Origin of the sequence: Synechococcus sp. R55.4, from assembly GCF_047461935.1 — a bacterium.
Classification (GTDB): domain Bacteria; phylum Cyanobacteriota; class Cyanobacteriia; order Thermostichales; family Thermostichaceae; genus Thermostichus.
The window spans coordinates 1-53,499 of sequence record NZ_JANSIF010000016.1 but is presented as its reverse complement, the minus strand read 5'-3'; the positions used below and the strand labels follow the sequence as shown (position 1 = coordinate 53,499).

The window sequence follows — 53,499 nt, the reverse complement described above, 5'->3', positions numbered from 1 at the left end:
TGGCCAGGAACTTCTTGAGTTTTCTCTATCTCGTCAGTGCTCTCTTTTGGCTCAAATGAAAGATCAACACAACCTAGTTGGTCCCTATTCACCCAGTGGTTAGACTACTACGGCAAGGTGTGGGATAAAGCGGTGGTAGCTGTACCACCGCAGTACACCACGCAGGACTGTAGTAACTGTGGGCATAGGGTAGTAAAGACCCTATCCACAAGAACTCATGTCTGTCCTAAGTGTGGGTTTGAGCTGGACAGGGACCAGAACGCAGCTCTGAACATCCTGAAGAAGGGACTAAGCATCTTGGGAATGGAGTGGCAAAACAGTACCTTTGGGCAAAAGGGAACTGCCCCGCTTGGGGGAACGACTGGGGAGATAAGCACCGCTGCTTTTGAGGGGCAACCGGATGAAGTAAGTGCTGTCGCAGAACCAGTAACAAGAATCCCCTGCCTTTAGGCAGGGGGGTATGTCAAAATCCCTTGCAAGTTGTCTACATGGGTAATGTGGTAGATTTTGGGACTTTCTGGAATTGGCGCCATACCTCCGCTCCACGATGCAGCTTTGAAAAAGGCAGAGCCAGATGCGCTTCAGTCGGAACGAGAGTTGAGACCGACAGGCTTTTGAGCAGTGGAGCTCTCGCTTGGCTCGGGCAGATAGAGACGTTCTTCCGAGGCGTCATACTCAAATAGCTCCGCATAGCGTCCCCAGTCAATGGCGGTGGCAAACTGCCGTTCGGCTTCAGCGTGGGGGAAGTGTTCGTCCCAAAGATCCAAGAAGAAGTCCGCTCGCATGGAGCGGCTGCCTTTTTCTTCCAGAGTCTGCAAGATGCTGCGGAACACGGGAACCCGTGCCAATAGCTGTTGTCGGAAGAGATCCTTGCTGCGCAGGATGGTGGTGTTGGCAAAGTCCTGGCCAATTTCGGTCAGTTGCACCACCCCGCTGGCCACCTCGGCAAAGCCCAACAGCACCGCCGCATCCAAAATCGGCAGCAGATCGTCCACGGCCAGTTGCAGCCGCTCGGCCAAATCGGCAATCTCCGCCCGCCCTTGCGGCCACTCCACGATCAACTCCAGCAGACCGCTGATCCCGCCCACCCGCGCATGGGGCAGAGGCAAGGCATAGGGGGAAGTGGCCTTATCACCAGCCAGCGCAGGCAGAGCCACCTCTCCGGTAACAGCAATTTCGGGGTTGGTCATGATCTCGTAGATGTAGTCCACCAAGGACTTAAAGCGGGGATCCGTGCGCTCGTGGGGCCGCGGCAGGTCAATTCTCACCTCCCCCCGGATCCGCCCTGGGTTGGATCCCAGAATCACCACCCGATCCGCTAAAAACACCGCCTCTTCGATGTTGTGGGTAACGATAAGGATGCTTTGGGAAGGGAAGGCTTGCGCATTCCACAGCTCATCAATTTCCCCCCGCAGGTTTTCCGCCGTCAGCACGTCCAAAGCGCTAAAAGGCTCATCCATAAACAGCACCTTGGGCTCTAGGACAAAGGCGCGGGCAAAGCCCACCCGCTGCTTCATCCCCCCCGAAAGCTCCTTGGGGTAAGCGTTCTCAAACCCATCCAAGCCCACCAAGTCAATGGCCTTCAGGGCCTTTTGCCGGCGGATCTCGCGGGGGATCCCTCGGGCTTGCAGCCCCAGCTCCACATTTTCTTGCACGGTCAGCCAGGGTAGGAGAGCAAAGCTCTGAAACACCATCGCCACATCGGGGTTAGGCCCGCGTAGAGGCTGGCCGTTGCTCAGCACCCGCCCTTGACTGGGGGGGATCAGGCCCGCCATGATGCGCAGAAGGGTGCTTTTGCCGCTGCCGCTACGGCCCAGCAGAGCCAAGACTTCCCCAGCCCGCACCTGCAGGTCAATCTGGCTTAAAACGGTAAACTCCCCCTTGCCCTCTGGCAAAGGAAAGCGCTTGTAGACTTTCTCGACCTCGATCAAAACGGGGGAAGCTGCAGAGCTCATATTGCCTCAGAAATTGAAAAGACTAAAGGTGATACTTTTCTTCCGCCAACTGATACAGCCGTCGCCAGAACAGACGGTTAAGGCCCACCACAAACAAGCTCATCATGCCAATGCCCAAGGTAATGCGGGGCCAGTCTCCCACCGCCGTTGCCTCAGCAATGTAGGTGCCCAACCCCGTAGCCGTCAGGGTGGTGGATCCCCAGGCCACAATCTCCGAGACAATGCTGGCGTTCCAAGCGCCGCCGCTGGCCGTGACTCCCCCGGTGACCCAGGCGGAAAAGATCCCTGGAATGATCAGCTTTCGCCAGCGCTGCCATCCTCGTAAGCCCACATCCACAGCCATTTCTCGCAAGTCCGTGGGGATGCTCTGGGCGCCGGCAATGGAGTTGAAAAGGATGTACCACTGTGCCCCCAACGACATGAGCAAAATGCTGCCCCACTCAATGCTGATCTGGGCGCGGATAAAAAACAACGTGGCAAAGGGAAAAAGGAAATTGGCCGGGAAAGCTGCCAGGAATTGCACCACCGGCTGCAGCAGTTTCGCCAGTTTTGGATTAAAGCCAATGGCCACCCCAATGGGAGTCCAGATCACCGTGGCGAACACCAGCAACACGCTAACCCGCAGCAGGGTGAGGATCCCTAGCCCGAAGGTCAGCATCACCTCTCCAAAGCCCACAGTGGTAGCCACAAAATAAACAATCCAAATCCCAATGCCGCCAATAGCTGCCCAGGAAAGCTGGGTTAGCAGCCGCTCGCGGCGTCGCTCGACCTCAGGACTAAGGGGATCCACCCAACGGGGGCGAGTTAAGTGGGACAACAGCCGATCCACCAACTCTGCCAAGGGGGACAGCCAACTGCCGATCAGCCGCGGGATCCGCGCCGTGGTCAGCAGATCGTACAGCCAGGATTCGGGGGCGGCAGCCCCGCTGCTCTGTTCCAGGCGAAACTTATCCGACCAAGCCACCAAAGGTCGCCAGAAGAGCTGATCCACCAGCAGGATCACCCCGGCCATGGTCAGGAGCGCCCAGCCCAGCTTGGGCAGATCCTCCGCCTGGACGGCCGCTTCCACATAGGATCCCAGGCCCGGCAGCGTGTATTCCTGGTTGAGCACGCTGATGGCTTCGCTGGCTGCCACAAAGAACCACCCTCCGCCAAAGCTCATCATGGCGTTCCAGATGAGGCCCACCATTGCCGCCGGCACTTCCAACTGGGTAAAGCGCTGCCACCCCGACAGGCGATACAAGGTAGCCGCTTCCACCAACTCTTGAGGCAGCGTGCGCAAGGATTGGTAGAAGGAAAAGGTCATGTTCCAGACTTGGCTGGTGAAGATGGCAAAGATAGAAGCCGCCTCTAACCCCAGCAAGCTGCCGGGAAAAAGGGCAATAAAGCCGGTGACGGTAATGGAGAGAAACCCCAACACCGGCACCGATTGCAAGATATCCAACAGGGGGATCAAAATTCGCTCGGCCCAGCGGCTTTTGGCAGCAATGTAGCCATAGATCAAGGTAAAAAGGGTGGAAAAGGCCAAGGCAATGAACATGCGCAAGGTGGAGCGGGCCGCGTAGTAGGGCAGGTTGCGCGGATCCAAGTCGATCCGGGGCACCACCGCCGGGGGCTGAAACCGCTCAAAAGCCCCTACCCCCACCTGCGCCACCAAGGCCAGGAGAACCAACGTGCCCAGAATGATGGCCCCATCGGCAGCCCCCGCTGGCAGCCGACGCAGCGCCTCCGGAGAAGGAAAAGTCCTCATCTTCCCTGACCAAGCCCGGCATCCGCGCCCAGTGTACACCGTTTGCGGTTAGCCAGGATCCAGCCGGCTACTCTTCCGGCAAGTCGGGGGGAGACTCCTTCCACTGGGGATCGTCCAAGATGGCTTTTTTGGTCTGCTTGAGTTGTTTCCACAGCTCTTTGATTTGCCGGTAGGCTTCTTCCGGGGTAATTTTGCCCCCGGTTTCCAAGCTACAAATCAAGGACACTTTATTGCTAAATTCCTGCAGGTTGGCATCAAAAACTAGGTTCTGCGGCTTCACTTCGCCCCAGTAGGGATAGCGAGGCGAAATGAATTCATCTTTGTTGGGAGGTTTGTTGGGAGGAGTTGGTTCTGCCACGGCCTAACCAGGGTAAAAGAATGGTTCACAACAAGAAGGTCAACATGAAAAGCTCCATTAAAGCAGGATCTACTAGCCCAGTTTATGGGCGTTTTCTCTTAACCGGCTTGGGTACTTTTGTGGGATCTCGCAGAGGATAAAACGGCTCTTGAATAGACGCTTCCCCACGTGTCGAGGGGGTGGAACTCTTCCTGGCTTTGGGTTGGGGGGGGGAACGCTTCAGGCGTGGGCGCGGCGGCGTTTTGAGCACAGGGCCGATGGGAGTGCCCGCCTCCACATAGAGCAGGGATCCACGGCGGCGCACCTGCAGATCCCAGAAATTGCCTACCCCTTTGCCCGGCAGGGATCCGATCAGGCGCAATTTAAAGGCTTGGGGCTTGGAGGCTGCAGTTCCATCCTTCTGGACTCGCTGAGCGGGGGAGTTGGCAGAAGCTTTTTTGCCCGATTGACGGATCTTGACGATGATGAACCCTTTCTCCTGGGATTGAAAAACGACCTCGCCCCGGATGGAAAACCAATCCGGCACCACTGTTGGACGGGATCCCTCGGGGAGAGTTCGCCCCATTTCTTCTGGGGCCCACACCCCCAGCAACTGCACGTGCAGATCTTCGGTTTTGTCGCGGGTGCGAGGATAAACCACCCACAGATAGTTGCGTTCCGGCCGTAGATGCTTGCGTACCAGGCTCATCACCCGGCCCAGCAATACGGCATTCAGATCCAAGCCATCCGAGGTGCGCAAAATCCCGCGGGTAAAGTGCTCTGGGGAGGGGATGTATTGCCCTTCGATGAGGCCGATGGCTCGGTATTGCATCTTCTCCCCAGGCGGGGGGATGGGTTCCAAACAGACTCGCTCTCTTTCTGCCGCTTTCTTTTCCCCCAAGGTAGCGGTGGTGCTGACAACGGGCTGCAAGGACTCCGTCCCGCTGTCGCGAGCAGCACCAGGATCCTGAGCTTTTGCCGACGACAGGGATCCCTTGGCCTCGCCGGTTGAGCTGGGTCTGGGGGGCCGTACAGGTCGAAAGGGAGGTCTCAGATCGGAGGACATTGTGACGGTTCCGTTGCTGTCAATTCAGAATGCTCGGCGGCAGACATTTACCGTTGCAAAAACAGGCCATAACTTTGCTCTTGACCCAAGACCTGCTCAACACACCATTCACTAGCCTAACAACGCCCAACAGCGTCTTTCCATCCTGCTTCCATTGACAAACTCCCAGCAGGTGCCCTCGTCGGGAACTGGGGAGCCAGCAGTTGTCAACACTGTAGCCGACCTGTAGCCAATGGTAGCAACTGTTCCAAGGGAATGGTTCTCAGGCTGCAGGATGTCTATTCCCCAGACAGGGCCATTGATATTGATGAGTATCTGTAGTTTTTTCCAGCAACGCTGACTGGAGGTGTTTTTGCACAGCCGGGATCCAACTGGCCGATCCCCAGGGCTCCCGCAAAGGCTGGGGCGCATGATCTTTCCCGAGCCGATGGGATCCATTAGCCATTCCTGGGGTTCACCGTTTAGGCGGGCGTTGCCCACACCTGCGGAGTGAAGCTGCCGTGTAGGCCATAGGGAATGTGGTGCCGCAATGGGATCCGCGCGACGGGGCCGGCTGTCAGGTCGGCTGCTTCTAGGATCACCACTTGAGAGCGCTGGCTGGCCGCATCAAAAACCACCGTCACGATCCACCCTGCCTCTTCGCCCTGACCTTCTGGATCGGGGATGAACACCGGTTCTCCCACAAAGCCGCGGGGGGCAAAGCTGTACTGCTGCGTGCGGCCTGTGGCGGTATCCAGCTTGAGGATGGCCTGTAGGGGAGCATTGGGGCCGGGGGCATGGGTGGCCCCGATGTAGATGTAGCGGTGGGATCCCCCCATTCGAGCCGGGTGGATGGCCGGAAACTCCACCGAGCGATCCAGCAGCAGTTCCCGCTTCACGCTGCCCCCCTTGGGATCCAGATAGAACCGCCACAGCTTGCCCGCCGGAATCTGGGCAAAGTCAATCTGCAGGTAATCGGCATCCGGCTCCAGGGCAGGGTAGTTCTCATAGAGGACGGCATCCACCACCACCTGATCCCCGACTTCGTAGCCGTTGACAAAATGGAAAACAAACCCCGGCTCCGCTTCCAGTTGCAGCGGCTTATCGCCCTGGGGAAAGAGCCAGATGCGGGTCGGCTCCCCCGGTTTCAAGGTCAAACAGGTGCCCGCCGGTTGCCAGCCCAACACAAACGGCAGGGGGTTGAAAGCCAAGGGATTTTGGAAAAAGATACGGTAGCGGGGTGTCCAGACAAAATCGTGCAGGAAGGCAAAACCGGGCAGGCGGTAATCCCGCTTTTCCACCAAGCGCCCGCGCGAGTCCAGACGGTAAAACAGCAACGTGGAGTTCTGGGCAGCCCGCACCCCAAAAGCAATGAGATCTCCCGTGTGGGGATCCCGCCGGGGATGGGCAGTGAAAGGCTGGCTGGCCGAGATCCCTCCTGCAAACGTTTCGATCCCCTCGGTGGCCAAGGTGGCCGGGTTCAGCCGGTAAGGGGCACTGGCCTCCCACAGGGCCAGCAGCTTGTCTCCCTGGTAGATGACATTGGTGTTGGCGGGATTTTTAAACCGCAAGTCGAGAAAGTTGCTCCACCAGCCGCCCGGCTTTTGGGTGCCAAACACCCCTCGGTAAAGCACCCGACCGGCTTTTTCCTCTGCTTCAAACTCGCGGGTGCGCACAAACCGGTTGCGAAAATGAACCTTCCCCTCCACAAAGGTGATGGCGCAGACCATGCCATCGCCATCGAACGGGTGTCCGTAGCGCTGGGATCCCACCTCCAGCTTGCCCGGGCCGTTGCGAAACAGGGTTCCCCGCAACCCTGCCGGGATCCGTCCTTCGATCTCCGTAATCCAATAGTCGTACTCCTGGGATAGGGAGCGATAGCCCAATTGCCAGTCGGTGGTGCTGTAGGGAAGGGAAGCGACGCTGACCATGGAAGATCTGCATGCAACGCCCTCTATTGTTGCTTAAACTTTTGTGAAGTCGCCAGTTTTTCTGGGCCGGGATAGCCACCTTGGTTGGGATCCCCAAGATGGAGTCGCCCCGATTCGACTATGGTAGGAAATGCCCCCGAAGCGCCTGACAGGATAGACAGCACCCATGTTTGATGCCCTCTCCGAGAAGTTGGAATTGGCCTGGAGAAAGCTGCGCGGCCAGGACAAGATCACCGAAACCAACATTCAAGAAGCTCTGCGGGAGGTGCGGCGAGCCCTGCTGGATGCGGATGTCAACTTGCAGGTGGTGAAGCAGTTCATCGAGGATGTGCGGGAAGCTGCCCTGGGATCCGAGGTCATCCTGGGGGTGACGCCGGATCAGCAGTTCATCAAGATCGTCCACGACGAGCTGGTGAAAGTGATGGGGGAAGCCAACGTGCCCATTGCCCAAGCGGAGCAGCCTCCCACCATTGTCCTCATGGCCGGTTTGCAGGGATCCGGGAAAACCACCACCTGCGCCAAGTTGGCTCTGTATTTGCGCAAGCAGGGCAAGAAGTCTCTCATGGTGGCCGGAGACATCTACCGTCCGGCGGCCATCGACCAGCTCAAGACGCTGGGCCAGCAAATTCAGATCCCCGTTTTCGACCTGGGCAAAGCAGATCCCGTCGAGATCGCCCGGCAAGGGGTGGAGGCGGCCCGACAGCAGGGCTACGACTACGTGATTTTGGACACTGCCGGTCGTTTGCAGATTGACCTGGAGATGATGGCGGAGCTGGAGCGGATCAAGGCGGCGGTGCAGCCCCACGAGATCCTGCTGGTGGTGGATGCCATGATCGGCCAAGAGGCAGCCAGCCTTACCCGAGCCTTCCACGAGCGCTTGGGCATTACCGGCGCCATTCTCACCAAGCTGGATGGGGACACCCGCGGTGGGGCCGCCCTTTCCATTCGCCAAGTGTCCGGTCAGCCCATCAAGTTCATCGGTGTTGGCGAAAAGGTGGAAGCGCTGGATCCCTTTTACCCAGATCGCATGGCCTCCCGCATTCTGGGGATGGGGGATATCCTCAGCTTGGTGGAAAAAGCTCAAGAGGAAATCGACCTGGGAGATGCCGCCAGCATGGCGGAGAAGATGATGACCGCCCAGTTTGATTTCACCGATTTCCTCAAGCAGATGCGCCTAATTAAACGCATGGGATCCTTGGCAGGGCTGCTGAGACTGATGCCGGGGATGGGCAAAATCAGCGAGGAACAACTGCAAAAGGGACAAGACCAACTGGCCCGCGCCGAAGCCATGATCAACTCCATGACCCCCGAAGAGCGGCGCAACCCGGATCTGTTGGCCCGCAGCGTCAGCCGCAAACGACGGGTGGCCCGCGGATCTGGCCACAAGCTGGAGGATGTCAGCCGACTGGTCAGTGATTTTCAACGCATGCGCGACATGATGCGCAACATGGGCATGGGTGGCGGTTTTCCCGGTATGGGTTGGGGGGGTGGGCGTACCTCTCTTCCCGGCGGGGATCCCAGTTGGCGCGGACGTTCAACGGCCTCTCCCTCTCGGCAACAGCCCAGCCGCAAACCGGGCAAAGGTGGGGGTAAAAAAGGGGGCGGCAACCGCGGATTTGGGGGCAAGTAGGATAGGATTATGCCCTTCCACGTTGTTTTGGTTGCCCCAGAGATCCCGGCCAACACGGGGAATATCGCCCGCACCTGTGCAGCCACCGATACGCCTCTCCATCTGGTGGATCCTCTGGGGTTTCGCCTTTCGGATCGCTACCTCAAGCGGGCGGGGCTGGACTATTGGCAGCACGTCCAACTGTATCGCTACCCCTCTTGGTCTGCTCTGGTGCAGGCCCACCCTGAGGCCCGGTTCTGGTGTTTTAGTGTGCGCGGCAAAGCCCTCTATACGGAAGTAACCTATCAGCCGGGAGACTGGTTGGTGTTCGGCAGCGAAAGCCGGGGGTTGGATCCCATGTTTTTGGAAACCTATCCCAGCGTGCGCATCCCACTGCGGGGGCCGGTGCGCAGCCTGAACCTCAGCAATGCCGTAGCGATTGCCCTTTTTGAGGCGCTACGTCAGCAGGGATCCCTGACAAAAGAATAAGTGGTCGGGTTGGTCCTGATATAATAGCTACTTCTCCCCGTCAGGAAGATGTGTGCTCTGCAGTATCTGCGCCCCGACTTGCTCTACCTCAAGCCCTACGACGCTGTGCCAGCCCCGGCTGCCGACAAGCTGGATGCCAATGAGTTCCCCCTCGATTGGCCGGCGGGCTTTAAGCAGAAGCTCTCCCTCCTTTGGGAAAAGGGGATCCCCAGCAACCGCTATCCCGATGCCCACCACCGGGGCCTGAAGCAGGCCATCGCCGCCTATGCCGGAGCGGAGCCAGAGCAGATCAGCCTGGGCAATGGGTCGGATGAGCTGATCCGCTCCCTGCTGATTGCCACCTGTCTGGGCGGGCGGGGCGGCATTTTGGTGGCAGAGCCCACCTTCTCCATGTACGCCATCCTGGCCCAGAGCCTGGGGATCCCGGTGGTGCGGGTTCCCCGCGACCCGGAGACGTTTGCTCTGGATCTAGAGCGATGTCAACAGGCCTTGAGGGAGCATCCGATTCGGGTGGTGTGCCTGGTGGATCCCAACTCGCCGACGGGGAATGGCCTGACGGCTGCAGAGTGGGAGTGGGTGGAAGGGCTGCCCGAAGAGATTCTGGTGATTTTGGATGAGGCCTATTTTGAGTTCAGCCGGCACACAGCCCTGCCCAAGCTGGCGGAGCACCCCAACTGGGTTATCTTGCGCACCTTCTCCAAAGCCTTTCGCCTGGCAGCTCACCGGGTGGGCTATGCCATCGGCCATCCGCAGCTTATCCAGGTGCTGGACTCCATCCGCCTGCCCTACAATCTCTCGGCCATCTCCCAGTGGGCCGTTCAGATCGCCCTGGAACATGCCGAGGAGTTTTTGGCCGACCTACCCCTCATCCGTCAGGAACGAGATGCCCTCTACCAAGCCCTGCAGGAACTGCCGGGGGTGCGGGTGTGGCCCAGCCAGGCCAATTTTCTCTACTTCCGGGTGGCAGGATGGGATCCCCAGGATCTGCAGCGGGCCTGGCAAGAGCTGGGAACTTGTGTGCGCTGTACCGGCGGCGGGCTGCGCCTAACGGTGGGCACCCCTGAAGAAAACCAACGCGCCCTGGAGCGGCTGCGGCAGATCTTGCGGTAGTTGGCTCTACTTCCAACTCCTTCTCAACCTGGGCCGAGCAATCGCTGAATCAGGCTATGAACTTGCTGGAGCTGCCTCTCGTTGAGCCGCTTCAGTTCCTCGCGGATTGCCACTTGCAGTCTCTGAGCTTCAGTTTGCTCCCGCTGCAGCAGCCAACTTTGAACAGGGCTGGGGTGCTCCACGAAGTCATGTGGCCAGGGATCCCATTCCTCCAGCTCGGGCTCTGCCTGGGGCAGTTGCTCACGCCAGCGCTCTTGAGCGCGGCTAAACTCCTCCGCCAAAAGATCGGTCGGTCGTCCCTCCGCCTGCAGAGAATCTCTGTACTTCTTGTGAACCAAAAGCCAGCGCTGCCGAATCTGAGAGCGTTGCCATCTTGGGATTCTACCGATTCTGTTTTCAGCAAAGCGCTCATAAAACCTGAGCGCATCTCGGTAGCAGCCCAGTCGCTCGTAGGCTAGGCCCACCTCCAGCGGCTGCAGCCACCAAGCGTGCTCCCCGCGCACACTGCTTACCACTTCCTGCAGAAAATCCCGCAGTCCAGGGAGCTTCCACCTCAGCTCATCCCAGTTGGTTTCCATGTCTCGAGCCATGCTGGCCACCAACTCGTAGTCATGTCCGCGCTGCCACGCCTGTGGGTGGGCCTGAACCACTTCCCAAAGCCTGCACCACTCGCGGCGCCGGATCAGGATTCGCAGCAGCAGCGGCCACTCTTTCAAGCGCTCCAGGCTGAGAATGACGTCGTTGATGTACTCCTCCCACTCGCCCGCGAGGGGACGTCCCGCCTCCTGCCATTTGCTCACCACTGCTGCGTCCTGCCGGTCTTTGGATAGCCACCTCACCTGGCCAGGCGGCTTCTCCAATTGGATCTTGGCTCGGTAGTAGCGGGAATGCTCCGTTTGGCCACCTTGATCCCAAATGGCAACTGCCTCCTCAAGTTTTTGTTGCTGGAAATAACAGATGCCGAGAATCTTGTGATATTGCCCTGCGAACGGCTGCCGCTGACCAAGAAAGGCCAAACGCTCCCTCAAAGCCTCAAGAGTCTCTTGCCAAAAAAGTTCACGATCCTCCGGCTTAGGACAAAAAGTCCCTAGGTTATCGAAAACTTCCTCCAGCTCCGCCAAAAACTTCTCCACACAAACCTTCCAAGTCAGATCCGAATGCTTCGGGCTGACCTCAACGCTCAACCAATCTCGCACTCGAACTATCTGTCGAAAGCGCTCCATGGACTTGGCAGAGCTGCTTTGGGTTACCACCATCAAATCCACCAGAGGACCGTAGTTAGGGATCTCGGAGCACCTGGCAAAGTGAGTAGAACGATGCTGCTGCAACTCTGACCAAGCTTTTGCCTTCCAAAAGCACTCCCAGGCTTCTCGGATGAGATTTCTATTGGGTAGGGCGGATCTTTCCAAGCTTAAAAACTGACGGCCTGCAGAAACGTAATCCCTCTGCAGCTTGAGGATCCAAGCTTGGCATTCCTGTTCTAATTTCTGGTTGCCTGCCTGCCGAGCAAAGGCGCGCGCATCTTCCAAGAGCTCAGGATTTCCCTCCTCTACCCCTTGCCTAAGAAACCCAAGAGCCAAGTCCAGCACATCCTGTAAGTTTTTACCCGTCCAGTATTGGATGCCAGTGCCTTGAGCGAAGCCGGCCAGTACAGGCGGATGCGTTTGCCATTGGGATCGATCGGGCTGCAAATGAGAGTGATTGAGCCAAAAGTCAATCTCCAAGGCAGGATCCCAGAATTCCCGCCAGCCGGCTGCAGTATCCACAACAGCTAAGGCTTCGATGGGGCGGGTAATACCAACGTATAGCTGGTTGAGAAAATAATGTAGTTGCAGGGATACCTTCTCTGCAGCTTCTTGAGCGTAGTGGTTAAGCCTTCGGCTAAAGTTTTGTCGATAGCAGTCGCCAAACTTGTAGAGAATGATCTTTTTGAACTCCATGCCCTTGACAGCGGTAACAGTCTGCAGCAGCGCCGGCTTGAGATTTTGCTCCAGCTCTTCGGCAAAAACCCTCTGGAGGTCGGGATCTTGGCGCACGTAGTCCAGCTCCTCTCCTATAGAACAAGGCAGGATGCAAACTGTACCCGTGCTGTTCCTGAGCATACTCCTCAGCTCATGTTGAGTTAAGTTCTTGTCTTGGCCATCCAGTACAAACTTTTGAGCTGGCCTCCCCGGTTCCTGAAAACGCCAAGGCTGCTGTGGGCAAATCCCCCGATCATTGCTAAGAACTCGCCGCCACAAGTTGATAAGGTTGCTAAAACGAGTAATCTGAGGGCTACAGCGGTAATTATTTTTTAACTCCCGGGGACTTGGAATCTCGAGAGAATGGCCGGGCAACAAGTAAGCACGGATATGCTCGTAGAGATACCTCCTCAGGGCACCCCAACGAAATCCTGTAGGATTGATAGTTTGCAGAGGATCCCCAGCAAAAGCATAAGGTAAACGCTCGATAGCCCAATCCAACTTATATTTTCCCCAGGGGGACAAGCAGAAAACAATATTCAGTTCAAGCTGGGTAAAGTCTTGAACCTCATCACAGAAAATGACTGGGTGAATTGATCTAAGAAAACCATTCTGTAACACATCCCTAGCCAAATCTTGATCGTCCCAGTAGCTTCCGTAGGTAGTTCGTTCTTGATAACCCGGCCAAACTTGCTCGTATATTCGATCAAAGACTTCTACATTTACAGTGCGGTCGGCTTGAGGCAATTCCCGATAGCAATCTGGATCCAAGTAGTCGCTTACTCCATAGCCCTTGATCAGAGTACGAATCGTATGCCAAGCTAATTCTACATCACTGCGGCCGCGGTACCAGCTCCGGAATCGATAAAAATTGACATATCGCTCCGGTTGATAGCGTTCTTGTCTCTCTGGTGGAAGGCAGCTTAACAGGTAGTCCTGGAAGGTGCTAAAGAAAGCTTGACATCGCTCAATTTCCCCTTCTGAGAAGTCACTGCCTCTCTCTCGGTAACGATGGTTGACCCGCAAAATTGTACTTACCTTGCTGCGGGCTTGCTGTACTAGACTCGGGCTATAGGTTAAAAAGAGAGGACGGTACTGAAAGCTTCCTTTGCTTGAATCCTTCAGGTAATGGCTGCAGTAATCAGCAAAACGGTAATACAACATCAGAGATTTGCCGCTCCCAGCTCGCCCGTTGATTAGTAGAGGCATAGAGGTGCTTTGGAGAATTTCTTCTTCCTCCATCGACAAAGCTAAGTTCCCCTCTGTAGTCTCCTGGATTTCCAGCCAGACGTTTTCATCTGCAACCATGGAGTCGGGGTAGGCGCGGCGGGCATATCGCTTCCAAATCTCTAAAGATTGTGGGTGTTGGAGAATATCCGGCTGATCGGCCCCACTCCCAAATAGGCAAGTTCGGCGCCCCAGGTCAAACCACTCTCTCTGCTCCGGAGCGTGGTCGTAAACTCCAATTAAAAATGGAGATAAGACTTTTTCCTGCTCACATACCTGCACCAGGCTGATAGCCAGATGTATCGAGCCTTCCCGCCAGCACCTAACCTCAGTTTCTGGATAAAACAGTGGTAGTTTCCAGTAGAGATTCCCTTTCTCATCGCCAATGATGAATTGCTCTACCGCCCGATACACTTGGCGCCGCTGTTCTAGAGAAAGGGCTTGCACTTGCCGAACCCATTCCCCGCTTTCCAACACAAGCCGCTCCTGGCGGTTGGGAGTATTTAAAAACTGTATCCAATCGTACAGTTCGTTGGGCAGAGGGAGGAGCTGGTTTTGCCGCGCTTCTTCTTGTTCATTTTCCGCTTGCCTTTGTGCCAGCCATGCCTGTAGCTGATCGTCAGACACCCAGTTCCTCACCCGCTCTTGATAGCTGGGATCCTGCCGCCGCTCCAGGAACTCTCGGTACTCGTGGCTGCCTCTCCCCCAAAGGCCAAACAAGACCAAAACCGGCACCTCTCCCAGATAGCGCAGATCAGCCACCAAGCGAACGTTGCGCCGGAGGTTGCGTTTCCAGTAGGGGTAGCGAACGTCGAACAACCGGCTTAAAAGGGTGCGATCCCCCTGCTCCAGCCGTTCTATCAGCTCCTCAAGGTTGTATGGCGCTCCTGCCTCCAAAACTTCTTCTGGGCAATACACGTACATGGGATCCCACTGCTCAAGCTGTCCTGGTTTGAAGGCCATCTTAGAGGCGGCCTGCCTTGTCTGTCAGGTCTCTCTCAAAACTTGCTACCAAACTGAGAGACTAACCAAACAACTTCAATTGAAGCTAGAGTTAGACTTTTAAACTTTGATAAACTGTGCTGAACTGTTAGAGAATCCAGGCTGTTACCGCGCGGCCCTAACGCCCATGCCTCTGTCAAGCTGTCTGGCGGCAGCATTCTCAGCAGAAGCCGATCGAACCGGCAGAGAAAAGGTTGCGACAGGGATCCCGCTGGCTCTAGATGAGGTTGTCCAAAGTGAACTTTGGAGAAAGGTGATGGGATCCTCCCCTAGCTGGATCGGTTTGCCCTCCCTGCTGGCAACAGCGGTCTTGGATCATTGAAGCAGAACGGGGTTTGGATCCCATCTCGTCTCAATACAGCTTTTTCCGACGTGGGGGGAGTTCTGTAGAACGGTGGGATCCGGTTGTTACCCCTGTTGACCCGTTTTTCAAGAATTGTCCACCCTACTACCCAAGGAGCGGCTATGCAATTGGTTTACTTCACCCCCATCCTCGATGTGCGCGTGCAGCAAAGCACCCTTGACTTCCCGAGGCAGCAGAGCTCTGGAGAGCACCCTCGCACTTTCTTCCCCACGCCATTACAGGTTTGGGAGAGCGGCGAAGCCTACATCGTCCAGTTGTGGGCGCCGGGGGCCAATCGGGAACGCTTCCACATCGAGGCCACAGCCCAGCAGCTCTCCATCAGCGGTGAGATCCAGCTTCAAGGCCCTGAAGGTGCTGAATTACGCTACCAAGAGGTGGAGCCTCAGCCTTTTCAACGCACCCTCAAGCTAGCCAAAAGCATTCAGCCGGAAAAAGTCTCGGCCATCTACCGGGATGGCATTCTCACCCTCACCCTGCCCAAGGCCGATGCCGTGCGGGCGGTCAAAGTTCAGATAGGAACCTCAACTTCCGCAGCTGAGCCGGAAACTTTAACGGTGGAAAGCCAGCCTGCCTAGTCTCCCTTCTCCCCAAGCGAGAGGGGGCAGGGGGGAGGGAGTTCGGCTAGCTATCCCACTGCACGCGCACCTCGTCCCCTACTTTGAAATCCAAGGTGCGGCTGGCGTTGCCCCGGTTTTGCGCGATCTCCACCCAGCCGGAGCTGCCCACCAGGGCAAGCAGCTCGCCCTCGCTTCCCTCGGCAAAGGTGGCCACGGAGCGGACGGGGATCCCTTTGATCCAGGCGCTCCAGCTTCGACCTTCCACCCACTGTCCGGGCAGGTTGGTGATGCCGTTGCCGAAGTGGTCGATGGCCTGGACCAGGCCGCGACAGCCGTTGGTCTCCATCTGGGGTGGCGGCCACTCCCAGCGGGTTAGTTCTGCTACGTCTAGGGGATCCCCCAGCTCCGCCAAAGGGATCCCGTTGGCCAGATGAGCGGCAACCGGGGCAAAAATATCCCGCCCATGAAAGGTGCGGCTGGGAGAGGGGGTGCGCCAATAGCGGGGCCGGTTGAGTTCCACAGCAGCCAGCGCCGGAGTTTGGGCCAAAACGCCGCTGAACAGGCCGTTGTCAGGGCCGACCAAAAAGCCCGTCTCGGTTTGGATGGCTACCGCCCGGCGGCTACTCCCCACCCCCGGATCCACAACGGCCAGGTGAATGGTGCCCGACGGCAGATAGGGGTAGGCCGTCATCAGGGCAAAGCGAGCCGCCGCCACATCCTGAGGCGGGATCCCATGGCTGAGGTCGATGAGTTGAGCCTGTGGGGAAAGGGTATGAATCACCCCTTTCATAATGCCCACATAGGGATCCTGCAGGCCAAAATCCGTCAACAGGCTAATAAAAGGCATACCCTTTTGAGGCTTGAGGATCCCAGTTTAAGGATCCCAAAAGATAACAGCGCTTATGGATGGGGTGGCTAGCGGGCAGCAAGAGCAGGTTGCGGGCGCTCATACACCTGCCCCAAACGCGCCAACTGCTGCACCAACAAACTCAAGAACAGGCCCACATCGGTAACAATCCCCACCGACTCCAGGGATCCCCGATCGGCCAGCTTGGTCACCACTGCCGGGTTAATGTCCACGCAGATCAGCTTGACCCCGGCAGGCGTCATGTTCCCGGCACCAATGGAGTGCAACATGCTGGAGAGCATCAGCACCATGTCGGCCCCCTGCAGCAGCCGCGCATAATCCTGTTGGGCCTTGATCAGATCCATCTCCGTATCTGGCAGCGGCCCATCGTCGCGGATGGATCCCGCCAGGGAGAAGGGCACCTGAGCGCGAATACACTCGTAGAACACCCCGCCGGTAATCACGCCCGCTTCCACCGCAGCTCGGATACTGCCGTACTTGCGGATGAGGTTGATGGTTTTGAGGTGATGCTTGTGGCCGCCCTTGACCGGGGTGCCCCGCGACAGATCCACCCCCAGCGAGGTGCCGTAGAGATTCTGCTCCAAATCGTGAACGGCAATGGCATTGCCCCCCAGCAGCGCCTGCACATAGCCTTCGCGGATGAGGGTAGCCAAGTGGGATCCGCCGCCCGTGTGGATGACCACCGGCCCTGCCACCACCACCGTTTTGCCGCCCCGCTCCTTGATTTGCCGCAGCTCCCAGGCAATCTGCTCCACCAGGATCTCCACCCGCCGCTCGCTGGAGACCCCCGATCCCATAAAGGTAAACTCCTGGGAAGAGCGCTCTTTGCTGGCCTGGCGCACGGTGCGGATCCCTTCCACCCCACACACCACGGCATCCCCCACCTGCAAATCTCGAATCAGGGTGCAATAGGCTGAAAACTCCGTCTTGCCATTGCAATCGGATCCCTTGACCACGATCACCCCATCCATGCGCTGCCGCTGCACCGGGATCCACTGGCCGGACACCCGCACCTGCGTGGGGTAGATGGTGGTGACATAAAAATCGTCGGGAGCTACCCCTGCCTTCTCCACCCGCTCCAGACGGGCGTCTTGCTGGGTTTCCTCCGAGAGACGGGCCCCCTGCTCGATCAAGGCGCTGAGGATGGTGTCCAGGGTCTCTTCGGTGGGAGCGGAAACGGCCAGTTCCACCGTGGAAGTGCTCTGCCGTTTTTCCCCAAGCTGAAACTTGAGGATCTGGAAGCTGCCGCCATTGTCCACAATGCAATCGACGGCCCTGGTGAGCAGATCGCTGTCCACCAAGTGTCCCTGGAGGGTCACCGTCCGGCTGAGCACCGTGGCCACTGGATCGGTTTGGGGAGCCACCGTCTCGTCGAGGCGCAATGTCAAGCACTTGGCCGCCCCACCGGCTTTCAGGAACTCCGTCAGCTCCGTCTGCACCACCGCAAATCCCCGCTCCTGTAGGGCGGCTTCCAGCTCTGGGCTGACCCGATTCACCAAGATCGTGCCGTTCACATCCACGGCATTGCAGGCAAAGTGAATGGCATCCGCCTCCTGAACCGGGATCCGCTTTTCGGGGGGCACCCGCATCTCGATCAAGCGGTTGGAATAGGCATCAAAAGCCGGCGGGTAATAGAGCAAATAGCCTTCGGAGAGGGGGCAAAAGCAGGTGTCTAGGTGGTAGAACCGCTCGTCCACCAGCCGCAAAGACAACACCTCGATCCCCAGCCACTTGGCCAAGTAGGGGTGAGACTCCAACATGGAGCGAAAGCCGTAGCCCGCCCACAGCCAGCGCCCTGCCCGATCCAACAGAGCATCTCCCGCCCCCTCAAAAGCCAGGGCTGGCGGCAGCTCATAGACGGTGTAGCCCTGTTCCTCAAACCAAGCCTTGAAATGGGGCTGTTCCCCCTGCCGCTCTGGGTGATAAAAACGGCTCAGCACCACCTTGGATCCCAGGATGAGCCCAGCATTCGCCGTAAACACCATATCCGGCCATCCCGGCACCGGCTGGATTAGCTTCACCTCCGCCCGCTGCGAGAGATGCCGATAAAGAGCCTGCCACTGCTGCAGCGCCCGTTCTCGCGAAGAGCGGTGAACATTCCCCACCATCCAGGGGTTGATCACATAGTCCACCTCGTAGTGATCGGGTGGGCACATCAAATACCGAATGGCACCAGGCATAGATCTCAGAGCGCAATCTGCAGCAGGGCATCCCCTAGATTAGCAGTTGCGTGAGCAGCATCCTCAAGAATCATGAAAGAATCATTATTTGTGGGAATCTTTCGCCAGCTCTGGCTGCGGTGGGACGGGATCGGCGATGTTGGGCAATTCCAGACAGTAGCCCGCCCCATAGACGGTTTTGATGTACTGGGGGTGGCGGGGATCCGGCTCCAGCTTGGTGCGCAGGTGGCGGATGTGAACACGGATGGTCTCGATGTCGTCGTCGGGCTCGTAGCCCCACACCTCCTGCAGGATTTCGCTGGGGGAAACGGTCTGCCCATGTCGCTGCATCAGACAGTGGAGCAGGTCAAACTCCAGGTGGGTGAGCTTGATCGTTTTGCCGAACCACAACGCCTCAAAGCGCTCCGGCACCAGCGTGAGAGGGCCATAGGTGAGGATCTCCCCATGCTTGGCCGCCTGTGGGATCCGGTCTGAGCGACGCAGCAGGGCCCGCACCCGCACCAGCAGCTCCTGCACCTCAAAAGGCTTGGTCAGGTAGTCGTCGGCACCGGCATTAAAGCCCTCGATCTTGTCCTGGGTTTGGCCGAGGGCGGTGAGCATCAAAATCGGGATCTCGCTGGTACGCTCCTCCCGCCGCAAGCGCTGACAAACGGTCAGGCCATCTACCTGGGGCAGCATCAGGTCGAGGATGATCAGATCGGGGAGAACTTGCAGAGCCAGTGCTTGTCCGCGCACCCCATCGGTGGCCTTCACAACCTCGTAGCCCGCCAACTCCAGATTGATGCGCAGGATATCCAGAATCGAAGGGTCGTCCTCAATAATGAGTATGCGAGCCATAGCCGGTTGCAGCCCAAACTGCGGATAAAACGTTTTGTTAAATGTGCTAACAAAGAGCCGAAGCTTTACGACTGGAAGTTTACTTAATTTTAGCCTCATTGCAAATCTTACTGCGAAGTTAACCCGCAGGGTTGCCCAGCCCGGAGCCGGATGCAGGGGAAACTTTTCAACCCGTTTGGGGCAAATGGGTGCGTTTTTAAGGCCTACGGCCCGCTATCGCGAACGGATCTCCCTTTGGGGGAAGTGCTCCGCACCGCTGGCGCGAACGCGGCGATGAGGCGGCGGGTGTAGTCCTGCTGCGGCTGCTGGTAGATCTGGGAGGCGGGGCCAAGCTCTTCGATGCGGCCCCGGTTCATGACCATGATGCGGTCGCTCATGAACTTGACCACGCTCAGGTCGTGGGAGATGAACAGGTAGGCCAACCCCAGTTCCTCCTGCAGATCCTTGAGCAAGTTCAGCACCTGGGCCTGCACGGAGACATCCAGGGAAGACACTGCCTCATCGCAGACGATCAGGCGGGGCTCCGAGGCCAGGGCGCGGGCAATACAGATCCGCTGCCGCTGTCCTCCGGAAAACTGGTGGGGCAGGCGATCCAGCGCTTCCGGATCCAACCCTACCCGTTCAAACAGGCGTTGGGCCCGTGCTCGTCGCTCAGCAGCATTTCTCCCAATCCCGTGCAGGGCCATTGGCTCTATGACGCTGGCTCCCACACTCATGCGCGGATCCAGTGAGGCTGCCGGATCCTGAAAGATCAGCTGAATCTCGCGGCGGAGACGACGTAAGCGTTGGGGCGGCAAGCGGAGCAGCTCCTCGCCGTCGTAGATCACCTGGCCAGAGCTGGCACGGACCAGGCGCAACAGGGTTCGCCCCAGGGTGGTTTTGCCGCAGCCGGACTCTCCCACCAGCCCCAAGGTCTCTCCGGGGTAGAGGTCAAAGCTGATCCCATCCACAGCTCGGATCTCGCCCACCTGGCGGCCAAATGGCCCTCGACGGACGGCGTAGTGGGTTCGCAGATCCCGCACCTGCAGCAGGGGGGGCTGACTGTACAGCCGGCGCAGCCGTTCTTCCTCTAAGGACTCCGTCCCGCTTACGCGAACGGCAGCCGGGATCTCCACCTGCTGCCACTGCTCCTCTGGGGATCCCCCTTTTTCCAGAAAATCCTGGACGGTGGGCAACCGCCGCAACCGCCGCTCCAACACCGGGCGACAGGCCAACAGGCCGCGGGTGTAGGGATGCTGGGGATCCCGAAAGATCTGCTCCACCGATCCCTGTTCCACAGCTTGGCCCCGGCGCATCACCACCACCTGATCTGCCAGTTCGGCCACCAAATTGAGATCGTGGGTGATGAAGAGGATGGCCATCTGCCGGTGCTGCTGCAGCTCCCAGAGCAGGCGCAGGATTTCCGCTTGCACCGTAACATCTAGAGCGGTGGTCGGCTCATCGGCAATCAACAGTTGGGGATTGGAGGCGATGGCACAGGCGATGGCCGCCCGTTGGATTTGGCCGCCGGAGAGCTGATGAGGGTAGCGCTCCAGCATCTGGGGAGAAAGCTGCACCTCCTCGAACAGGCGAATGGCCTGGGCGCGGATCTCCACCGGCGTTAGAGAGGTGTTGGCCCTCAGGGTTTCCTGCAACTGCTGGCCACAAGTGTAGAGGGGGTTGAGGGCGGTGCTCGGCTCCTGGAAAATCATGGCGATCTGGGATCCGCGATAGCGCCGCCGTTGTCGGGGATCCAACTGCAGCCAGTCCACCGTTCCGTCAGGGCCCTTGAAGAGGATTTTGCCCTCCACCCGAGCCGAGCTGGGCAGAAGATCGATCAGCGTCAGGGCGGTCATGGTTTTGCCGGATCCCGACTCCCCCACCAGGCCCAAGGTCTGGCCGATCCCGATCTGGAAAGACAGCCCATCCACCACCGGGGATCCCGAAGGCTCCCTCCTGCTGACGCCAACTGTGCGGCTGGGCAAGAAAACCCGCAGCCCTTGTACGGTCAGCAAGGCAGAATCGGCAGCAGGAACAGCCTCGATCATGGCGACGAAAGCGCTCCGCACCGCTGGCGCGAACGCAATGGGAGGATTGGCAGGATTATAGACCACCGTCCCCGTCTTGGCCCCCAAAGTGCTCCGCACCGCTGACGTGAATGACACTTGCTTTCCGAGCCACTAACCTTGTAGAGAAACAAGTGCGGAAGGGCGGCTTTGATGCGGCGACGCCTTTTACAGCTTTGCATCCTCGGCTGGACGATGCTCCTCACTTTGGCAGTGGGGGGCAGGGGATCCCTGCTGGTTCCCCACTTTTTTGGCATTGAAGCCCTGCAAGCCCAGGCTCAAACTCAAGCCGGAGAACTGCCGCAGCCGATGCGGCTCAAACTCCCCCCCGGCCTGGATCGCTACGCCTACGACAAGGCGGTGGGAGACTACTTTGAGGAAATCGAGCCGCTTTTGCCAGGTGGAGCCTATGCCCAGTGGGCCTTCTATCCCGTCCCTATCTACATCCAAGGGGATCACCCCCAGTGGAAGGCCTCCGTGGAGCAAGCGGTGAAGGAGTGGTCGGCCTACATCCCGCTCAAGGTGGTGGCCAAAGAGGAGGAGGCTTTCTACGGGATGAGCATTTACCGCGTTCCTCCTATTGGCGGCGGGGTGGCTGGGGCGGCCCGGCCGGAGTTTTTCTTCGCCTCCGATGGCTCTTTGCAGCAGCGGGTGCGCATCGTCATTGCAGAAGGACAGGGGTTGGCCGAAATAACGGCGGTGGCCCGACACGAGATCGGGCATGGGCTGGGGCTGTGGGGCCATAGCCCGAACCTGCGGGATCTGATGTATGGCGGACACCATGCGGCGGCTACCGGCAATCGGCGGATGTTGCGGGTGCCCAACATTACCAAGCGGGATCTCAACACCCTCAAGCGCGTCTACGAGCAGCCCACCCTCAGCGGGCAGGTCTTTCCAGAGAGCTATCGCCGCCTGTTTGGCCAGCTTCTGCAGGAAAAGCCGCTGCCCGAGAGAGCTCTTGGATTGCCGCTAGCTAGAGCTGCAGGAGTTGCGACACCCCCTTGAGCGCCATAGCTAGGAGAAAAAAGAGCAACTGGGTGGCAACAATGCTGGGGCCGGAGGGCAGGTTGAAGGTTGCCGAGGCGATCATCCCCAGCACCGCGCTCAGTCCCCCGATACCTATGGCCAGCAGCACATAGGTTGTAAAGCGGGATCCCAAAAGCCTTGCCGTCGAGGCTGGGATGACCACAAAAGCGCTCACCAGCAACACCCCCACAGAGCGAATTGAGAGCGCCACCACCACAGCCAGCAACACCACAAAAGCCAGCTTCTGCCAGCCCACCTGAACCCCCCGCGCCCGCGCCAGCGGCTCATCCAGGGTCAGCAACATTTGGGAGGGCAAAGTCAATCCCACATAGGCCGAGCTGATCAGCAAGAGGATCCCGCTCGTCCACAGGGCTGCCGGGCTGATCCCCAAAATCTCCCCAAACAACAACTGGTTGAGGTTGCCCCGATAGCCGGGCAGCAAGCTGAGGGCGATAACGGCCAGCGCCAAAGAGGAAGAGTAGATGATGTTCAGCACCGCATCCGCCGACAGTTGAGTGCGCTCCAAGACAAAGGTGACGCCCAAAGCAAATCCCACCCCAAACACCATCAACACCACGGTGGGATTCAGCCCCAGCAGCACTCCCAAAACAATCCCCAGCAGAGCCGAATGCCCCAGGGCATCGCTAAAAAACGACAGTTGCCGCAGAATAACAAAACTGCCCAGCAGCCCACCTGTCGTGCCGGTGAGGATCCCACCCAGCATGGCCCGCTGCATAAAGGGCAACTGCAACAGCTCCACTACCCGCACCCAGCCCTCCAACATCGCCTTCCCCTCAGCGACGGTGGTAGCGGACAAAATGGTGCTCCGCACCGCTGTCGCGAACAGGCCCATAAACCCGGCTCAGCACTTCTGGTGCCAAAGCCACCTGGGGAGATCCCTGGCAGATGAGGGATTGGTTGAGGCACAGCACGCGGTCGCAATAGCAAGACACCATTTCCAGATCATGGGAGATCTGCAAAATGGCCCAGCCCAGAGATTGGCGCAGCTCTTCCAAGAGCCGGTAAAACTCCCCCTCGCTGAGCGTATCTAAGCCTGCCGGTGCCTCGTCGAGGATAAGCAACCGCCGCGGCCAAGCCAAGCAATAGGCCAACAGCACCCGTTTCAGCTCCCCGCCGCTGAGCTGGCCCAAAGCCTTAGAGGACAGGTGGGATGCGCCGACCCGTTCCAACGCCTCTTTCACCGCCTGCTGCCGAGCAGAGCGCTGCTGCCAGGGCCAGCGGGGTTGCAACGCCCCCCAACCCAAAGCCACAAACTCCTCCACCACCATGGGGATCCCAGGATTGAACTGAAAACGCTGGGGCACGTAAGCCACCTGCTGCCGCACTGACGGGGGCAAATAGCCGGACAGGCGCACCGGCTCTCCCAGAATCCAAACCGAGCCGCACTGCCGCGGCAGGATCCCCAAGATGGCCTGCACCAAGGTACTTTTGCCAGCGCCATTGGGGCCGACAATGGCCGTATGGGATCCCGCCCTCAGCTCAAATGACACATTCTGTACTGCCAAGCGGGATCCCCGATAGACCGTCAGCCCCTCGACGCGCAGGACAACCTCGCCGGAGCAGGAGATCATCGCCCCCTCGCCAGCAGGTGTTCGAGAGCAGCTTGGCCCAGCAGCGGCAATTGCAGGGGCAGGAAGGCCGTCTCCTTCTCAAAGGCGGAGACCAGGTTCTCCACGTTTTGCCGCAGGATGGTCAGGTAATATTCCGGCTCGATCCCCTCAGGGCCGGCAGTCTCGATGGGATCGAAAACCCGCACTTCCACCCCCAAATCCCTGGCCAAGATCTGGAAGGGGTTGTTGTCTCCCACCTGAGGTTCCACCAAGATGGTCTTCAGGCCCGACTCCCGCACCGTCTCCATCACCCGTCGCACATCTTCTGGAGAAGGATTGGCCTCTGGGATCTCCACCAAGAACTCGGCTTTGAGGTTGTAGCGCTCGGCAAAATAGGGGGCAAAGTCGTGGAAGACCACAAAGCTTCTTCCGGCAAAGGGAGCTAGCCGAGCGGCAATCTCCTCATCCAAAGCCTTGAGCTTCTCGATAAAAGCAGCCGCATTGGCCCGGTAGATCTCCGCCCCTGCCGGATCCGCAGCGATTAAGCCGTCTCGGATGTTTTCCACCTGCTGAATAGCCCGCCTGGGATCCAGCCAAATGTGGGGGTTGAACTTGCCGTGGCTGTGCCCATGAGAGTGTCCATGACCGTGCCCGTGAGAATGGCCATGAGAATGTCCGTGACTGTGGCCGTGCCCATGCTCTGGCTTCTCCGTCTGCAAAGTCGGGATCCCTTCGCTGCTGTCAACGATTTGCAATTGGGGGTTCCCAGCGCTGGCGATCAACCCTTCCAAAAACGTTTCCATACCCAACCCGTTGATCACCAGCACATCCGCCTGAGCCAGCAAACGAACCTCCTCAGGTCGAGCCTGAAAGTCGTGGGGCCCCATCTGAGGGGGAAGGAGTGGCGTGACTTCTACCCGATCCCCGGCCACAGCACGGGTAAATTGCGTTATCGGCAAAATCGTGGTCACCACCTTTGGGGGGCTGGATCCCTGCTGGGCCCGGGACTCTTCTTGGCGCATCTGCAGGCTTCCCAGGATCCCGACCGAGAGGGCGGCCAGCAGCGAGACCAGCGATCGCACCGGTCGAGCCGAACGGATAGAGTTAGCTTGATCAGTCATGAGCCTGAATACCTCACAAGACAACAGAGACAGCAGAGCTGGAAGCAACTGACTTCCCAAAAGCCAAGGCCCTCTGCCGCAGCATCGAAAACATGCTCACCAGACCGTTGCTCCTGGAAGGGCTAAGGCTGAAATTGAGGCCCATCTCCCGCACAAACTCTGGGGAAACCCCCAAAATCTCTTCCGGCGCTAGGCCACTTAGCCCCTCCACCACAATGGCCACCAAACCCTTGACCAACTGAGCATCGGCATCCCCTTGGATGTAGACCTTGCCCTCCCTAAACTCGGTGGCCAGCCATACCCGCGAAGCGCAACCTCTGACTAGGTTCTCCTCCTTCCTCTCCGCTTCGGGAAAGGGTGGCAGGCGCTTGGCATAGGCTAGGAGAAGCTCATACTTCTGCCGCGAGGTCTTGGCCTTCTGGAAGCGATTGACAATTTGCTGCAGAGCTGCGGGCATCCCTCAGCTTGTCTAGAGTGAGAATGATAATCAAACTCATCATAACACCCCCACTCAGCGAGGGCGCAGGGGCACCTGCAAACTTTTGGGACTGTCGTTACCGAAGCGAGCGATAGCCGCCACTTACTCCCCGTGGTGAGAGGACCAGTTGCCAAAGTTGGCTGGCCCGGGCCTTGAAGCTACCGGCACTCATCAGGAGATAGAGCCGCCACATGCGGAGAAAGCGCTCATCGTAGCGGTCGGCTAATTTTGGCCATGCCTGCTCGAAATTGGCGTGCCAGGCTTTTAAGGTGGCCACGTAATTGATCCCAAAATTGTGCCAGTCTTCCAGCACAAATAAGCCCTCAAAGGCTGCAGTAATCAGATGAGGCGAGGGCAGCATCGAGTTGGGGAAAATGTAGCGCTCAATCCAGGGATCCCGCCCCTGGTAGGCCACGTTGCTGCCGATGGTGTGCAGAAGAAACAAGCCATTGTCGTTCAACAAGCGGCGCGCTACCTGCATAAACGTTCGGTAGTTTCGGTAGCCAACATGTTCAAACATGCCGACAGAAAGGATGCGATCAAACTTTCCCTGGGTCTGGCGATAGTCTTCTAACCGAATCTCGACCGGCAGGCCGCGGCAGCGTTCGCTGGCCAGTTTGGCTTGCTCTTTTGAGACGGTGATGCCCACAACCTGCACTCCATAGCGTTCGGCCAGGTACTGCGCTGTGCCTCCCCAGCCACAGCCGATGTCGAGCACCCGCATGCCGGGTTGGAGTTCCAGCTTGCGGGCAATGAGGTCAAGTTTGGCCTCCTGGGCTTCATCCAGAGTTTGCGCACCCCCATCCCAATAGGCACAGCTATAGATCATGCGGCGATCCAGCATGGCCTCATAGAGATCGTTGCCAATGTCATAGTGGCGCCGGCCAATGACAAATGCCCCCTTGCCCCGCTGGCGGTTGATGAGGCGACTGTCCAGCCCAAGTAGGGGCTGAATTAGCCAACCCACCCGCTGCGGCGCCTGGGTGGTCAGGAGACGACAAATCAACTCATCAATGGCGGCACAATCCCACCAGCCCTCCATGTATGCCTCGCCAAGGCCCAGGGATCCATAGAGCAGGCAGCGCAGATATAGCCGCTCGTCGTGAACTTGAATATCCCAAGGTTGCGAGCCATTGAGGGTTATACCGGCAACATCCAAAACCCGAAGCGCATGCTGACGCGCCAGCCGGTGCAAGCTGTTGAGTCCTTTCCCCATCCTCAGGAATCCCTCACCACAGGGAAACTGACTCAACAAATACAACCCAACGCGGCAAGGGATCCAACAAGTTTCCAATTTCTAGGGATCCCCCCGAAGGGGGAACAAAGGACTCCACACCCAGCCAAGTTTCCCAAAGTATCGGGAGTTTCCAATTTCTAGGGATCCCCCCGAAGGGGGAACAAATACCTGAACTAGGCCTTCTTACTCCCTTATCTAACGAGTTTCCAATTTCTAGGGATCCCCCCGAAGGGGGAACATAGACACACCCTTGGGACCCGGGGTGGGTCTTACAGGTTTCCAATTTCTAGGGATCCCCCCGAAGGGGGAACTCGGGGGGATCCCTAGAAATTGGGATGGTAAACTACTGTGGTTTAGGGACCATCTGGGACGTAAGAAGTTTCCAATTTCTAGGGATCCCCCCGAAGGGGGAACATAATCGCTAAAGTGAGTACACTGGATGCCATACGCTTGTTTCCAATTTCTAGGGATCCCCCCGAAGGGGGAACCAACACGCGAGTCCAACGTACCAAGAGCGGTGTCCGGTTTAGTTTCCAATTTCTAGGGATCCCCCCGAAGGGGGAACAACCCATAAGGGTGGTCCCCACCTCGCAGGGCCAAGGTATTGTTTCCAATTTCTAGGGATCCCCCCGAAGGGGGAACTCTAATCTCCCCCAAACAAGACACCCAGGATTATCTCCTGTTTCCAATTTCTAGGGATCCCCCCGAAGGGGGAACCCCGCTACTTAATTGCGGCCCCCCATCGCAACGGATGGGTGATGTTTCCAATTTCTAGGGATCCCCCCGAAGGGGGAACAATAGCTTCTTACCTGCTCCTCTTTTGAAGGATACTAAGTTGTTTCCAATTTCTAGGGATCCCCCCGAAGGGGGAACGTAGGTCACTCGAACCATATGGGGTCGAGATATTCGGACAAGTTTCCAATTTCTAGGGATCCCCCCGAAGGGGGAACCGTTGCCGCAGAGCCTCCAACCGCAGCCATTCGCGGGCGGTTTCCAATTTCTAGGGATCCCCCCGAAGGGGGAACGCTCCAAACACCCAGGTTCACACCTGGGTGTTCTTTCTAGTTTCCAATTTCTAGGGATCCCCCCGAAGGGGGAACTGTGAATAATTGAAACACCAATCCTCAAATCGAGACTCCTGTTTCCAATTTCTAGGGATCCCCCCGAAGGGGGAACAGTATGTCACAAATGAGATCTATGCCGCTCACGCAAGGTTGGGTTTCCAATTTCTAGGGATCCCCCCGAAGGGGGAACAGTCTCTTTGAGACTGTTGGTAACTAGACGAGCCCTGATGAATGTTTCCAATTTCTAGGGATCCCCCCGAAGGGGGAACGTGAACAACAAAGTCTGCCTAAAAATAAATAACTCTACAGTTTCCAATTTCTAGGGATCCCCCCGAAGGGGGAACAATAGCAGACGAAGAAACAGAGTCTGTAAAAGCTTGGAAAGTTTCCAATTTCTAGGGATCCCCCCGAAGGGGGAACAAGTTCGGTGAGAAGCAGCAGACCTCGGTTAACCCCGATTCTAGTTTCCAATTTCTAGGGATCCCCCCGAAGGGGGAACATGACCTCGCTACCATCACTCTCTTCGAGGATAAGAGTGTTTCCAATTTCTAGGGATCCCCCCGAAGGGGGAACGCTTACTTACTAGTTTGTACTTATATAGTAACAAAAGTAATGTTTCCAATTTCTAGGGATCCCCCCGAAGGGGGAACACTTCTCCTTGATTTGGATGTTAGCGATTGTAATGAAGTTTCCAATTTCTAGGGATCCCCCCGAAGGGGGAACATGACTTTGACGAATACAAGAAAGCCTGCCTGGTTTCAAGACCGTTTCCAATTTCTAGGGATCCCCCCGAAGGGGGAACGGTTTTACTATGGCAAAGTACACCAAAGAGCAGATCATGTTTCCAATTTCTAGGGATCCCCCCGAAGGGGGAACGCCGAGTGAAATAGTTCCCATTAATCCCGAGAAGGTTCGGGAGGTTTCCAATTTCTAGGGATCCCCCCGAAGGGGGAACCGTCTTCCCAATTAAATACTGCAGCCGAACCTGGTTAGTTTCCAATTTCTAGGGATCCCCCCGAAGGGGGAACAGCATTCGCTCGTCGCATCAAGATGCCTGTGCCGCCGTTTCCAATTTCTAGGGATCCCCCCGAAGGGGGAACTTTTAATTTGAAAGCAAAATCTTAAAGTCTAAAGCATTGTTAGTTAGTTTCCAATTTCTAGGGATCCCCCCGAAGGGGGAACATTAGTCAGCGAGTTGGTTTAGTTGCTGCACTTGACTAGGGTTTCCAATTTCTAGGGATCCCCCCGAAGGGGGAACTGGTGAAAGAAGTGATTCCCCAAGCCTTCGGGTCTTTGGCGTTTCCAATTTCTAGGGATCCCCCCGAAGGGGGAACTCATAATATAGATCAAAGACCTGGAAATAGAGGGGATTGTTTCCAATTTCTAGGGATCCCCCCGAAGGGGGAACCTGCTTTATTTATGTACTTGTATACTTGCTCACCTAAAAAGTTTCCAATTTCTAGGGATCCCCCCGAAGGGGGAACTGATCAGCTATGTACGACTTCCTCGTCATCCGTTTGGTTTCCAATTTCTAGGGATCCCCCCGAAGGGGGAACCAAATGTGGCATCCAACTCAATCCAAGGTCTTTCTCCGTTGTTTCCAATTTCTAGGGATCCCCCCGAAGGGGGAACAAAACCAAGTAATAATAATTAATCAAAAGAAAAATGCTTGTTGTTTCCAATTTCTAGGGATCCCCCCGAAGGGGGAACATTTGAAACTTAGACATATGTACCTCCCTTTATCAGGGTAGGTTTCCAATTTCTAGGGATCCCCCCGAAGGGGGAACTTGGAGGCCTTTGTAACAATGCTGGAGTACAATCTTGGAGTTTCCAATTTCTAGGGATCCCCCCGAAGGGGGAACAACTACTCAATACTTCACAGAGACATGTTGTCCATGAATTGAGTTTCCAATTTCTAGGGATCCCCCCGAAGGGGGAACCTAGAAGAGTGATCATGATTACCTCCCTTCATCAGGGATAGTTTCCAATTTCTAGGGATCCCCCCGAAGGGGGAACTCCTTAGTTAAGGGAGTGTGTGAATTAATCATCACTGTTTCCAATTTCTAGGGATCCCCCCGAAGGGGGAACTTGAACGTTTCCAACTTTTACTTCGCTCTAGTTGACGGGACGTTTCCAATTTCTAGGGATCCCCCCGAAGGGGGAACGAGGATGAAGAGCTTGCGGAATTGAAAGCCAAATTGGGAATCTAGTTTCCAATTTCTAGGGATCCCCCCGAAGGGGGAACTTAAACGAATCATGTTGTGCAGACGGTTATGATGGTCGCAGAGTTTCCAATTTCTAGGGATCCCCCCGAAGGGGGAACTGAAAGATAAGTTCGAGGTAATTATTACCCAGGACTTCAAGTTTCCAATTTCTAGGGATCCCCCCGAAGGGGGAACCACTGCCGGGCTTACATGTGCCCGGTAGATATTCAGCTGTTTCCAATTTCTAGGGATCCCCCCGAAGGGGGAACTGAAGCGTGCTTAATCAATGGTCGTGATTTCTTCGTCTCGTTTCCAATTTCTAGGGATCCCCCCGAAGGGGGAACCATTTGACCAGCTTTACTGGTTTGCTCCCGTCGAAGCCTTTAGGCACCAGTTTCCAATTTCTAGGGATCCCCCCGAAGGGGGAACGAGGTGGACGAAATTCTGCGCACCTTGGGAATCAAATAACACGTTTCCAATTTCTAGGGATCCCCCCGAAGGGGGAACCTGCATTAAACATATTGGCGGCAGGGCTTGCCGACCTTAATGTTTCCAATTTCTAGGGATCCCCCCGAAGGGGGAACCAGACAGCAGAGCGCTGGGATCTGCCCCACGTCCATGATTAGTTTCCAATTTCTAGGGATCCCCCCGAAGGGGGAACCTCTAAACCAGCTGCTGCAGCGGTTGGAGGCAATGACGTTTCCAATTTCTAGGGATCCCCCCGAAGGGGGAACTGGACAAACTCCCTTACGGGAAGCAAAGAATTCTTTGTAGTTTCCAATTTCTAGGGATCCCCCCGAAGGGGGAACGGTGAGACAACTCGAAATTGTCTCATTCTCTTCCAGTTTCCAATTTCTAGGGATCCCCCCGAAGGGGGAACTCTATTTCGTGATTGTACTTGTACTTCGCCAGCTCATGTTTCCAATTTCTAGGGATCCCCCCGAAGGGGGAACTTAATCTAACCTAACTCCCTCCTCCCCCAACACCCAGTTTCCAATTTCTAGGGATCCCCCCGAAGGGGGAACGGCAAACCTATCGGTCAAGATAAAAACCTCGCAAATCCAGGTATGGTTTCCAATTTCTAGGGATCCCCCCGAAGGGGGAACCCGACGCTCGGCCTTTTGGGCCTCACGAAGTTTGGCGATGGTTTCCAATTTCTAGGGATCCCCCCGAAGGGGGAACTTGAGTAATCCAAGAGTATACCTAAGGAAGTACTACTTACACCCGTTTCCAATTTCTAGGGATCCCCCCGAAGGGGGAACTTAATCTAACCTAACTCCCTCCTCCCCCAACACCCAGTTTCCAATTTCTAGGGATCCCCCCGAAGGGGGAACGGCAAACCTATCGGTCAAGATAAAAACCTCGCAAATCCAGGTATGGTTTCCAATTTCTAGGGATCCCCCCGAAGGGGGAACCCTCATCTTCCTCCTCTACCTCGCGAGACTCAGCATCGTTTCCAATTTCTAGGGATCCCCCCGAAGGGGGAACCCTAGGGTAGTTCCATAATATATATAGGAGTGCCAAACAAGGGTTTCCAATTTCTAGGGATCCCCCCGAAGGGGGAACATGTAAGGGAAATCGCCAAAATTATGGTGGATTTCAAGTTTCCAATTTCTAGGGATCCCCCCGAAGGGGGAACAGGTGTGAGAGAATCGTGGTTGTGGTAGCCAACGCTGTTTCCAATTTCTAGGGATCCCCCCGAAGGGGGAACAGTTTCCCAAAGTATCGGGAGGCTACTAAAACCGTTCGTTTCCAATTTCTAGGGATCCCCCCGAAGGGGGAACGGGAATACACATACTCGATGACTTCGCCATTGTTGCCCTGTTTCCAATTTCTAGGGATCCCCCCGAAGGGGGAACCAGATACTCCGCGCAGAGCGGTGTCAATACATTCGAGAGTTTCCAATTTCTAGGGATCCCCCCGAAGGGGGAACTTCCTGGGTGTTGTTTCTTCCTACGTAAGGGAGGAGTTGACATGATGTTTCCAATTTCTAGGGATCCCCCCGAAGGGGGAACTACAAAAAAGCGCTACACTTCATACGCGACTGTATGACCGTTTCCAATTTCTAGGGATCCCCCCGAAGGGGGAACCCTACAGTCTGCCAGCGACGGGGATCCGCTGCCTCCTGGTGTAGGTTTCCAATTTCTAGGGATCCCCCCGAAGGGGGAACCCCACCCCTATTAAACCCAAGCAGGGCAAGGAATGCAAGACCCATTTGCGAGGGATCCGGAAAAAAGTCGGCAAAAAGAGTTTTGGCGAGGGGGTTTTGGGGCCGGAAAGCCTTGTGGCGCAAGGCGTCGAGGGATCGAACGAAAGAATCGGCCTTTGCGGCTTTTGGCGGATCGCTCGCGGAGGCGTTGATACCGTTTTGGTGTTCTTTTGGAAACATCGAGATCCAGACAAGGGCAGTAGGGCCCTGAGTCCACTGATGAGCCAACCTCAGCCAATCTAGCCGCGCAGGCGACCGGAGCGCAGGATGCTGATGACAAGCCACAGCCCCAACAGGCTGGCCGCGCCGAAGAGGAGTTCGCTCAGCCCAAAGACCTGGAAGCGCTGCGTCTGAGCCGAGATGATGGCGGCCCCGACGATCAGAGAGCCGACCACAATGCTGTAGGAGAGGCGGTTGGCCGACTGATCCAGGCTGCTGCGGATCCCGTCCAGCTCTTGGATGGTCAAGTTCCAGCGCTGGGTTTCCGAGGTGATGCGGCTGAGCAGCAGCTCCATCTGGCGCGGCGATTGCAGAGAGAGATTTTTCAAATCCAAAGCCGTGCGCAGCAGCGAGGGCAGAGGGGCCTCCCCCAGCAATTGCGCCCGAAACACATCCGCCATCAGGGGGCGAAGCTGCTCCGGCAGGTTGTAGTCGGGGGTGAGCTGGCGGGCGATCCCTTCCAAATTGGCCAGCGCCTTGGCACAGAGGCCCAAATTGCCGGGAATGCGGATCTGGTTGCGCCGGGCCGCCTGCAGGATCTCGGAAAAGAGCTGGCTGAAGTTGAGTTCCGCAATGCTCAGGGTGTAGTACTGCCGCAGCAGACGCTCGTAGTCGCTTTGGAGCTGGGCCAAGCTGACAGTCTGATCCCGCGAGCGGGCCGCGGATCTTTCCGGCAGGGCCAACTCCAGGGTCAATTCGGCACAGCGCTGGGCATCGAGGCTGACAATGGCCAGCATCAGCTCCAGCAGAATCTGCTGCGTGCGCGGATCCAGCCGCCCAATCATGCCGCAATCCAGCAGGGCCACGCGACCGGATCCCAAGTAAAAGAGGTTGCCGGGGTGGGGATCGGCGTGGAAATAGCCATCAATGCAGATCTGCTGGAAAAAAGCGCGGGTCAAGAGGCGGGCGATGTTTTCCGGGTCCGCGTCGCTGCGATCCGCCTCCAACAGGGGCCGGCCCTCGATCCACTCCAGCGTCAACACCTTTGGCGTAGTGAGAGGCCAATGGATGCGCGGCACCACCAGTTGGGCCGGATCAAACCAACGCCCCCTTTGCAACTGTTGGCGGAGCTGCTCGGTGTGGCGGGCTTCCTGGGTGAAGTCCAGCTCTGCTTGAATGGCCCGGCAGAACTCATCCGCCAAGGCCACCACATCTGCCAACCTGCCGAACTCCGTTTGCGCCACCAGCTCGGCAATGCCCCGGATTAGCCGCGTATCCCGCTCCACCACCGCCTCCAGCCCGGGCCGCTGGATCTTGAGGGCCACCCACTCGCCGCTGACCAGACAAGCCCGATGGACCTGGGCAATGGATCCCGCCGCAACCGACTCTGTGTCCAGGCTGCTGAACACCTGCTCCAACGGCTGCCGCAACTGCTGACGCAGCAGGATTTCCACCGCATTCCAGGGAACAGGAGGTACGTCGGCCTGCAGAGTGCTGAGGGCCTCGATGTACTCTCGCGGCAACAGATCCGGACGGGTGCTCAGCAGTTGGCCCAGCTTGACATAGACCGGCCCCAGATCCACCAAAATGTTGCGCAGCACCATTGGGGGGGGCAGTTGGGGTTCCCCAGCCTTGCCAAAAGAGAGCAAGCGGCGCATGTAGTCCCAACCGTGGCGCAAAACCACCTCCAGGATCTCGGCCTGACGCGCCCCACTCTGGGCCAGACGGGCAAACATCGCAGTCTCTCTCCCTGGAAGTCCAATGGCAGAGAAGCCCGATCCCTAGAAAAAGGGGATAGGGGCCACCCTACGGGTTCCATCCCAGCCGGTTTGCAGCCCCTCCCGCAACACCCGCAGCACCTCATCGGTATCGGCATTGGGCTGGGCAAAGGAGAAAACATGCTTGAAGCGCAGTTTGCCCTCCCGATCCACAACGAACTGGGCCGGCAGGGGTGCTCCCAGAGCTTGGCCAACCCCATAGAGGCGGAAGGTTTTACATTCGGGATCCACCAGCAGCGGGTAGGGCAGCTGCAGGTCTGCTTGAATCTGCTGGCTTTGAACCGGATCGGTGCTGGTGACCATCAGCAGCTCCGCCCCCAGAGCTTGGATCTCCCTGTAGCGGGCTTTCAGCTCTTGGATGTGGGGGTAGCAAAAAGGGCAAAAAAGCTTTTCGGTGAAGATACGAGTAAAAGCCAGAACCACCGGCTTTTGGCCGCGGTAGTCCGATAGCCGCACGGGATCCCCTTGCACGCGCGGCAGCTCAAAATCGGGGGCAATCTGGCCGATTTCCAGAGAAGTGTTGGCTGGTTGGGGGATGAAGTTGTCGGCAAAGCGACGGTTAAACAGTCCGCTGTTGCTGGTCATTGCAGTTTTTTACGTTTCTTTACTACTTGCCACCAGCCTAACCCAAAGCCTCGGCCACTGCCTTCAGCCGTCGGAGCTGGGCCCGCATATCCTGCTGGGTCGGCCCTGCTGCCAACAGGTAAAACCCTGCCGCCACCCAGGGATTGGGAATGCGGAAGTTGAAGCAATTGACTAGAAGGGTACCCCCCGGCTGGGGATGGCATTCCCAGCGGTCGGTTCCTTCAAAAAATCCCTTAAACTGCCACTGCACCAAGCCTTCTGCCCGCTCTGTAATCACGCAATCCAAGCTGGGGGAAGCGAAAGGCAGGCGAAGGAAAAAGCGGTAGCGGCTGCCCAATTCTGCCAGAGGGGATCCCACCGCCTCACAGCCCAACAGCGGGTTGAGCCAGCGCTTCATCAACTCCAGGTCGGTAAGGCAGCGATCCACCTGGGCCACGCTGGCCGCAATCGGAATTGACTGGGTGTAGACAGGCATCCTCAGGGGGAAGTTGGGGGAGCGAGCTTGGCCGCAGAGAGGTCTTCTGCCGTGGCAGAGGGGGATACGGTGCTCAGCAAAATCAAGATATCGCGATATTCCACCTGATCCGGCCCGCGACGGGGGGATCCCACTTGCACCACCGCCTGTTGGAGAGGCTTTTTGGGGTGGGGGGGAGACTCGAACACCAAGGTGCGGATCCCATTGGCCTGCTCGATGTCCGAGAGGATGTCCCAGCCCCGGCCCCACAGGGTGCGGCGATAGTAGGCGGCAATCGCCTCCAGAGGCTGAGAGGTCTGCAAGATCAGGGAAGCAAGGCCCCCCTCTCGATCCCGAATCTGTCCCGAAGAGATGATGGAAGCGTTGGGCAACTGCAAGTGAGGGGGAAACTGAGGGGGAAGGGCGCGGGCATCTCCTAGGGAAGCCTCAAAGTGCGTGCCATCTTTGCCGATGTGACGCCGCACGGGATCCTGATCCACTTCTTGAGCAACCGGATCAGGCATCTTGCGGCAGGCCACGAGGGATCCCGCCAACAGCCCCAGGGTTAGCCGAGTAAGAATAGGCAAAGAACTTGGCCCCACTGACGTGAACCGCTCAAGACGGGGATTTTTTCTCATCCGTTGGCCAGGGATCCCTGACTGGGTTATAGCGGATCCCGCCTTTGGATACAACCAATCTCCCTTTCTGGGCCAAGTTCCAGAGCAGCCATCATTCGTCGAGCCAGGGCTGACAACTGCACACCAGGTGGCGATCCCCGTAGGCATTGTCGATGCGGCTGACGCTGGGCCAGAACTTGTGGGCCTTGACCCAAGGGAGCGGGTAGGCGGCCACCGAGCGAGGATAGGGGCGATCCCAGTGGTCGGCAGCCACCACCTCGGCGGTGTGGGGGGCCAGCTTGAGGGGATTGCGCACCGGATCCATCTCGCCTCGCTCAATGGCGGCAATCTCCTGGCGGATGGCAATCATCGCCTCGCAGAAGCGATCCAGCTCCTCCAGAGATTCGCTCTCGGTGGGCTCTACCATCATCGTCCCCGGCACCGGCCAGGAGATGGTGGGGGCGTGGAAGCCATAGTCCATCAGGCGCTTGGCCACATCTTCCACCTCGATGCCAGCGCTTTTTTTCAGGGGGCGCAAATCCAAAATACACTCGTGGGCCACCCACCCCCCCGGCCCCTTGTAGAGCACTGGGTAGTAGGGATCCAACCGCTTGGCGATGTAGTTGGCGTTGAGGATGGCCACTTGGCTGGCCAGGGTGAGGCCGGCGGATCCCATAAGGCGAATGTAGGCCCAGGAGATGGGCAAAATGCTGGCACTGCCCCACGGGGCAGCGCTGACGGGGCCGTTACAGCCGGGCAAAACAGGATGGCCAGGCAAATAGGGCACAAGGTGGCGGGCCACGGCAATGGGCCCTACCCCCGGCCCACCTCCCCCATGGGGAATGCAGAAGGTCTTGTGCAGGTTGAGGTGGCAGACATCGGCCCCCAGCTCGGCAGGACGGCAGAGGCCCACCTGAGCGTTGAGGTTGGCCCCATCCATGTACACCTGTCCCCCCGCCTCGTGGATTATCTGGCAAATCTTGCGGATCCCTTCCTCAAACACACCGTGGGTAGAAGGGTAGGTGATCATCAAGGCGGCCAGCCGCTCCCCGTGCTGCTCCACCTTGGCCCGCAGATCCTCAATGTCGATATTGCCGGCTTCATCACAAGCTACGCTCACCACCTGCATCCCCGCCATCACGGCGCTGGCCGGGTTGGTTCCGTGGGCCGAGGTGGGGATCAAGCACACCTGCCGTCGGCCTTCCCCTCTGGCTTGGTGGTAGCGGCGGATGGCCAATAGGCCGGCATATTCCCCCTGAGATCCGGCGTTGGGCTGCAGAGAAACTCCGGCAAAACCGGTGATCTCCGCCAGCATCTTTTCCAACTGGGCAAAAAGGGCTTGATAGCCACGGGCCTGCTCCAGGGGCACAAAAGGATGGAGCTGGGCAAACTCCGGCCAGGTGACCGGCATCATCTCCACCGTGGCGTTCAGCTTCATGGTGCAAGAGCCCAAGGGGATCATGGAATGGGTGAGAGCCAGATCCCGGCTTTGCAGGCGGTGGATATAGCGCAGCAGCTCAGTTTCCGAGTGGTAACGGTTAAATACCGGGTGAGTGAGGTAGGGTGTGGCGCGCAGAAGCTGAGGCGGCAAGCTCTGGCCCAAATCCGGCCCTGGGCTGTCGGGATCCCAAGCTGGCGGTAAGGACTCCGTTCCGCTGCGGGGAAGGGTTCCGGCGAAGATCTCCCACAGATCCCGCAGATCCTGAGTGGTGGTGGCCTCATCCAAGCTGATCCCCAGCGTCCGGTCATCGATCTGGCGGAGGTTGATCTGCCGCTGAGCAGCGCGGGCCTGGATCGCCTGCACCTGCTCTGGAGAAGCTACCTTGACCCAGAAGGTATCGAAGAAATGCTCGGGCCCCACCTCATAACCCAACTGGCAGATCCCGGTGGCCAAGTGATGGGCCTGGCGGTGGATGCGCTCGGCTATGTGTCGCAAGCCGCGGGGGCCGTGGTAGACGGCATACATAGAAGCCATCACCGCCAAAAGCACCTGAGCAGTGCAGATGTTGCTGGTGGCCTTGTCCCGCCGGATGTGCTGTTCGCGGGTCTGTAACGCCAAGCGCAGGGCCGGCTTGCCTTGAGCATCTTGAGAAATCCCCACCAGCCGTCCTGGCAGCAGCCGCTTGTGGGCCTCACGGGTGGCGAAGTAAGCCGCATGGGGGCCACCATAGCCCAAGGGCACCCCGAAGCGCTGGGTGGATCCCACCACGATGTCCGCTCCCCACTCTCCCGGCGGTTGCAATAGGGTCAAGCCGAGCAAGTCGGCGGCCACTGCCACCACCATCCCCTTTTGGTGCGCCTGCTCCACCAACTGCCGGTAATCCCGGATTTCCCCATAGGTGCTGGGATACTGCAGGAGTAATCCAAAGCCCTTTTCCAGGGAGAGTTCTGTTGGATCGGCTATGCGCACCTGGATTCCCAATGGTTCCGCCCGCGTCTGTACCACGGCAATCGTCTGGGGATGGCAGCCCCGATCCACCCAGAAAACCGGGGATCCCTTGCCCGCCAAGGTGTAGGCAAGAGCCATGGCTTCGGCGGCTGCCGTGGCTTCGTCCAGCAGGGAAGCATTGGCGATCTCCATCCCCGTCAGGTCGATCACCATCGTTTGGAAATTGAGCAGGGCCTCCAGTCGTCCCTGGGCGATCTCGGCTTGGTAGGGGGTGTAGGGAGTGTACCAGGCAGGGTTTTCCAGGATGCTGCGCTGAATCACCGGCGGCGTCAGGGTGTTGGAATAGCCCATGCCCAAAAAGGATCGCCACACCTGGTTCTGGGCAGCCATTGCCTGCAGTTCCGCCAACACCTGCTGCTCAGGGCAAGGGGATCCCAATTGCAAAGGCTGGCTGCTGCGAATGGCCGGCGGCACCGCCTTCTCCACCAGCTCCTGCAGCGAACTCAGCTCCAACACTTGCAACATCTGCCCAATTTGCCGGGCATCCGGCCCAATGTGCCGTCTGAGAAAGAGTTCGGTCTGCCCCAGCAACTCCAGCTCCGGAGAAGGGGTGGGTTCTGGGATCCCTGGAGATGGATCCCGGCTGGGGGGGTCAAGTCGAGTCGAGTGGAGAAGGGCCAAGTCGGACATAGTGCGATAGCCGAGAAAGGGAGAGCAAGAAAGACCGTCTCCTGATCATAGTTGTTAAAAATTGTTTCTGTCGGGATCCAAATCCTGTCTTGGCCCTCGATTCGGGGTGGAGGGGATGAGACACTAGATGGTCGGAGAATGTTAGCAACCTATACAGATGAGCCTTTTGGATTCTGCTTGGAGAAGTGATGCTATGCGCTGGCTGCTGTCCATCTTGGTTCGTGTGGTGTTAGTGCTCTGTCTGTGCTTCGCTCCTTTGGGGATCCCTGTTGTGGCCAGGGCCGCAGAGCTTCCCCCGGTAAAGCACTTGGACACTCCGATTGACGTGAACAACACCATCTTGCGCAACTACCGCCAACTGCCCGGCTTCTATCCCACCCTAGCTCGCATCCTGGTGAAAAATGCCCCCTACAAGAGCCTGGAAGACATGTTGCAGATCTCAGGCCTGACAGAGCAGCAAAAGGCCCTGATCAAAGCCAACGCCGAGAACTTCGTGTTTGGCGAGTATCAGGAAGGGGCTAACCAACTGGAAAACCGCATCAACCAAGGGTACTACGGCTGATCTCGGCAGAGAGACCCTCGGGAGAAGGGGCTGGTCGTTTTGCCTCTCTGCGGCTTTTTGGGAAAGGGATCCTGTGGCCTACGATAACGTCTGCAAGTACTTGGTGGAATGGTTCCCCGAGTCCTTTGCCCGGTGGCTGCTGGGATCCCCTGTTTCCTTGGCTCAGCTACAGCCGACGGAGCTGTCCACCGAGCCCATCCGAGCGGACTCTCTTATCCTGCTGCGGGCCCAAAACTTAATTTTGCATCTGGAGTTTCAAACCGACCCGGATCCCGATATCCCCTTCCGCATGGCCGACTATTGCCTGCGCCTCTACCGCCGCTATCCTGCCCAGGAAGTGCGGCAGATTGTCATCTACCTGAGAAAAACCCAGTCAGAACGGGCGTACCAAACCTCTTTTCAACGGGGATCCCTTTCTCATCGCTTTGAGGTCTTGCGCCTGTGGGAACAAGATCCGGAGGTGCTATCTCAATATCCAGGACTCCTGCCTTTAGCCGTGTTGGCAGATCCGGAAAACCCGGAGCCGCGACTCCGCCAAGTGGCCAGAGCAATAGCAGAGATAGAGGATCCAAAGCTACGGCAAGAGGTGAAAGCGGCCACTGCTGTTTTGGCAGGATTAACATGGACGCCAGAGGAAATTAGCAGGGTACTGGGAGGTCTGGCTGTGCGGGAATCTGTGATTTACCAGATGTGGCGGGCAGAAGCCCTCAAAGAGGGTCGAGAGGAAGGTCTGCAGCAAGGTCTGCAACAGGGTCTGCAGCAAGGTCTGCAACAGGGTCTGCAACAGGGTCTGCAGCAAGGTCTGCAGCAAGAAGCAGCTCGACTGACTCTGAGTCAACTGCGGCGCAAGCTGGGATCTTTGCCGGAAGACCTGTCTGAAACCATCCGCCTCTTACCTACCGAGCAACTGGAGGCTTTGGCGGAAGCGCTGTTGGACTTCCAAACCCTGGCCGATTTGATCCAATGGCTCAGGGAGTCATCATCCAACTAGGGTTTGCCGTCGCGGCCTTTTCCAACCTCACAGGACTCTGTGGGTGAGTTAGGATCCCTGTTACTCAGATGGACTCGATGAAACGGCCACAGGTTTTGATCTGTGGCTACTACGGCTACGGCAATGCCGGCGATGAGGCGTTGTTGCTGGCTCTCTTACGAGAGCTAGAGCAGTTGCCCAGCCCCGTACAGCCGGTGGTGCTCTCCCGTCGCCCTGCCGAAACGGCTGCCACCTATGGGGTGCTGGCCTATCCGCGCTTCAACAGTTTGGCTTTACGGCGCTGTCTCCAGGAGGCCCAGGCTTTCATCTGGGGTGGAGGTGGCCTGCTGCAGGATCGCACCAGTTGGCGCAGCCCTCTCTACTACCTGGGGGTGATGGGCCTAGCCCAGCGATGGGGGCTAAGAACCGTTGCCTGGGCCCAAGGGATCGGGCCGCTGCAGCGAGGGTGGATTCGTGCACTGGCCCGCCGGTCTCTGGCAGGTTGCACGGCCATTAGTGTGCGGGATGGAGTTGCCTCCCAATGGCTGCAAGAGTGGGGGATCCCTCACCAGGTAGCTCCGGATCCCGTCTGGGATTTACCGTCCAAAACCTTGCCGGAATGGGAAATGTGGCCTCAGCCCCGTATTGCTGTGGTCTTGCGTCCCCATCCGCAACTGACCGGAGCCTGTCTAGAAGCTTTGAGCCAGGGTTTACAGCGTCTCCAGGCTTCCACGGGAGCACATCTTCTCTTCGTGCCCTTCCAGCTAGCCCCTCCCGGATCCCCTGACCTTGGGCCAGACTACCGCTTGGCTCAGCAGCTTCAGCAGCGCCTGCCCCACCACAGCCAAGTGCTGGAAATTCGGGATCCCTGTTTGTTGAAAGGAGTCTTTCGGGGCGTCAGGCTGGCGATCACCATGCGCTACCACGGTTTGGTGATGGCGGCGGCAGAGGGCTGCGCCTGTTTTGGTCTCAGCTACGATCCCAAAGTGAAAACACTGCTTCGGGAATTGGGCATGCCCGGCTGGGATGTGCAGGAGATACCCACCGATCCTGAAGCCCTGCACCGAGCCTGGTTGGCTTGCTACTCAGAGGGTTCGGCTCTCAGTCCTGATCAAGTTGCGGTTTGGGTGGAGCAATCGACTCAGCACGGCCAGTTGCTAAAACAGCACCTGAGGTGGGATTGATGAGGTTCCGTGAAGATCGCAGCAGAAGCTGCTGCCCCTGTAGCTCTGTTTCCGAATGCCAGTGCGGATTTCGGTAGCCGTTGTTTTCGAGATCCGCTCTACCCTAAAAAATAGGGTTAAAGTACAGGGATCCCCCTCCATGACTTCCCAGACCCAGCCCTGCACGCGCGAACAGATCTTAAACGGGATGGGCATCACCACCCTGTTCTCGGCTCTCGTTGTGGGTCTCTGGATCGGGCTGGGATCCTCCTTCCCTGTGCCGTTTCGCTGGGATCCCCTGGCCTTGGCGTGGGGAACGGGGCTGGGGCTAGGGGTGGCTCTGCTCAGCGGGGGGGTTTACCGGTTCTGGCCGGCTTATCGTCGGGCAGCCACTGCCTATTTACACTGGGTGGCGGATCCCTTGCGGTGGGGAGATGTCTTTTGGGTGGGCCTGCTGCCGGGCTGGAGCGAGGAATGGCTGTTTCGCGGCGTGTTGATGTCCCTGCTAGTGGCCAGCCCCTTGGGGTGGACAGGCGGGATCCTCCTGAGTGGCCTCTTGTTTGGCGTCTTGCATTGGTTGGGATGGCAAGGCTGGCCTTATGCCGTCTGGGCCGGTGGGGTCGGCATCCTCATGGGGATCGGCTTGTGGCTGTCGGGAAACCTGTTGGTCACCATTGTCGCCCACACCCTTGTCAACTGGATTGGGGTCTGCACCTGGAAATGCTTTTTCTCTCAAGCGGAGCCCTGAAGGCCCTCTCCCCCTGTGGGAAAGAAGTTGAGGGTGGTCGGTAAGCAGCGCAGAACCTCAGGGAAGTCCCCCAAATTGAGGTGACCGTAACTTATGGTCGCTTCAGGTTAGGGTGAGATACCTAGGCTATTGAGAAAAGCCTTTGGTCGCATGTATTATTGCTCCGCAATGCTGACACGACGACGCGACCAACGTTTTGGGTGTGAGCGCATTGTCCTGGTTTGAATTGAAATGACCGTATTTGTCGATGCCTTCTCGTCAATGCCAATCCGAGACCTCTTGCAATTTCCAGTTTTGGGATCCTTCTCGTGGCTGCGCGTGGGGCGATCTTTGCTGCTCGTCGGGCTGGTGGTGTACGGCTACCTGCTCTGGCTGGGCTGGTTTCAATCGGAGCGAATGATCTTTTTGCCTCGTCCCGCCAGCTATCGAGATGGGGATGCCATTCTCAAGCTCACGACCTCTGATGGGCTACAGATTTCAGCGGTACATTTGCCCAATCCCGCCGCTGCCTACACCCTCCTCTACAGCCATGGCAACGCCGAAGACTTGGGGGATATTCTGCCCCGCCTGGTGGGCCTGCAGCAGGCCGGGTTTGGCGTCTTGGCCTACGACTACCGCGGCTACGGCACCAGCGAAGGGATTCCTTCCGAGGCCGGCGCTTACAAAGACATCGAGGCCGCTTACGCTCACCTGGTTGCCCAGGGGATCCTGCCGGAGCAGATTTTGGTTTATGGGCGCTCGGTGGGGGGTGGGCCATCGGTTTATTTGGCAGCCCAAAAGCCGGTGGGGGGCGTGATCCTGGAATCCACCTTCGTCACAGCCTTTCGCGTCTTAACCCGCATCCCGCTGCTGCCCTTCGATCGCTTCGATAACCTCAGCCGCATTGCCAAGATCGATTGCCCGCTGCTGATTTTGCACGGCACCCATGATCGTTTGATCCCCTTTTGGCACGCTGAAACCCTTTATCAAGCAGCGAGGGATCCCAAACGCTTGGTGCCTATCGAAGGGGCCGGTCACAACAATTTGCTGGAAGTGGCCGGAGAGCGCTATGTCCCCATCCTGCACCAATTCGTGGCCGAGCTGGTGGATCCCCATGTCGTCTTCCCTCAGTAGCGGCTTAGGTGAGGACAATCTTAAAATCACCTGTAATCCGCTCGGAAAATCGGGGTTTATGTGGCAAGATCAAGAGGGATCGGATCGAAGGATTCGGATCCCTGTCTCACCGGATTGAACCCTTTTACGGAGGATCAAGAGCGTATGTCTCTCCGACTTGGCGATACTGCTCCCAATTTCACGCAAAAGTCTACCCACGGCGAAATCGATTTCTACTCTTGGGCCGGGGATAGCTGGGTGGTGTTGTTCTCTCACCCCGCCGACTACACGCCGGTCTGCACCACGGAGCTAGGCACTGTTGCGAAGCTGATGCCCGAATTTGAAAAGCGGGGTGTGAAGGTGATCGCCCTCAGTGTGGACGATGTGGAGTCCCACGTGGGCTGGGTGAAAGACATCGAGGAAACCCAGAACACCACCCTGAACTATCCCATCTTGGCGGATGCAGACCGCAAGGTTTCTCAGCTCTACGACATGTTGGATCAAACCAACATCAACCAAGAAGGGCTGCCCCTGACGGTGCGCTCGGTGTTCATCATCGATCCCAACAAGAAGATACGCCTCATTCTTACCTACCCGGCCAGCACAGGCCGCAACTTCGACGAGCTCCTGCGGGTGATCGATGCCCTGCAGTTGACGGATAAGTATAACGTTGTCACTCCCGCCGACTGGAAAGACGGTGACGATGTTATCATCCCGCCTTCGTTGAAAGATCCGGAATTGCTGAAAGAAAAGTTCCCGAAAGGCTATCAGGAAATTAAGCCTTATTTGCGGGTCACCCCTCAGCCTAATAAGTAGTAAAAGCCCGAACACCAACTTTGACGGGCGCTTGAGAAGGGATCCCTTCGTCGGGTAAAGCTGGGATCCTTTTGGTCTGGATCCCCTTATCGGGGATCCTTTTTACTGTTCGGGGAAGGAGGCTGCCTCTGCTGCTTTTTTGGCCAGCTCATCTACCGTGAAGTAGCGATGAAACTTATCGGTCACCCGCAACCAAGGGGAACGGCAGCCTTCTTTGCGATAGCGGGTAACGAAGCCTTTTTCTACCAGCTCTGCCACGTGCTGATAAGCACCTTGACCGCGCAACTCCACCAAATCGGCTTGCGAGAGCGGGCCACGCAAAATGATTGTAGCCAGGGTACGGGTAGCACCCACCCCAATTTCAGGGGGTAAAAGCTGGTTGGCCAGCTCCAAAAACGGCTCCCGCAACTGCAGGGCAAACCCTTCCCCCACCTGTAGGACTTCCAGGGCAGAATCGCGATGGGCATAGTCTTCCATTAATTCCAGCAGCGCATCGTAGGCTTCGTCGCGACTGCAATGGGCCAACTGGGCCAGGGCGGATAGCTCCAGGGGCTGCCCTTTTAAGTAGAGGATCGCTTCGATCTGATTTTTCAGGGCCAAGACACGCTCCCTCTGACCTTGCCTTTCCGCCAACAAGGGATGCGAAATCGACTTAAGAGAACGCGGGGCCATTGCAACAAGGGATCCGCTCAACTTGCTCCGTAGCATAGCAGCAGTTCTAGGCTGAGGGATCCCTTGGCCAAGCGGGCCGGATCCATCCTCGCCTTCGAGCTAGAACCCTACCCCTGATGCCACCACCATCACCACCACCGCTGCAAAGATAATCAAAGCGTAAAACTGGGCCTTGCCGCTCTCCAGGTATTTCATCGCCTCGCCGCTCACCATGGTCACCAAGCCCGTCAGGTTGACCACACCATCCACAATGCGGCTGTCCACCTCCAGCGCCTCCCGTGCCACGAAGCGGGTGCCCTGCACAAAGACTCGCTCATAGAGGTCGTCAATGTACCACTTGTTGAGGGAGAAGTAGTAGAGCGGCTGCAGGCTTTGGGGGAAGGTGCCCGGGTCGATGCGCTTTTGCCAGTAGATCAAGCTGGCCAAGGTGATGCCGATCAGCCCAATGCCCACGGAGCTACCCGCCATGATTAGAAACTCTGCCCAATCGAAATGGCCCGCCAGCACCTCCTGCCACTCTGCTGCCACCAGCGGTAAAATCGAGCCTGCCTCTGCCACAGACTCAGTCGGTGGGTGGATGAAAGCTTCAAAGAAGTTGGCAAAAGGGGTACCCACCAGGCCAATCAGCACAGAAGGGACGGCCAGAGCCAACAGCGGGAAGGTCATCGACCAAGGGGACTCATGGGGCTCTGAGGCATGGGCATCTCCGTCGTGCAGGTTTTCGTGGGCTTCAGGATGGCTGCTGGGCTGGGGTTTTTCTTGAATGTTCATGGCTCCAGGGCCAAAGGCCGGTTGTTTCCCCGCAAAAACGTAGGCAAAAGCTGGCACAGGACGGCCCTGGCTGATGGCCACCTCCTGCCGCAGTCTCAGGTTGGTGCCGCGAAACTCCCCTTCGAACGTGAGGAAGTAGATGCGGAACATGTAGAAGGCGGTGATCCCGGCGGTGAGGAAGCCCACCCCCCACAGAGCTGGGTTCCGTTCGAAAACAGCGCCCAAGATCTCGTCTTTAGACCAAAAGCCGGCGAAGGGCGGGATCCCACAAATGGCCAACGTGCCGATCAAAAACGTGATGGCCGTAACCGGCATGTATTTGCGCAACCCCCCCATCAGGCGCATGTCTTGGGCCAAAACCGGGTCATGGCCGACCACCGCTTCCATGCCGTGGATAACCGAGCCAGAGCACAAAAAGAGCATCGCCTTAAAGTAGGCGTGGGTCATCAGGTGAAACAGGCCCGCCCCATAGGCGCCGCACCCCATGGCCATGACCATGTAGCCCAGCTGGGAAATGGTGGAGTAGGCCAAGCCTTTTTTGATGTCGTTTTGGGTGATGGCAATGGTGGCCCCCAAGAAGGCTGTGCCCGCCCCCGTCCAGGCGATGATGTCCATGGCCACCGGGATCCCTTCCAGCACTGGGAACATGCGGGCCAAGAGGAATACCCCAGCCGCCACCATCGTCGCCGCGTGGATGAGAGCCGAGATAGGCGTGGGACCTTCCATAGCATCCGGCAACCACACATGCAGGGGGAACTGAGCGGACTTGGCCACCGGCCCCAAGAACACCAACACCGCAAACAGGGCAATTAAGCTGCTGCTCACCGCTCCGGCAGCCAACATCTCCTGCAAGTTGCGCCCGATCTCGTTGAACGCGAAGGTGCCGGAAATCCAGTAAAAGCCCAAAATGCCCAACAGCAGGCCGAAATCTCCCACCCGGTTGACCACAAACGCCTTTTGCGCTGCTTCTGCCGCCGCCTGCCGGTCGTGCCAAAAGCCGATGAGCAGGTAGGAGCACATCCCCACCAGCTCCCAGAAGATGTAGATCTGCACCAGGTTGGGGCTGACCACCAAGCCCAGCATCGAGGAGCTAAATAAGCTCAGGTAGGCGTAGAAACGCACATAGCCGGGATCGTGGGCCATGTAGCCATGGGAGTAGATCTGCACCAGAAAGGCCACCGTGGTCACCACCACCAGCATCATGGCGCTCAGGTGATCCACGACAAAGCCCATGTCCACCGAGAAGGATCCCGCCTGGGCCCAGGTGATGGTTCTGAGGACGGTTTCGTGCCCTTGCACCTGGCTGACCAAAAGGGCAAAGGCATGAACCATCGCCGTCCCGGTCGCGAACACGCTCAAAAAGGCAGCCAAAGAGCGGTTGGCCCTTGTCCAGGCGTTGAACATCAGGATACCTAAGCCGAGGAGAAAGGCTGCCACCAAAGGATAGACGGGGATCAACCAGGCGTATGTGTAGATGAATTCCATGGGAAATGCTTCCGAATGCGTCCTCTCACAGCAACGAACCTGCTCTGCTAGCCCTGCAATTGGCCGGTGGGAGTGTCTGGTGGGCTGGCATTTGCTCAACTGCTTCTGCCATTGTAAACTTTTGCGACAGAGTGCGGAGCCGGATCCCGAGCATCAAGTCCATCAGAGCAGAGGCTTTTCCCGCAGATCAACCGGGATCCCCGCAGTTGAATCTGTAGATATCCTAAAGAATCGGCTCTGAGCCGAAGCTGACGGTCGCAAGCCAAAAGATGACAGGGATCCCTTGCCAACGCTACAACAAAGGCTAGATCTCTCAGCGGTCTGGAGAAACTACCCATGAGCTTGAACCTGGTGACCCTGGTGGGGCGAGCCGGCATGGATCCGGAGGTGCGCTACTTTGAGTCGGGCAGGGTGGTGTGTACCTTCAGCCTGGCGGTGAACCGATTCCGCAAAGGAGAAGACAAGCCCGATTGGTTCAGCCTAGAGTTGTGGGGCCGCACTGCCGAGGTGGCCGGAGAGTATGTGCGCAAAGGCAGCCTCATCGGGGTAACGGGCAGCCTCAAGTTCGATCGCTGGAAAGACAAATCCACCGGAGAAGAGCGCCAGAGGCCCATCATCGCTGTAGATCGCCTAGAACTGCTGGGATCCCGTCAAGACCGCGACGCCAACCTGCCCCCCGAAGAGCCGTTTTGACTTGTCTGGCCGGAGCCGGGCAACCTCAAGGTTTGGCTCTGCCCAAGCATTGCCTGCATTCCTGCACCACCTCTGTCAAATCCTGGCTGCACCAGGGATAGTCCAAGGGGGGTCGGCGGATCACCCACAAAGGGATCCCCAGGGTTTTGGCCACCGCCTGCTTGATCCCCAGCCCGCCTGCTTCCCCAGAGGCTTTGCTGATCACCACCTGAGGGCTGAGCTGTTGCCAAAGCTGTAGTTCCTGCTCCAAGCTGAGGGGTAAGCGCATCCCAATCACCCGCTCGGCAGGGATCCCCGTTTGCACCGCCTGGGAAACCGATTCCGGCAGCACCCGCGCCCACAGTTGGCAGCGGTCTTGCCAAGGCACAAACAGGGGCAGCACCTTCACTCCCACCGTCAACAGCACCCGCCGCCCTGCCAGCACCGCATCTGTGAGCACCCCCTGCCAGTCCGGCACCACCTGGACCCAGGGATCCAGCTCCAGAGGAGGGCGTTCGTAGCGCAGGTAGGGGATCCTCAGTTGAGCCGTCACCTGGATGGCCAGTTGCGAGATTTGCTGGGCAAAAGGATGAGAGGCATCCACCACTACGCGGATCCGGCACTCTTGCAGGAATTGTTCCAGAGATGGCGGCGAAAATCGGGTGACCACCACCTGACCAGGCAAATCCTGATACAGTCTTCTGGCCCCTTCGGTGGTGACGGTTGCCACCCAAGGGATCCCTTGGCGGCTGAGGGCGTCGGCCAAGCTGCGGCTCTCGCTGGTGCCCCCGATCAAGGCCACTTCCACCAAACCCCCGACTGAGCTCATAGTGTGTTGCCAAACTTTGATACCCGTAGATACGATCTAGATCACCGGCTGGAGGCAATTGCTCATGATCGAGATGCATGTGGCTGGGATTGCGGTCGATGCCGTTAACCAAAACCCCATCGTCATCCTGCGCGATAGCAGTGAGCGTCGTGCCCTGCCCATTTGGGTGGGAAAAGCAGAGGCCAATGCCATTTTGCAGGCGCTGGACGACCAAAAGCCACTGCGCCCCATGACCCATGATCTCATCCTCAACTCCTGGAAGACGTGGGGGATCAAGCTGGAGCGGGTCATCATTCACGCCTTGCTGGATAACACCTTCTACGCGGTGCTCGTCACCGTGAATGGCGACAAAAAACAGGAGATCGACTGCCGCCCCAGCGATGCCATTGCCCTTGCCCTGCGGGCCCATGTTCCCATTTGGACGGTGGAAGAGGTCATTGCGGAAGCCTCGATCCCCATGAACCAAGATGCCGACGAAGCAGAGCGGGAGGCCTTTCGCAAGTTTGTAGAGAATGTAACCCCCAGAGACTTTATCCGCAGCTACCCCATGACCGACCATCCCACCGAAGCCGACAGTTAAGCAGCTAAGGCGGATCCCACCCCCAGGGATCCCGGCAGACAGGCCATGCCCCAGGTTGCCAGGTTAACGGTCTATCCCATCAAGTCCCTGGATGGGATCCCTCTGTCTGAGGTGAGGCTGACGGCAGGGGGGACTTTGGAGGGGGATCGGCGCTACGCCCTGGTGGATGCGGAGGGAAAGCGGGTGAACGGCAAGCGCCATGCTGCGGTCCACCGCCTGCGGGCCCGGTTTGATCCCCAGTTGGGCCAGGTGCAGTTGTGGGGGGAGGGCAAGGCGGCTCAGTTTGACCTGCAGCAGCAGCGGGATGCTTTGCAGACTTGGCTCAGCGATTGGTTCGGTTTTCCGGTGCAACTGCTGGAGGAGCCTCTCAGGGGGTTTCCGGATGATCCCTATGCCAACGGCCCCACCCTGATCAGCACAGCCACTCTGGAGACGGTGGCCGGTTGGTTCCCCAACTTGACCCTGGAAGCGGTTCGGCAGCGCTTTCGCATGAATATCGAGCTGTCGGATTGCTCTGCCTTTTGGGAGGATCGTCTCTTTGCCCGCGCAGATCAAGGGGTGCGCTTTCGCATCGGGGAAGTGGAGCTGCTGGGCCTCAACCCCTGCGCCCGCTGTGTGGTGCCCACCCGGGATCCCCTGAGCGGAGAGGCCTATCCCGGTTTTCAAAAGCACTTCGTAGCGCAACGGCAGAAAACCTTGCCACCCTGGGCCGAAGCCAGCCGCTTTGACCATTTCTATCGCCTTGGGATCAATACGTGGATCCCGAGAACGGAGGCGGGCAAGCACCTGAGGGTTGGGGATCCCGTCGAAATCCTCGGGGTTGAACCCCTCAGCCTCTACCCTGAGCTGAGTCGAATCCCAGGTTAGTTTCCGACCTACAATCAAGCTAGAGCAGCTCTTTTGGCTTGACCAAGCTATGCAAACCCTGGATCGGCCCAACGCCCCCACCCAGCAGCCCTACCCAGAACCGGTCTATCCCCGTCGCCCCACCCGTACGGTGGCCGTAGCTGATGTGTTGATCGGCAGCCAGCACCCGGTGGTGGTACAGTCCATGATCAACGAGGACACCCTCGACATCGACGCAGCAGTAGCCGGGATCCGCCGTCTGCACGAGGCGGGCTCAGAGATTGTGCGGGTTACCGTTCCCAGCATGGCCCATGCCAAGGCGATGGAGGCGATTCGGGAGAAGCTGATCCAAACCTACAAGCCGGTGCCTTTGGTAGCCGATGTCCATCACAACGGCATCAAGATCGCACTGGAAGTAGCCAAATACGTGGACAAGGTGCGCATCAATCCGGGGTTGTTCATCTTTGAAAAACCTCAGCCCGGTCGCACAGAATATACCCAGGCGGAATTTGAGGCCATTCGTAACAAAATCCGGGAAACCTTCACCCCCCTTGTCCAGACCCTCAAAGCCCAGAACAAAGCCCTGCGCATCGGGGTAAATCATGGATCCCTGGCAGAGCGGATGCTCTTCACCTACGGGGATACGCCTGAGGGCATGGTGGAGTCGGCCCTGGAATTTGCCCAAATCTGCGCCGAGCAAGACTTTCACAATGTGGTGCTTTCCTTCAAGGCCTCCCGCCCGCAGGTCATGTTGGCGGCCTACCGGCTGGCAGCCCGTCGCTTCGATGCCCTGGGCCTGAATTACCCCTTCCACTTAGGTGTCACCGAGGCGGGCGATGGAGAATATGGGCGCATCAAGTCGGCGGTGGGGATCGGAACCCTCTTGGCTGAAGGGATCGGCGACACGATTCGGGTTTCTCTCACGGAAGCCCCAGAGAAGGAGATCCCGGTGGCCTACGGCATTTTGCAAGCTCTGAACCTGCGCAAAACCATGGTGGAGTATGTGGCCTGCCCTTCCTGTGGCCGCACCCTGTTCAATTTGGAGGAGGTGCTGCAGAAGGTGCGCGCCGCAACCCAGCACCTGGTGGGGTTGGACATTGCCGTGATGGGCTGCATTGTCAATGGGCCGGGAGAGATGGCCGACGCCGACTACGGCTACGTGGGCAAGACGCCGGGGGTGATCTCTCTCTACCGCGGCAAAGAGGAAGTGAAAAGGGTGCCGGAATCGGAAGGCGTGCAGGCGCTGATCGATCTGATCAAAGCCGATGGGCGCTGGGTGGATCCCCCTTCTTCCCATTAGCCCTGCTTCCCCCTCAAAAAGCGACCTGCCCAGCCATCCTGCCGCGCTCTTGCTTCGCTGAGAAACTGGCTAGCGGCGTTTGCCACGCAGGGCTTTGGCGCGGTTGTTCACCTGCCTTACAAACAGAGGCAGCAGGTGCGCCTGGATGTATTCAAACGCTGCTTGTAGACCTTCTTTTTCGTAAATCAGGCCGATTTCCGCTTCCACCTGCGTGGGATCCCTAAAGGCCGACAAAAATTGGTTGGAGGTCAGCCAAGTGAAGAGTTCTGCGCGATTCAAGGCGATTCAAGTCACAACTGGGCGGGGAGGGCACTTGCCAGTCTTGAGGTGGGCCAAGCAGCCACTGCCGGGCAAACAAGCTCAACACCGCATCCCCCAGCCAAGCCTTGTCGCGACGGGATCCCTCGTCCAACTGGGCCACCTGCTGTCTGATGGTCTGGCCGGTTGGGGAGAGATGGAATCCTGTCGGCATGGAAGTGGCAAGTGCGCAAGGACTGGCAGCAGACAAGCCCGGCGGCAAAGCGCCCCTGCCTCATTTTAAGATAGGGTCTGGCCCGTTGCAGATGGAGTGTGGCATTGTGAGGATCCTTGGAGCATGACTCTAGTCAATAATAAGCTCAACTATACTGAAAATAATCTATAATATGTTCAGTACGGATTACTACCAGTTGATCTTTCTGTTTACTTTCGAGTCTGCCAACATGGTAGCCAAAGCAAAGCAGAAAATTGGTAGTAAGACGACACGGAAACTGCGCTTTGGGTATTCTACTCAAAGCTTTGCGGGATACCGCCATTCTGTTTGGAAACAAACAGAATGCTATCGCTGCATAGTTGGCTATCGCTGCATAGTTGAACAGTGATGTTCAGCAGTGTTCAGCGTAAATGTATCAGCATGTTGTTGGAGCTAACCCCAGAAGAATGCGAATCGGTGATTCCGGTGGTGCCAACGCGCCTTCAGTATGCGGCTTACTGGAGCGATGCCCTCAAGAGCACGGGCCGCATCATCACGGCCATTTTGGTGGGCGTGGCGTTGCTGGTTCTTTCCCGCGCTTTCGGCGAGGGATCCTTTCTGGGGGCAATCGCCTTCCTGGTCGGGATTCTCTCGTTGCTCTATCCCTTCCTGTGGGGGCCGCTCTATACCATCTCCCGCCGTCAGCTAGCCTTTCGCGAGATTCCCTATGGGGGATTGTTTTTTGGGCAGGTGCTGCGCACTCGCCGCTACGAGGTGGTGGTGGAAGAGCGAGAAAAGCTGGATGAAGATGGCAACTTCTACATTGAAGAGGTGCGGGAGCGCCAGTTTGAGATGGAAATTGGCGATGAGACCGGAGTCGTCTATCGTGTGCGGGCCAAGGACGATCCCCGCTACAGGCGAATTGTCAAAAAGCAATCGGTGCTCGGGTTGGTGAAAGCCTATTCCCGCGATTTGCAGCGCCGGCCCACCTTGAGCGAGGTCTATGTGGTCAAGCTGGGGGAGTGGGTGGGAGATGTCTCCTATCTGGATCGGGAGGCTTTTTTGGATATGGCAGATGAGCTGTTGGAGCTACATGCCCAAGGACAAGCTTGATCCCCTGGATCCCTGGTGTTCTCTGGGATGGAGGGGAAGGGATCCCTGCCTTTTTATTCTGAAACCTAAACGGCTGCCTATCCGGGAGCGCCGCTTTTAACGCTGGGTTAGCCGCATTATTGTACTGGCCAGGGGTAGGGTTGGGTAGTTTACTGTGGACTGGCGGGAGCTTTAAACTGAGGGCTGTAAGCCAAAAACAACTGCCATGGGCGATCCTCTCACCCCCCAAGTTAGCGAGCGCATCTGCAAGCACATGAACGAAGATCATGCCGATGCAATAGCCCTCTACGCCAGGGTCTTTGGCCAGGTGGAAGGAGTTACCCAAGCCCGCATGCAGGCCATTGACCCGGAAGGGATGGACTTGCGGGTGCAGGTCGACGGGGCCGTACAAACGCTGCGGATCCGCTTCGACCACCCCCTGCGGGACTCCGAGGACGCCCATCAAACCTTAATTGCCATGGTGAAGCAGGCTCGCGCTCAAGTTAAACAGGCTACAAAGTGATGAGAGCATGACTCTAGTCAATAATAAGCTCAACTATACTGAAAATAATGTATAATATGTTCAGTACGGATTACTACC

Annotated in this window: 43 protein-coding genes and 1 CRISPR repeat array; of the genes, 18 read left to right on the top strand and 25 right to left on the bottom strand. The window is 57.8% G+C overall.

Annotated elements, in window-relative coordinates; all coding sequences use genetic code 11:
* Nucleotides 1–36 precede the first annotated feature (36 nt).
* A complete protein-coding gene (locus tag NW842_RS05640; RefSeq protein WP_414417638.1) occupies nt 37–450 on the top strand; it encodes an RNA-guided endonuclease InsQ/TnpB family protein in 414 nt (137 codons plus the stop codon).
* Nucleotides 451–581: 131 nt separating this feature from the next.
* Here NW842_RS05640 and NW842_RS05635 read toward each other — a convergent pair whose 3' ends face one another.
* The 5 genes from NW842_RS05635 to NW842_RS05615 all read right to left on the bottom strand — a co-directional run bounded on the left by NW842_RS05635 (nt 582) and on the right by NW842_RS05615 (nt 7,018).
* Nucleotides 582–1,955, bottom strand: a complete 1,374-nt coding sequence (locus NW842_RS05635; RefSeq protein WP_414331442.1) for a nitrate/sulfonate/bicarbonate ABC transporter ATP-binding protein — start codon at nt 1,953–1,955, stop codon at nt 582–584.
* Nucleotides 1,956–1,977: 22 nt separating this feature from the next.
* Nucleotides 1,978–3,705 carry an ABC transporter permease gene (locus NW842_RS05630; RefSeq protein ID WP_414417637.1) on the bottom strand — a complete coding sequence of 576 codons (1,728 nt, stop codon included), beginning with the start codon at nt 3,703–3,705 and terminating at the stop codon, nt 1,978–1,980.
* A gap of 67 nt (nt 3,706–3,772) precedes the next feature.
* Nucleotides 3,773–4,063 (bottom strand): hypothetical protein, encoded by a 291-nt coding sequence (locus NW842_RS05625; protein ID WP_414331448.1) that lies wholly within the window; start codon nt 4,061–4,063, stop codon nt 3,773–3,775.
* A gap of 82 nt (nt 4,064–4,145) precedes the next feature.
* Complete coding sequence (locus NW842_RS05620) at nt 4,146–5,108, bottom strand: hypothetical protein (protein WP_414417636.1); 963 nt, start codon at nt 5,106–5,108, stop codon at nt 4,146–4,148.
* A gap of 461 nt (nt 5,109–5,569) precedes the next feature.
* The gene (locus tag NW842_RS05615) at nt 5,570–7,018 is read right to left on the bottom strand and encodes a carotenoid oxygenase family protein (RefSeq protein WP_414417635.1); all 1,449 of its coding nucleotides are present in this window, start codon (nt 7,016–7,018) and stop codon (nt 5,570–5,572) included.
* Nucleotides 7,019–7,184: 166 nt separating this feature from the next.
* Here NW842_RS05615 and ffh point away from each other — a divergent pair, with 166 nt between their 5' ends.
* Genes ffh through NW842_RS05600 form a run of 3 tightly spaced genes read left to right on the top strand, consistent with a single transcriptional unit; the run spans nt 7,185 to nt 10,226 of the window.
* Complete coding sequence (gene ffh, locus NW842_RS05610) at nt 7,185–8,648, top strand: signal recognition particle protein (protein WP_414398875.1); 1,464 nt, start codon at nt 7,185–7,187, stop codon at nt 8,646–8,648.
* A 9-nt stretch (nt 8,649–8,657) separates the two neighbouring features.
* Nucleotides 8,658–9,116: a tRNA (cytidine(34)-2'-O)-methyltransferase gene (locus NW842_RS05605; protein WP_414342486.1), complete on the top strand. Its 459-nt coding sequence runs from the start codon at nt 8,658–8,660 to the stop codon at nt 9,114–9,116.
* 48 nt (nt 9,117–9,164) lie between these two features.
* Entirely contained in the window at nt 9,165–10,226 is a 1,062-nt protein-coding gene (locus NW842_RS05600; RefSeq protein WP_414417634.1) for a histidinol-phosphate transaminase, read from the top strand.
* Nucleotides 10,227–10,249: 23 nt separating this feature from the next.
* Here the strand turns inward: NW842_RS05600 and NW842_RS05595 are convergent, their stop codons facing one another.
* Entirely contained in the window at nt 10,250–14,377 is a 4,128-nt protein-coding gene (locus NW842_RS05595) for a hypothetical protein (protein ID WP_414417633.1), read from the bottom strand.
* Between the two features lie 504 nt (nt 14,378–14,881).
* Between NW842_RS05595 and NW842_RS05590 the strand changes: the two genes are divergently transcribed.
* Entirely contained in the window at nt 14,882–15,355 is a 474-nt protein-coding gene (locus tag NW842_RS05590) for an Hsp20/alpha crystallin family protein (RefSeq protein ID WP_011430710.1), read from the top strand.
* 46 nt (nt 15,356–15,401) lie between these two features.
* On the opposite strand, the gene NW842_RS05585 is transcribed toward NW842_RS05590, so the two are convergent.
* The 4 genes from NW842_RS05585 to NW842_RS05570 all read right to left on the bottom strand — a co-directional run bounded on the left by NW842_RS05585 (nt 15,402) and on the right by NW842_RS05570 (nt 21,249).
* Nucleotides 15,402–16,184 (bottom strand): S-adenosyl-l-methionine hydroxide adenosyltransferase family protein, encoded by a 783-nt coding sequence (locus tag NW842_RS05585; protein ID WP_414417632.1) that lies wholly within the window; start codon nt 16,182–16,184, stop codon nt 15,402–15,404.
* Nucleotides 16,185–16,252: 68 nt separating this feature from the next.
* Complete coding sequence (locus tag NW842_RS05580; protein ID WP_414417631.1) at nt 16,253–18,385, bottom strand: TIGR00300 family protein; 2,133 nt, start codon at nt 18,383–18,385, stop codon at nt 16,253–16,255.
* Between the two features lie 84 nt (nt 18,386–18,469).
* Nucleotides 18,470–19,222 (bottom strand): response regulator transcription factor, encoded by a 753-nt coding sequence (locus tag NW842_RS05575; protein WP_011431916.1) that lies wholly within the window; start codon nt 19,220–19,222, stop codon nt 18,470–18,472.
* Nucleotides 19,223–19,425: 203 nt separating this feature from the next.
* Nucleotides 19,426–21,249: a dipeptide ABC transporter ATP-binding protein gene (locus tag NW842_RS05570; RefSeq protein ID WP_414417639.1), complete on the bottom strand. Its 1,824-nt coding sequence runs from the start codon at nt 21,247–21,249 to the stop codon at nt 19,426–19,428.
* Between the two features lie 171 nt (nt 21,250–21,420).
* Here NW842_RS05570 and NW842_RS05565 point away from each other — a divergent pair, with 171 nt between their 5' ends.
* Nucleotides 21,421–22,272, top strand: coding sequence for a hypothetical protein (locus NW842_RS05565; RefSeq protein ID WP_414374392.1), 852 nt, complete (start codon nt 21,421–21,423; stop codon nt 22,270–22,272).
* On the opposite strand, the gene NW842_RS05560 is transcribed toward NW842_RS05565, so the two are convergent.
* From NW842_RS05560 to gcvP, 10 genes are all read right to left on the bottom strand, one after another.
* Nucleotides 22,241–23,077 carry a metal ABC transporter permease gene (locus NW842_RS05560; RefSeq protein ID WP_414374396.1) on the bottom strand — a complete coding sequence of 279 codons (837 nt, stop codon included), beginning with the start codon at nt 23,075–23,077 and terminating at the stop codon, nt 22,241–22,243. The two genes, NW842_RS05565 and NW842_RS05560, sit on opposite strands and share 32 nt — an antisense overlap.
* Nucleotides 23,078–23,087: 10 nt before the next feature.
* Nucleotides 23,088–23,885 carry a metal ABC transporter ATP-binding protein gene (locus NW842_RS05555; RefSeq protein WP_414374390.1) on the bottom strand — a complete coding sequence of 266 codons (798 nt, stop codon included), beginning with the start codon at nt 23,883–23,885 and terminating at the stop codon, nt 23,088–23,090.
* Nucleotides 23,882–24,985, bottom strand: a complete 1,104-nt coding sequence (locus NW842_RS05550) for a metal ABC transporter solute-binding protein, Zn/Mn family (RefSeq protein ID WP_414374388.1) — start codon at nt 24,983–24,985, stop codon at nt 23,882–23,884. Before NW842_RS05550 ends, NW842_RS05555 begins: the two co-directional genes overlap by 4 nt.
* A gap of 13 nt (nt 24,986–24,998) precedes the next feature.
* On the bottom strand, nt 24,999–25,442 hold the full coding sequence (locus NW842_RS05545; protein WP_414329195.1) for a SufE family protein: 444 nt from the start codon (nt 25,440–25,442) through the stop codon (nt 24,999–25,001).
* Between the two features lie 97 nt (nt 25,443–25,539).
* A complete protein-coding gene (gene cfa, locus NW842_RS05540; protein ID WP_414374387.1) occupies nt 25,540–26,679 on the bottom strand; it encodes a cyclopropane fatty acyl phospholipid synthase in 1,140 nt (379 codons plus the stop codon).
* A gap of 70 nt (nt 26,680–26,749) precedes the next feature.
* Nucleotides 26,750–32,138: direct repeats of the CRISPR family, unit length 36 nt; unit sequence GTTTCCAATTTCTAGGGATCCCCCCGAAGGGGGAAC.
* A 278-nt stretch (nt 32,139–32,416) separates the two neighbouring features.
* Entirely contained in the window at nt 32,417–34,072 is a 1,656-nt protein-coding gene (locus NW842_RS05535) for an ABC1 kinase family protein (protein WP_414374385.1), read from the bottom strand.
* Nucleotides 34,073–34,117: 45 nt separating this feature from the next.
* Nucleotides 34,118–34,699, bottom strand: a complete 582-nt coding sequence (locus tag NW842_RS05530) for a peroxiredoxin family protein (RefSeq protein WP_414332206.1) — start codon at nt 34,697–34,699, stop codon at nt 34,118–34,120.
* A 37-nt stretch (nt 34,700–34,736) separates the two neighbouring features.
* Entirely contained in the window at nt 34,737–35,174 is a 438-nt protein-coding gene (locus NW842_RS05525) for an SRPBCC family protein (protein ID WP_414374384.1), read from the bottom strand.
* A 2-nt stretch (nt 35,175–35,176) separates the two neighbouring features.
* Nucleotides 35,177–35,740 carry a hypothetical protein gene (locus tag NW842_RS05520; protein WP_187147251.1) on the bottom strand — a complete coding sequence of 188 codons (564 nt, stop codon included), beginning with the start codon at nt 35,738–35,740 and terminating at the stop codon, nt 35,177–35,179.
* A 142-nt stretch (nt 35,741–35,882) separates the two neighbouring features.
* Complete coding sequence (gene gcvP / locus NW842_RS05515) at nt 35,883–38,849, bottom strand: aminomethyl-transferring glycine dehydrogenase (protein ID WP_414374382.1); 2,967 nt, start codon at nt 38,847–38,849, stop codon at nt 35,883–35,885.
* 193 nt (nt 38,850–39,042) lie between these two features.
* Here gcvP and psbU point away from each other — a divergent pair, with 193 nt between their 5' ends.
* The 6 genes from psbU to NW842_RS05485 all read left to right on the top strand — a co-directional run bounded on the left by psbU (nt 39,043) and on the right by NW842_RS05485 (nt 44,200).
* Nucleotides 39,043–39,411 carry a photosystem II complex extrinsic protein PsbU gene (gene psbU, locus NW842_RS05510; RefSeq protein WP_041436072.1) on the top strand — a complete coding sequence of 123 codons (369 nt, stop codon included), beginning with the start codon at nt 39,043–39,045 and terminating at the stop codon, nt 39,409–39,411.
* A 73-nt stretch (nt 39,412–39,484) separates the two neighbouring features.
* On the top strand, nt 39,485–40,402 hold the full coding sequence (locus NW842_RS05505) for an Rpn family recombination-promoting nuclease/putative transposase (protein WP_414374380.1): 918 nt from the start codon (nt 39,485–39,487) through the stop codon (nt 40,400–40,402).
* A gap of 68 nt (nt 40,403–40,470) precedes the next feature.
* Nucleotides 40,471–41,565, top strand: a complete 1,095-nt coding sequence (csaB, locus tag NW842_RS05500; RefSeq protein ID WP_414417630.1) for a polysaccharide pyruvyl transferase CsaB — start codon at nt 40,471–40,473, stop codon at nt 41,563–41,565.
* Nucleotides 41,566–41,704: 139 nt separating this feature from the next.
* Nucleotides 41,705–42,292 (top strand): lysostaphin resistance A-like protein, encoded by a 588-nt coding sequence (locus tag NW842_RS05495; protein ID WP_414374377.1) that lies wholly within the window; start codon nt 41,705–41,707, stop codon nt 42,290–42,292.
* Nucleotides 42,293–42,610: 318 nt separating this feature from the next.
* The gene (locus NW842_RS05490; protein ID WP_414417629.1) at nt 42,611–43,405 is read left to right on the top strand and encodes an alpha/beta hydrolase; all 795 of its coding nucleotides are present in this window, start codon (nt 42,611–42,613) and stop codon (nt 43,403–43,405) included.
* A gap of 144 nt (nt 43,406–43,549) precedes the next feature.
* Entirely contained in the window at nt 43,550–44,200 is a 651-nt protein-coding gene (locus tag NW842_RS05485; protein WP_414374373.1) for a peroxiredoxin, read from the top strand.
* Between the two features lie 102 nt (nt 44,201–44,302).
* Here the strand turns inward: NW842_RS05485 and scpB are convergent, their stop codons facing one another.
* Together scpB and NW842_RS05475 are read right to left on the bottom strand one after the other, a co-directional pair.
* Nucleotides 44,303–44,800, bottom strand: coding sequence for an SMC-Scp complex subunit ScpB (gene scpB, locus NW842_RS05480; protein ID WP_414374371.1), 498 nt, complete (start codon nt 44,798–44,800; stop codon nt 44,303–44,305).
* 171 nt (nt 44,801–44,971) lie between these two features.
* On the bottom strand, nt 44,972–47,128 hold the full coding sequence (locus tag NW842_RS05475; protein WP_414374369.1) for an NAD(P)H-quinone oxidoreductase subunit 5: 2,157 nt from the start codon (nt 47,126–47,128) through the stop codon (nt 44,972–44,974).
* Between the two features lie 336 nt (nt 47,129–47,464).
* On the opposite strand from NW842_RS05475, the gene NW842_RS05470 reads away from it, so the two are divergent.
* Complete coding sequence (locus tag NW842_RS05470; RefSeq protein WP_414374366.1) at nt 47,465–47,821, top strand: single-stranded DNA-binding protein; 357 nt, start codon at nt 47,465–47,467, stop codon at nt 47,819–47,821.
* Nucleotides 47,822–47,846: 25 nt separating this feature from the next.
* On the opposite strand, the gene NW842_RS05465 is transcribed toward NW842_RS05470, so the two are convergent.
* Nucleotides 47,847–48,629, bottom strand: a complete 783-nt coding sequence (locus tag NW842_RS05465) for a cobalt-precorrin-6A reductase (RefSeq protein ID WP_414374363.1) — start codon at nt 48,627–48,629, stop codon at nt 47,847–47,849.
* Between the two features lie 64 nt (nt 48,630–48,693).
* Here NW842_RS05465 and NW842_RS05460 point away from each other — a divergent pair, with 64 nt between their 5' ends.
* Genes NW842_RS05460 through ispG form a run of 3 tightly spaced genes read left to right on the top strand, consistent with a single transcriptional unit; the run spans nt 48,694 to nt 51,355 of the window.
* Nucleotides 48,694–49,209: a bifunctional nuclease family protein gene (locus NW842_RS05460; protein WP_414374361.1), complete on the top strand. Its 516-nt coding sequence runs from the start codon at nt 48,694–48,696 to the stop codon at nt 49,207–49,209.
* A gap of 45 nt (nt 49,210–49,254) precedes the next feature.
* Nucleotides 49,255–50,076 carry an MOSC domain-containing protein gene (locus tag NW842_RS05455; protein ID WP_414374359.1) on the top strand — a complete coding sequence of 274 codons (822 nt, stop codon included), beginning with the start codon at nt 49,255–49,257 and terminating at the stop codon, nt 50,074–50,076.
* A gap of 49 nt (nt 50,077–50,125) precedes the next feature.
* Nucleotides 50,126–51,355, top strand: coding sequence for a (E)-4-hydroxy-3-methylbut-2-enyl-diphosphate synthase (ispG, locus tag NW842_RS05450; protein WP_414331679.1), 1,230 nt, complete (start codon nt 50,126–50,128; stop codon nt 51,353–51,355).
* Nucleotides 51,356–51,424: 69 nt separating this feature from the next.
* On the opposite strand, the gene NW842_RS05445 is transcribed toward ispG, so the two are convergent.
* Both NW842_RS05445 and NW842_RS05440 read right to left on the bottom strand, forming a co-directional pair.
* Entirely contained in the window at nt 51,425–51,562 is a 138-nt protein-coding gene (locus NW842_RS05445) for a hypothetical protein (protein ID WP_414417628.1), read from the bottom strand.
* 13 nt (nt 51,563–51,575) lie between these two features.
* Nucleotides 51,576–51,827: a hypothetical protein gene (locus NW842_RS05440; protein WP_414417627.1), complete on the bottom strand. Its 252-nt coding sequence runs from the start codon at nt 51,825–51,827 to the stop codon at nt 51,576–51,578.
* Between the two features lie 420 nt (nt 51,828–52,247).
* Between NW842_RS05440 and NW842_RS05435 the strand changes: the two genes are divergently transcribed.
* Both NW842_RS05435 and NW842_RS05430 read left to right on the top strand, forming a co-directional pair.
* Nucleotides 52,248–52,919 carry a hypothetical protein gene (locus NW842_RS05435; protein ID WP_414417626.1) on the top strand — a complete coding sequence of 224 codons (672 nt, stop codon included), beginning with the start codon at nt 52,248–52,250 and terminating at the stop codon, nt 52,917–52,919.
* A 205-nt stretch (nt 52,920–53,124) separates the two neighbouring features.
* Nucleotides 53,125–53,421, top strand: coding sequence for a DUF2470 domain-containing protein (locus NW842_RS05430; RefSeq protein WP_011431796.1), 297 nt, complete (start codon nt 53,125–53,127; stop codon nt 53,419–53,421).
* Nucleotides 53,422–53,499: the final 78 nt, after the last annotated feature.

What these genes read in the sequence shown, in the direction of transcription:
- NW842_RS05635 (WP_414331442.1), bottom strand. Translation starts at nt 1,955, where the DNA reads ATGAGCTCTGCAGCTTCCCCCGTTTTGATCGAGGTCGAGAAAGTCTAC.
- NW842_RS05630 (WP_414417637.1), bottom strand. Translation starts at nt 3,705, where the DNA reads ATGAGGACTTTTCCTTCTCCGGAGGCGCTGCGTCGGCTGCCAGCGGGG.
- NW842_RS05620 (WP_414417636.1), bottom strand. Translation starts at nt 5,108, where the DNA reads ATGTCCTCCGATCTGAGACCTCCCTTTCGACCTGTACGGCCCCCCAGA.
- NW842_RS05615 (WP_414417635.1), bottom strand. Translation starts at nt 7,018, where the DNA reads ATGGTCAGCGTCGCTTCCCTTCCCTACAGCACCACCGACTGGCAATTG.
- ffh (WP_414398875.1), top strand. Translation starts at nt 7,185, where the DNA reads ATGTTTGATGCCCTCTCCGAGAAGTTGGAATTGGCCTGGAGAAAGCTG.
- NW842_RS05605 (WP_414342486.1), top strand. Translation starts at nt 8,658, where the DNA reads ATGCCCTTCCACGTTGTTTTGGTTGCCCCAGAGATCCCGGCCAACACG.
- NW842_RS05600 (WP_414417634.1), top strand. Translation starts at nt 9,165, where the DNA reads ATGTGTGCTCTGCAGTATCTGCGCCCCGACTTGCTCTACCTCAAGCCC.
- NW842_RS05595 (WP_414417633.1), bottom strand. Translation starts at nt 14,377, where the DNA reads ATGGCCTTCAAACCAGGACAGCTTGAGCAGTGGGATCCCATGTACGTG.
- NW842_RS05590 (WP_011430710.1), top strand. Translation starts at nt 14,882, where the DNA reads ATGCAATTGGTTTACTTCACCCCCATCCTCGATGTGCGCGTGCAGCAA.
- NW842_RS05585 (WP_414417632.1), bottom strand. Translation starts at nt 16,184, where the DNA reads ATGCCTTTTATTAGCCTGTTGACGGATTTTGGCCTGCAGGATCCCTAT.
- NW842_RS05580 (WP_414417631.1), bottom strand. Translation starts at nt 18,385, where the DNA reads ATGCCTGGTGCCATTCGGTATTTGATGTGCCCACCCGATCACTACGAG.
- NW842_RS05575 (WP_011431916.1), bottom strand. Translation starts at nt 19,222, where the DNA reads ATGGCTCGCATACTCATTATTGAGGACGACCCTTCGATTCTGGATATC.
- NW842_RS05570 (WP_414417639.1), bottom strand. Translation starts at nt 21,249, where the DNA reads ATGATCGAGGCTGTTCCTGCTGCCGATTCTGCCTTGCTGACCGTACAA.
- NW842_RS05565 (WP_414374392.1), top strand. Translation starts at nt 21,421, where the DNA reads ATGCGGCGACGCCTTTTACAGCTTTGCATCCTCGGCTGGACGATGCTC.
- NW842_RS05560 (WP_414374396.1), bottom strand. Translation starts at nt 23,077, where the DNA reads ATGTTGGAGGGCTGGGTGCGGGTAGTGGAGCTGTTGCAGTTGCCCTTT.
- NW842_RS05555 (WP_414374390.1), bottom strand. Translation starts at nt 23,885, where the DNA reads ATGATCTCCTGCTCCGGCGAGGTTGTCCTGCGCGTCGAGGGGCTGACG.
- NW842_RS05550 (WP_414374388.1), bottom strand. Translation starts at nt 24,985, where the DNA reads ATGACTGATCAAGCTAACTCTATCCGTTCGGCTCGACCGGTGCGATCG.
- NW842_RS05545 (WP_414329195.1), bottom strand. Translation starts at nt 25,442, where the DNA reads ATGCCCGCAGCTCTGCAGCAAATTGTCAATCGCTTCCAGAAGGCCAAG.
- cfa (WP_414374387.1), bottom strand. Translation starts at nt 26,679, where the DNA reads ATGGGGAAAGGACTCAACAGCTTGCACCGGCTGGCGCGTCAGCATGCG.
- NW842_RS05535 (WP_414374385.1), bottom strand. Translation starts at nt 34,072, where the DNA reads ATGTTTGCCCGTCTGGCCCAGAGTGGGGCGCGTCAGGCCGAGATCCTG.
- NW842_RS05530 (WP_414332206.1), bottom strand. Translation starts at nt 34,699, where the DNA reads ATGACCAGCAACAGCGGACTGTTTAACCGTCGCTTTGCCGACAACTTC.
- NW842_RS05525 (WP_414374384.1), bottom strand. Translation starts at nt 35,174, where the DNA reads ATGCCTGTCTACACCCAGTCAATTCCGATTGCGGCCAGCGTGGCCCAG.
- gcvP (WP_414374382.1), bottom strand. Translation starts at nt 38,849, where the DNA reads ATGTCCGACTTGGCCCTTCTCCACTCGACTCGACTTGACCCCCCCAGC.
- psbU (WP_041436072.1), top strand. Translation starts at nt 39,043, where the DNA reads ATGCGCTGGCTGCTGTCCATCTTGGTTCGTGTGGTGTTAGTGCTCTGT.
- csaB (WP_414417630.1), top strand. Translation starts at nt 40,471, where the DNA reads ATGGACTCGATGAAACGGCCACAGGTTTTGATCTGTGGCTACTACGGC.
- NW842_RS05495 (WP_414374377.1), top strand. Translation starts at nt 41,705, where the DNA reads ATGACTTCCCAGACCCAGCCCTGCACGCGCGAACAGATCTTAAACGGG.
- NW842_RS05485 (WP_414374373.1), top strand. Translation starts at nt 43,550, where the DNA reads ATGTCTCTCCGACTTGGCGATACTGCTCCCAATTTCACGCAAAAGTCT.
- NW842_RS05475 (WP_414374369.1), bottom strand. Translation starts at nt 47,128, where the DNA reads ATGGAATTCATCTACACATACGCCTGGTTGATCCCCGTCTATCCTTTG.
- NW842_RS05470 (WP_414374366.1), top strand. Translation starts at nt 47,465, where the DNA reads ATGAGCTTGAACCTGGTGACCCTGGTGGGGCGAGCCGGCATGGATCCG.
- NW842_RS05465 (WP_414374363.1), bottom strand. Translation starts at nt 48,629, where the DNA reads ATGAGCTCAGTCGGGGGTTTGGTGGAAGTGGCCTTGATCGGGGGCACC.
- NW842_RS05460 (WP_414374361.1), top strand. Translation starts at nt 48,694, where the DNA reads ATGATCGAGATGCATGTGGCTGGGATTGCGGTCGATGCCGTTAACCAA.
- NW842_RS05455 (WP_414374359.1), top strand. Translation starts at nt 49,255, where the DNA reads ATGCCCCAGGTTGCCAGGTTAACGGTCTATCCCATCAAGTCCCTGGAT.
- ispG (WP_414331679.1), top strand. Translation starts at nt 50,126, where the DNA reads ATGCAAACCCTGGATCGGCCCAACGCCCCCACCCAGCAGCCCTACCCA.
- NW842_RS05440 (WP_414417627.1), bottom strand. Translation starts at nt 51,827, where the DNA reads ATGCCGACAGGATTCCATCTCTCCCCAACCGGCCAGACCATCAGACAG.
- NW842_RS05435 (WP_414417626.1), top strand. Translation starts at nt 52,248, where the DNA reads ATGTTGTTGGAGCTAACCCCAGAAGAATGCGAATCGGTGATTCCGGTG.
- NW842_RS05430 (WP_011431796.1), top strand. Translation starts at nt 53,125, where the DNA reads ATGGGCGATCCTCTCACCCCCCAAGTTAGCGAGCGCATCTGCAAGCAC.